At 61.1% G+C, this 56,310-nt stretch carries 53 protein-coding genes and 3 pseudogenes (1 of these 56 only partly in view); 33 read left to right on the forward strand and 23 right to left on the reverse strand.

Annotated features, from left to right (window positions below; all coding sequences use genetic code 11):
* The 8 genes and pseudogenes from NPS56_RS22600 to NPS56_RS22635 form a co-directional block, all read left to right on the forward strand.
* Positions 1-209: pseudogene (locus NPS56_RS22600) on the forward strand (hypothetical protein); the annotation flags it as partial.
* Positions 206-1,792, forward strand: coding sequence for a type VI secretion system protein TssA (gene tssA / locus NPS56_RS22605; RefSeq protein WP_274076684.1), 1,587 nt, complete (start codon positions 206-208; stop codon positions 1,790-1,792). The pseudogene NPS56_RS22600 and the gene tssA, both read left to right, overlap by 4 nt.
* 24 nt (positions 1,793-1,816) lie before the next feature.
* On the forward strand, positions 1,817-3,586 hold the full coding sequence (gene tssF, locus NPS56_RS22610; RefSeq protein WP_274076685.1) for a type VI secretion system baseplate subunit TssF: 1,770 nt from the start codon (positions 1,817-1,819) through the stop codon (positions 3,584-3,586).
* A complete protein-coding gene (gene tssG, locus NPS56_RS22615; protein ID WP_274076686.1) occupies positions 3,550-4,647 on the forward strand; it encodes a type VI secretion system baseplate subunit TssG in 1,098 nt (365 codons plus the stop codon). Before tssF ends, tssG begins: the two co-directional genes overlap by 37 nt.
* A complete protein-coding gene (tssJ, locus tag NPS56_RS22620) occupies positions 4,628-5,161 on the forward strand; it encodes a type VI secretion system lipoprotein TssJ (protein ID WP_274076687.1) in 534 nt (177 codons plus the stop codon). The genes tssG and tssJ overlap by 20 nt, the downstream gene beginning before the upstream one ends.
* Positions 5,162-5,164: 3 nt before the next feature.
* Positions 5,165-5,614 (forward strand): type VI secretion system baseplate subunit TssE, encoded by a 450-nt coding sequence (gene tssE, locus NPS56_RS22625; RefSeq protein ID WP_274076688.1) that lies wholly within the window; start codon positions 5,165-5,167, stop codon positions 5,612-5,614.
* 15 nt (positions 5,615-5,629) lie between these two features.
* On the forward strand, positions 5,630-6,829 hold the full coding sequence (locus NPS56_RS22630) for an OmpA family protein (protein ID WP_274076689.1): 1,200 nt from the start codon (positions 5,630-5,632) through the stop codon (positions 6,827-6,829).
* A 108-nt stretch (positions 6,830-6,937) separates the two neighbouring features.
* Positions 6,938-7,606, forward strand: coding sequence for an ATPase (locus NPS56_RS22635; RefSeq protein ID WP_274076690.1), 669 nt, complete (start codon positions 6,938-6,940; stop codon positions 7,604-7,606).
* 4 nt (positions 7,607-7,610) lie between these two features.
* Here NPS56_RS22635 and NPS56_RS22640 read toward each other — a convergent pair whose 3' ends face one another.
* From NPS56_RS22640 to NPS56_RS22665, 6 genes are all read right to left on the reverse strand, one after another.
* Entirely contained in the window at positions 7,611-8,207 is a 597-nt protein-coding gene (locus tag NPS56_RS22640; protein ID WP_274076691.1) for a cytochrome c3 family protein, read from the reverse strand.
* Positions 8,208-8,216: 9 nt separating this feature from the next.
* Positions 8,217-8,702, reverse strand: a complete 486-nt coding sequence (locus NPS56_RS22645; RefSeq protein WP_274076692.1) for a nitrate reductase cytochrome c-type subunit — start codon at positions 8,700-8,702, stop codon at positions 8,217-8,219.
* Positions 8,703-8,713: 11 nt separating this feature from the next.
* On the reverse strand, positions 8,714-11,218 hold the full coding sequence (gene napA / locus NPS56_RS22650; protein ID WP_274076693.1) for a nitrate reductase catalytic subunit NapA: 2,505 nt from the start codon (positions 11,216-11,218) through the stop codon (positions 8,714-8,716).
* Positions 11,215-11,475: a chaperone NapD gene (locus NPS56_RS22655; protein WP_077185768.1), complete on the reverse strand. Its 261-nt coding sequence runs from the start codon at positions 11,473-11,475 to the stop codon at positions 11,215-11,217. The genes napA and NPS56_RS22655 overlap by 4 nt, the downstream gene beginning before the upstream one ends.
* Positions 11,476-11,507: 32 nt before the next feature.
* Positions 11,508-11,675 carry a periplasmic nitrate reductase, NapE protein gene (napE, locus tag NPS56_RS22660; protein WP_046817268.1) on the reverse strand — a complete coding sequence of 56 codons (168 nt, stop codon included), beginning with the start codon at positions 11,673-11,675 and terminating at the stop codon, positions 11,508-11,510.
* 205 nt (positions 11,676-11,880) lie between these two features.
* The gene (locus NPS56_RS22665; RefSeq protein ID WP_274076778.1) at positions 11,881-12,237 is read right to left on the reverse strand and encodes a hypothetical protein; all 357 of its coding nucleotides are present in this window, start codon (positions 12,235-12,237) and stop codon (positions 11,881-11,883) included.
* On the opposite strand from NPS56_RS22665, the gene NPS56_RS22670 reads away from it, so the two are divergent.
* On the forward strand, positions 12,130-12,918 hold the full coding sequence (locus tag NPS56_RS22670; protein WP_274076694.1) for a DeoR/GlpR family DNA-binding transcription regulator: 789 nt from the start codon (positions 12,130-12,132) through the stop codon (positions 12,916-12,918). The two genes, NPS56_RS22665 and NPS56_RS22670, sit on opposite strands and share 108 nt — an antisense overlap.
* A gap of 150 nt (positions 12,919-13,068) precedes the next feature.
* Here the strand turns inward: NPS56_RS22670 and NPS56_RS22675 are convergent, their stop codons facing one another.
* The 4 genes from NPS56_RS22675 to NPS56_RS22690 form a co-directional block, all read right to left on the reverse strand.
* Positions 13,069-14,355: an NAD(P)/FAD-dependent oxidoreductase gene (locus NPS56_RS22675; RefSeq protein ID WP_274076695.1), complete on the reverse strand. Its 1,287-nt coding sequence runs from the start codon at positions 14,353-14,355 to the stop codon at positions 13,069-13,071.
* Positions 14,356-14,514: 159 nt separating this feature from the next.
* The gene (locus tag NPS56_RS22680; RefSeq protein ID WP_274076696.1) at positions 14,515-15,879 is read right to left on the reverse strand and encodes a glutamine synthetase family protein; all 1,365 of its coding nucleotides are present in this window, start codon (positions 15,877-15,879) and stop codon (positions 14,515-14,517) included.
* 401 nt (positions 15,880-16,280) lie between these two features.
* Complete coding sequence (gene chrA / locus NPS56_RS22685; protein WP_274076697.1) at positions 16,281-17,639, reverse strand: chromate efflux transporter; 1,359 nt, start codon at positions 17,637-17,639, stop codon at positions 16,281-16,283.
* Positions 17,640-17,702: 63 nt separating this feature from the next.
* A complete protein-coding gene (locus NPS56_RS22690) occupies positions 17,703-18,593 on the reverse strand; it encodes a LysR family transcriptional regulator (RefSeq protein ID WP_274076698.1) in 891 nt (296 codons plus the stop codon).
* Between the two features lie 213 nt (positions 18,594-18,806).
* Here NPS56_RS22690 and NPS56_RS22695 point away from each other — a divergent pair.
* Positions 18,807-18,869 (forward strand): annotated as a pseudogene (locus tag NPS56_RS22695) (molybdenum cofactor biosynthesis protein); the annotation flags it as partial.
* Between the two features lie 164 nt (positions 18,870-19,033).
* Here the strand turns inward: NPS56_RS22695 and NPS56_RS22700 are convergent.
* Both NPS56_RS22700 and moaA read right to left on the reverse strand, forming a co-directional pair.
* A complete protein-coding gene (locus tag NPS56_RS22700; RefSeq protein WP_274076699.1) occupies positions 19,034-19,933 on the reverse strand; it encodes a bestrophin family protein in 900 nt (299 codons plus the stop codon).
* Positions 19,934-19,939: 6 nt separating this feature from the next.
* A complete protein-coding gene (moaA, locus tag NPS56_RS22705; RefSeq protein ID WP_274076700.1) occupies positions 19,940-20,938 on the reverse strand; it encodes a GTP 3',8-cyclase MoaA in 999 nt (332 codons plus the stop codon).
* Positions 20,939-21,331: 393 nt separating this feature from the next.
* Here moaA and NPS56_RS22710 point away from each other — a divergent pair, with 393 nt between their 5' ends.
* Together NPS56_RS22710 and NPS56_RS22715 are read left to right on the forward strand one after the other, a co-directional pair.
* Entirely contained in the window at positions 21,332-23,656 is a 2,325-nt protein-coding gene (locus NPS56_RS22710; RefSeq protein WP_274076701.1) for an FdhF/YdeP family oxidoreductase, read from the forward strand.
* A gap of 86 nt (positions 23,657-23,742) precedes the next feature.
* Positions 23,743-24,030, forward strand: a pseudogene (locus tag NPS56_RS22715) (cytochrome ubiquinol oxidase subunit I); the annotation flags it as partial.
* Between the two features lie 349 nt (positions 24,031-24,379).
* Here NPS56_RS22715 and NPS56_RS22720 read toward each other — a convergent pair.
* On the reverse strand, positions 24,380-25,231 hold the full coding sequence (locus NPS56_RS22720) for a CAP domain-containing protein (protein WP_274076702.1): 852 nt from the start codon (positions 25,229-25,231) through the stop codon (positions 24,380-24,382).
* Positions 25,232-25,374: 143 nt separating this feature from the next.
* Here NPS56_RS22720 and NPS56_RS22725 point away from each other — a divergent pair, with 143 nt between their 5' ends.
* The 4 genes from NPS56_RS22725 to NPS56_RS22740 all read left to right on the forward strand — a co-directional run bounded on the left by NPS56_RS22725 (position 25,375) and on the right by NPS56_RS22740 (position 29,412).
* Complete coding sequence (locus NPS56_RS22725; protein WP_274076703.1) at positions 25,375-25,995, forward strand: cell wall hydrolase; 621 nt, start codon at positions 25,375-25,377, stop codon at positions 25,993-25,995.
* A gap of 308 nt (positions 25,996-26,303) precedes the next feature.
* Positions 26,304-27,353, forward strand: a complete 1,050-nt coding sequence (locus tag NPS56_RS22730) for an isopenicillin N synthase family dioxygenase (RefSeq protein ID WP_274076704.1) — start codon at positions 26,304-26,306, stop codon at positions 27,351-27,353.
* A 1-nt stretch (position 27,354) separates the two neighbouring features.
* Entirely contained in the window at positions 27,355-28,293 is a 939-nt protein-coding gene (locus NPS56_RS22735; RefSeq protein ID WP_274076705.1) for a hypothetical protein, read from the forward strand.
* A gap of 39 nt (positions 28,294-28,332) precedes the next feature.
* Positions 28,333-29,412, forward strand: coding sequence for a putative urea ABC transporter substrate-binding protein (locus NPS56_RS22740; RefSeq protein WP_274076706.1), 1,080 nt, complete (start codon positions 28,333-28,335; stop codon positions 29,410-29,412).
* Positions 29,413-29,424: 12 nt separating this feature from the next.
* Here the strand turns inward: NPS56_RS22740 and NPS56_RS22745 are convergent, their stop codons facing one another.
* On the reverse strand, positions 29,425-29,940 hold the full coding sequence (locus NPS56_RS22745) for a DoxX family protein (RefSeq protein WP_274076707.1): 516 nt from the start codon (positions 29,938-29,940) through the stop codon (positions 29,425-29,427).
* A 257-nt stretch (positions 29,941-30,197) separates the two neighbouring features.
* On the opposite strand from NPS56_RS22745, the gene NPS56_RS22750 reads away from it, so the two are divergent.
* Positions 30,198-31,700, forward strand: coding sequence for an aldehyde dehydrogenase family protein (locus tag NPS56_RS22750; RefSeq protein ID WP_274076708.1), 1,503 nt, complete (start codon positions 30,198-30,200; stop codon positions 31,698-31,700).
* A gap of 288 nt (positions 31,701-31,988) precedes the next feature.
* On the opposite strand, the gene NPS56_RS22755 is transcribed toward NPS56_RS22750, so the two are convergent.
* From NPS56_RS22755 to NPS56_RS22765, 3 genes are all read right to left on the reverse strand, one after another.
* A complete protein-coding gene (locus NPS56_RS22755) occupies positions 31,989-32,318 on the reverse strand; it encodes a hypothetical protein (protein WP_274076709.1) in 330 nt (109 codons plus the stop codon).
* 223 nt (positions 32,319-32,541) lie between these two features.
* Positions 32,542-32,784, reverse strand: a complete 243-nt coding sequence (locus NPS56_RS22760; protein ID WP_274076710.1) for a hypothetical protein — start codon at positions 32,782-32,784, stop codon at positions 32,542-32,544.
* Between the two features lie 170 nt (positions 32,785-32,954).
* Positions 32,955-33,446, reverse strand: coding sequence for a GNAT family N-acetyltransferase (locus NPS56_RS22765; protein ID WP_274076776.1), 492 nt, complete (start codon positions 33,444-33,446; stop codon positions 32,955-32,957).
* A gap of 138 nt (positions 33,447-33,584) precedes the next feature.
* Between NPS56_RS22765 and NPS56_RS22770 the strand changes: the two genes are divergently transcribed.
* From NPS56_RS22770 to NPS56_RS22800, 7 genes are read left to right on the forward strand one after another with little or no spacing between them, the layout of a single operon-like run.
* Positions 33,585-34,262 (forward strand): thermostable hemolysin, encoded by a 678-nt coding sequence (locus tag NPS56_RS22770; protein WP_274076711.1) that lies wholly within the window; start codon positions 33,585-33,587, stop codon positions 34,260-34,262.
* A complete protein-coding gene (locus tag NPS56_RS22775; RefSeq protein WP_274076712.1) occupies positions 34,252-35,733 on the forward strand; it encodes an AMP-binding protein in 1,482 nt (493 codons plus the stop codon). The genes NPS56_RS22770 and NPS56_RS22775 overlap by 11 nt, the downstream gene beginning before the upstream one ends.
* Positions 35,730-36,404 carry a TenA family transcriptional regulator gene (locus NPS56_RS22780; RefSeq protein ID WP_274076713.1) on the forward strand — a complete coding sequence of 225 codons (675 nt, stop codon included), beginning with the start codon at positions 35,730-35,732 and terminating at the stop codon, positions 36,402-36,404. The genes NPS56_RS22775 and NPS56_RS22780 overlap by 4 nt, the downstream gene beginning before the upstream one ends.
* On the forward strand, positions 36,391-37,200 hold the full coding sequence (locus NPS56_RS22785; RefSeq protein WP_274076714.1) for an SDR family oxidoreductase: 810 nt from the start codon (positions 36,391-36,393) through the stop codon (positions 37,198-37,200). Before NPS56_RS22780 ends, NPS56_RS22785 begins: the two co-directional genes overlap by 14 nt.
* On the forward strand, positions 37,197-37,841 hold the full coding sequence (locus tag NPS56_RS22790; RefSeq protein ID WP_274076715.1) for a tetratricopeptide repeat protein: 645 nt from the start codon (positions 37,197-37,199) through the stop codon (positions 37,839-37,841). The genes NPS56_RS22785 and NPS56_RS22790 overlap by 4 nt, the downstream gene beginning before the upstream one ends.
* An 11-nt stretch (positions 37,842-37,852) precedes the next feature.
* Positions 37,853-38,515 carry a response regulator gene (locus NPS56_RS22795; protein WP_274076716.1) on the forward strand — a complete coding sequence of 221 codons (663 nt, stop codon included), beginning with the start codon at positions 37,853-37,855 and terminating at the stop codon, positions 38,513-38,515.
* Complete coding sequence (locus NPS56_RS22800) at positions 38,512-39,879, forward strand: ATP-binding protein (protein WP_274076717.1); 1,368 nt, start codon at positions 38,512-38,514, stop codon at positions 39,877-39,879. Before NPS56_RS22795 ends, NPS56_RS22800 begins: the two co-directional genes overlap by 4 nt.
* A gap of 14 nt (positions 39,880-39,893) precedes the next feature.
* Here the strand turns inward: NPS56_RS22800 and arsH are convergent, their stop codons facing one another.
* From arsH to NPS56_RS22820, 4 genes are read right to left on the reverse strand one after another with little or no spacing between them, the layout of a single operon-like run.
* The gene (arsH, locus tag NPS56_RS22805; protein ID WP_274076718.1) at positions 39,894-40,595 is read right to left on the reverse strand and encodes an arsenical resistance protein ArsH; all 702 of its coding nucleotides are present in this window, start codon (positions 40,593-40,595) and stop codon (positions 39,894-39,896) included.
* A gap of 12 nt (positions 40,596-40,607) precedes the next feature.
* Entirely contained in the window at positions 40,608-41,078 is a 471-nt protein-coding gene (locus tag NPS56_RS22810; RefSeq protein ID WP_274076719.1) for an arsenate reductase ArsC, read from the reverse strand.
* 28 nt (positions 41,079-41,106) lie between these two features.
* On the reverse strand, positions 41,107-42,396 hold the full coding sequence (locus NPS56_RS22815; protein ID WP_274076720.1) for an arsenic transporter: 1,290 nt from the start codon (positions 42,394-42,396) through the stop codon (positions 41,107-41,109).
* A 23-nt stretch (positions 42,397-42,419) separates the two neighbouring features.
* A complete protein-coding gene (locus tag NPS56_RS22820) occupies positions 42,420-42,767 on the reverse strand; it encodes a metalloregulator ArsR/SmtB family transcription factor (protein ID WP_274076721.1) in 348 nt (115 codons plus the stop codon).
* A gap of 145 nt (positions 42,768-42,912) precedes the next feature.
* Here NPS56_RS22820 and NPS56_RS22825 point away from each other — a divergent pair, with 145 nt between their 5' ends.
* The 3 genes from NPS56_RS22825 to NPS56_RS22835 all read left to right on the forward strand — a co-directional run bounded on the left by NPS56_RS22825 (position 42,913) and on the right by NPS56_RS22835 (position 45,690).
* On the forward strand, positions 42,913-43,149 hold the full coding sequence (locus tag NPS56_RS22825; RefSeq protein WP_274076722.1) for a hypothetical protein: 237 nt from the start codon (positions 42,913-42,915) through the stop codon (positions 43,147-43,149).
* 254 nt (positions 43,150-43,403) lie between these two features.
* The gene (locus tag NPS56_RS22830; protein WP_274076723.1) at positions 43,404-44,351 is read left to right on the forward strand and encodes an ABC transporter substrate-binding protein; all 948 of its coding nucleotides are present in this window, start codon (positions 43,404-43,406) and stop codon (positions 44,349-44,351) included.
* A gap of 13 nt (positions 44,352-44,364) precedes the next feature.
* On the forward strand, positions 44,365-45,690 hold the full coding sequence (locus NPS56_RS22835; protein WP_274076724.1) for an LLM class flavin-dependent oxidoreductase: 1,326 nt from the start codon (positions 44,365-44,367) through the stop codon (positions 45,688-45,690).
* 68 nt (positions 45,691-45,758) lie between these two features.
* On the opposite strand, the gene NPS56_RS22840 is transcribed toward NPS56_RS22835, so the two are convergent.
* Positions 45,759-46,724, reverse strand: a complete 966-nt coding sequence (locus NPS56_RS22840; protein ID WP_274076725.1) for an endonuclease — start codon at positions 46,722-46,724, stop codon at positions 45,759-45,761.
* 242 nt (positions 46,725-46,966) lie between these two features.
* Here NPS56_RS22840 and NPS56_RS22845 point away from each other — a divergent pair, with 242 nt between their 5' ends.
* The 3 genes from NPS56_RS22845 to NPS56_RS22855 are packed head-to-tail and all read left to right on the forward strand — an operon-like array spanning position 46,967 to position 50,806.
* Positions 46,967-47,704, forward strand: a complete 738-nt coding sequence (locus NPS56_RS22845; RefSeq protein WP_274076726.1) for a gluconate 2-dehydrogenase subunit 3 family protein — start codon at positions 46,967-46,969, stop codon at positions 47,702-47,704.
* Positions 47,705-47,706: 2 nt separating this feature from the next.
* Positions 47,707-49,491, forward strand: coding sequence for a GMC family oxidoreductase (locus NPS56_RS22850; RefSeq protein WP_274076727.1), 1,785 nt, complete (start codon positions 47,707-47,709; stop codon positions 49,489-49,491).
* A gap of 13 nt (positions 49,492-49,504) precedes the next feature.
* Positions 49,505-50,806: a c-type cytochrome gene (locus NPS56_RS22855; protein WP_274076728.1), complete on the forward strand. Its 1,302-nt coding sequence runs from the start codon at positions 49,505-49,507 to the stop codon at positions 50,804-50,806.
* Positions 50,807-51,358: 552 nt separating this feature from the next.
* Here NPS56_RS22855 and NPS56_RS22865 read toward each other — a convergent pair.
* Entirely contained in the window at positions 51,359-52,684 is a 1,326-nt protein-coding gene (locus NPS56_RS22865; RefSeq protein WP_274076729.1) for an L-fuconate dehydratase, read from the reverse strand.
* A 101-nt stretch (positions 52,685-52,785) separates the two neighbouring features.
* Here NPS56_RS22865 and NPS56_RS22870 point away from each other — a divergent pair, with 101 nt between their 5' ends.
* From NPS56_RS22870 to NPS56_RS22880, 3 genes are all read left to right on the forward strand, one after another.
* Positions 52,786-53,733, forward strand: a complete 948-nt coding sequence (locus tag NPS56_RS22870; RefSeq protein WP_274076730.1) for a LysR family transcriptional regulator — start codon at positions 52,786-52,788, stop codon at positions 53,731-53,733.
* A 147-nt stretch (positions 53,734-53,880) separates the two neighbouring features.
* Positions 53,881-55,428, forward strand: a complete 1,548-nt coding sequence (locus tag NPS56_RS22875) for a UxaA family hydrolase (protein WP_274076731.1) — start codon at positions 53,881-53,883, stop codon at positions 55,426-55,428.
* Positions 55,429-55,462: 34 nt separating this feature from the next.
* Positions 55,463-56,310 carry the 5' portion of an aldehyde dehydrogenase (NADP(+)) gene (locus NPS56_RS22880; RefSeq protein WP_274076732.1) on the forward strand. It continues 733 nt past the right edge of the window, so 848 of the gene's 1,581 nt are visible here — the first part of the coding sequence; the start codon lies at positions 55,463-55,465; its stop codon lies beyond the right edge, outside the window.

The raw sequence follows: 56,310 nt of genomic DNA on the forward strand, positions 1-56,310 counted from the left end.
GGGTCACGCCACTGGACGACGGCGACAGTCGTTTTCGGATGGTGCTCAAGGCGCCCGATGGCATTGGCCTGACCTGGTATCTGCGCACTGAATTGGGGGCAGGGCCGATGGCGCTGCTCAAGCTGCGTGGCTTCAAGTTGCCAGCGCAGATCTTTCTCGGCAAGGACGAAAAAGCCGTGCCCTATGCACTGAATGGAAGGTTTGAATGAGCCTGGACAGATTGATCGAACGTTGCCTCGGGGAGCGGGATGCCGTGGGCCTTGCCCGGGCGCAGGCAGGGCACTGGCAATCCTGGTTGCAGCCGATCAGCGCGGACTTGCCCGCCGGGGAAGATCCGGCCTGCGATGATGATTTCCAGCGCATGCGTGAGGAGGTCAACAAGCTGTCCGGGGCCGACGTCGAACAGGTCATCCAACTGGCGCAGACGCTGCTGGCCGGATCGTGCAAGGATCTGCGGGTGGTCACTTATTACATCTGGGCACGTTTGCACAGGGACGGCGAAGCGGGCTTGGCCGACGGCCTGAACCTGTTGGCCGCAATGCTGGAACGCTACGCCGTCCAGGTGCTGCCTGCGCGTCCCAACAGCCGCAAGATGGCGCTGGAGTGGCTGGCGAGCAGCAAGGTGCTCGACACCCTGTCGCGCTACCCCGAAGTGGTCAAGAACGAGGCCGAGCGTACGGTGGCGGCGCTGGCCTGGCTGGAGCACGGGCTCGCGGCCTGGCCTCAGGATCAGCGTCCCGCCTTCGGTGCGCTGTATGCCGCGTTGTCTGCGCGATTGGCGCAATCCGGCGGGGTCGACGCGCTGGTCCCGCAGAACAGCGCCAGCCACGAGAAAAACACCCGAACGGCCGCCCCAGACCCCACGGCCATCAAGTCCGGGCGTGACCTGCTGGACAGCGGCCGGGCGCTGGCCGGCTACCTGCGCGAGCAGCCCCAGGGTTGGCTGGCGGCGCATCGCCTGATGAAAAGCCTGCGCTGGGACACCGTGCATGAAGCACCGCTTCAGGATGCCAGCGGCAAGACTCGCCTGACTCCACCCCGTGGCGAATACCGGGCACAACTCAAGCGCCTGCATCTGCAACAGAGCTTCAGTGAACTGTTGGATCTGGTGGAACGGATCTACGCCGAGGGCGTGAACCATTTCTGGCTGGATCTGCAGTGGTACCTCCACCAGGCACTGAGCAAGCAGCCTGCGCCACAGGACAGCTGGGCCGACATTGCCAAGCGCGACCTGGGCATGTTCCTCGAGCGCCTGCCAGGGCTGGAGGCATTGTGCTGGAGCGACGGATCGCCCTTGGCGGACGAGACCACCCGCGAATGGATCAGCCAGCACGTCTGTGGCAATCGCCCCCAGCAATGGCTGCCGGCACCACCCGTAGCAGCTACCTGCGCAGACCCCGAGATCCTGTCACTCGAAGGCGAAGCCCTGGCCCAGGCCGACAACGATGGCGTCGAGCACTCACTGGCCTGGCTGGCCGCGCGCCCGGGCATCCATACCGGTCGCCAACGCTGGCTGTTGCGCCTGCTGATGGCTCGGGTGGCCGAGCAATACGGCAAGAGCGAGCTGGCCATTCACCTGCTGGGCGAACTGGATGCCTGTGGGCAACGGCATGGGCTGGCGGAATGGGAGTCCGAGCTGAGTTTCGAGGTCAAGGCGCGCCTGCTCAAGCTGTTGCGCTTGAAGGCTCAACGCAATGACACAGACAAACCCACCCTGAGCCGGCGGATGGAGGCGCTGCTGGCAGCGCTGGTGGCTGTCGACCCGGTACGCGCCGCAGTGCTCTGTGGCTAAACCTTCTTTATCAGGATTCTTTCCATGAGCATCGACAATCTGACACTGCAATATTTCGACGCCGAGATGCGCTACCTGCGCGAGGCCGGCAAGGAGTTCGCCGAGGCCTTTCCGGACCGGGCGGCCCAATTGAACCTGGACAAGTCGGGCGCGCGCGACCCTTACGTGGAGCGCCTGTTTGAAGGTTTTGCCTTCCTGATGGGGCGGCTGCGGGAAAAACTCGACGATGACCTGCCGGAGCTGACCGAAGGCCTGGTCAGCCTGCTCTGGCCCCATTACCTGCGCACCATTCCATCGCTCTCGATTGTCGAGCTGATACCCGAGCTCACAGAGATGAAGCGCAGCCAGCGGATCGCCAGCGGCTTCGAAGTGCTGTCGCAACCCATCGGGCCGCTGCGTACCCGTTGCCGCTACACCACGACCCAAGACCTGACATTACAGCCGCTGGCGCTGGAAAGCGTGCAGGTGGCTTATGAACCGGACGGTCGCTCGCTGTTGCGATTGCGCTTTGCCTGCGGGGCAATGGCCGACGGCAGCGAGATCGACCTGAGCCGCCTGCCGTTGTACCTCAATGCCGATGCCGCGCTGGCCAGTGCGCTGCATCAGGCGCTGACCCTGAACGCTCAAGCCTTATATGTACGCCTGCCTGACCAGACGGGCCGCTCTCTGCTCGAGGGGTATTTTTCGCCGAAGGGGTTCGGCGACGAGGATCGCCTGTGGCCCAAGGGCGACAGTGCCTTCAGCGGCTATCAGTTGCTGTTGGAATATTTCACCTTTCGCGAGAAATTCATGTTCGTCACCCTCTGCGGACTCGAGCAGTTGAAGCTGGCACCAAATACCCCCTGGTTCGAACTCGAGGTGGTGTTGAGCGAGCCGTTGCCCCAGGCGTTCACGCCGAACGCCGAGCACATTCGCCTGCATTGCGTGCCGGTGATCAACCTGTTCACGCTGGAGTCCGACCCCATGACCCTGGCGCCTTTGCAGACCGATTACCTGCTTCGCCCCATGCGTTTGCAGGACGGCCATACGGAGATTTATTCGGTGGACCGGGTCACCGCGTCGAAGAGTGCCGTGCGCCACGAATACGTGCCCTTCACCAGTTTTCGTCACAAGGGCGGCATGTTGCGTGACGAAGCCCCCGAACGATATTTCCATACACGACTCAAGCGCGGCCCCAATGGCCTGCATGACACCTGGCTGATCCTGGGCGGCGAAGGTTTCGATCAGGATCGGCTCGACACCAACGAAAGCCTGTCGCTGCGCCTGACCGGTACCCACGGCCAGCTGCCGCGCAAGGCCTTGCAAGGCACCTTGCTCGATACACCGGTGCAATCCATCGAGGTCGGCTTGCGCGTGCGCAACCTGTGTGCGCCGACTTTGCCGTGCTATCCGCCCAACCGCGACCGCTTCCACTGGCGGGTGCTGAGCCATCTCGGCTCGAACTTCCTGCCGATGCTCGACAACGCCGAAGTGCTGCGCGGCACGCTGGCGTTGTACGACTGGACGGGCAGCGAGCTGAATCGACGTCGCCTGGCGGCGATTGTCGAGGTCGAACACCATCTGATACAGCGCTTCGAAAAGGGCTTTCTGCTGCGCGGGGTCGACATCGAAGTCACCCTGGACGCCAACGGCTTCAGCGGTGAGGGCGACATCAACCTGTTCGGCGAAATGCTCAATCGCTTCTTCGGCCTGTACGCCGACATCCACCTCTTCAACCAGCTCACGCTGATCCTGCAACCTACTGGAACGTGCCTGCAATGGAACGAGAACCACAGTCAGCGTATTCCCGGCTGAAAGCCGGCGGTTTACTGGAGGCACTGAAGGGGCGGGTGGCCGAGGCGCAACTGTATCGCTTCTGCCAGTTGCTCGAACGGGCGTTGCCCGACCACCCGCCACTGGGCGGCACCACGTCGCCGGCGGATGATCCGGTACGCTTTCGGCCAGACCCCGGCATGAGTTTTCCCGCCGGTGAATTGAAGGCGATTGAAACCGACGATAAACACCCTGGGCGACCGGCCACGGTGCGCACGCGTCTGTTGGGTCTGTACGGCGTGGACTCGCCATTGCCGACGGCTTTTCTGGACGATATCGCCCAGCGACGGGAGGGGCACGAGGCACTTGAAGCCTTCCTCGACATTTTCAACCACCGGATCTTCACCCAGTTCTATCGGATATGGCGCAAGTACTCCTATCCGGCGACCTTCGAAGCCGGTGGCACGGATGCGACTTCGCAATGCCTGTTGGGGCTGATTGGCCTGGGCATTCCCGGAACGGCCGGGCGGGTCGGCACGCCGATATCTCGCTTCCTCGCCTTGCTTAGCGTGATGCGCCTGCCCACCCGAAACGCCGAAGGCATCACTGCGCTGGTCAAGCTGCTGGCCCCCGAAACCCGGGCACAGGTGACTCCCCACTGGCCGCAGAAAGTGCTATTGGCGCAGCCGGCTAGCCTGTCCCCGATGCATCCGGTGCGACTGTCCCAAGGCACACCCCTGGGCTGTGTCGGCTACGACGCAAACAGCCAGTTGCATCTGGCGCTGTTCACCGAAGACCGGGACGAGGCTCGTGGCTGGCTGCCCGGTGGCCCGTTGTACAACGATCTGCTGGCACTGCTGCGGGTGTACCTGGGTTGGCGTTGCACGGCAAGGCTGCAGTTGGCGTTGCCCCTGCACAGCCTGCCGCCACCGTTGTTGGGAGGCGCGCAGGTGTTGTTGGGCATGACTGCGGTGCTGGGCCTGGACAGCGATGCCTGGCAGGCCGGCGAAAGCACCACCATCACGATCAATCTGGGTCGCTATCAAGGCCTGCGGGACAAACCCCGGGAAAGGGAGATAAAGCATGGCGCGTACCGTTTATAAATCATTGGTGATCGCCTCGTTCGCAGTGCTCGGCGGTTGCGGGGTGAGCCAGAGCGTAACCGACGCGACGACCTCGACCACACAGGCAATCTTCTACAAGCAGGTTAAAACCCTGCGCCTGGACCTCAACGGGCGCGCGGCACTGAACACCGCCGGGATCGACATGAATGCGTTATCCGTGCCGACCCTGGTGCGGGTTTATCAACTGCGTGACCGCAAGGCGCTGGAAAGGGCGAACTATGACAGCCTGCTCAGCCACGACGAGCGCGTGCTGAGTGCCGATCTGCTGGACAAACGAACCCTGGTAATCAAGCCCGACGAGGGCGCGCAGCTGAACATCCCCCTGGACAAGCAGGCCCGCTATGTTGCCGTGGTTGCCTTGTTTCGTGAGTTCGATAGCCGGACCGATAGCTGGCGCCTGACCCTGGCCCGCGATGACCTCGATCCGGACCGGGTGCGGGTGATCGAGCTGGGGGACAACCGCCTGACCCTACGCCCACTGGCCAAGGAGTGACGGATGAGCGATCTCAACCCCTCGCTGTACGAGACACTCCTGCAGAACTTCGACGGCGAACTGGATCTGCATCAGGTCGCCGAAGAGGATCAGTGCACGCTCTCTGTGCTGGACAACTTGCGCCGCATCCTCAACAGCCGGGCCGGCGCGCTCGACCATCTGCCCGATTATGGCCTGCCGGACATGGGCCAGATCCTCCAGGGGCTGCCCGGATCGGCGCATGGACTGATGAGTGCCATGGGCGACACCCTGGCCAAGTACGAGCCGCGGGTGTCCACGATAGGCATCGAGCTGTTGCCCCAGACCCGACCGGGTCATCTGGAGTACAGCCTCGAGGTGCAACTAAAAGGGGGCCAGCGAGTGACCTTCGGCACCACCCTGACGCCAGGGGGCAATGTCCTGGTGCGTCACTTGAAGCGGCAGCACTACCTGTCGACGTCGGGAACTGTTTAACCAAAGGAATGCGCGATGACAGCGTTGTTTGAAATGCGAATCAGGCTCGGTGGCGATCCGGGTGCCTTCAGTGAGTTCAAGGCGCTGCGTGAAGAGTTGGCCAGACTGAGTCATCCGGCCTGCCCGGATGTGGATTGGGCCAAGGTGGAGCAGTTGTGCCTGGCGTTGTTCCAGCGCAACGGTGCGGAGTTGCAAACGGCCGCGGCTTTCGTACTGGCCCGTAGTCACCGCCACGGCCTGGAGGGCATGGCTCAGGGGATCGCGCTGATCGAGGCGTTGGTCAGCGAATGGCCGACCCTGTGGCCCGCGATGGAGCCGGCGCGCCTGGAAATCCTGGCCTGGCTGTTCGCCTGCCTGCAGCCCCTGCTGCGAAGCCTGGAGCTACGACACTGGAGTCTGCCGGCGATCGTTCAATTGGGCGCTGGGCTGGAGCGCCTGCATGCAGGTCTGGATCGACAGGCGCAGCCCGCGCCGGGTTCATTGCACGCCCTGCGCCAGCAAGTCGACAGCCTGTTGCAGCGACTGGCGCAGAGCCACGCCCAGAGCCATGGGCAGACACACGGGGTGTTCGACGCGGTGGCCTTGTCGACGCGACTGCCGCCACCGCCCCAGGTGATGCCGGTGGTGATCCTGCCGACGCCGCCAATGCCTGTCGTGCTGTCGGGCGCCAAGCAGAAAAAGATGCATCGGATTGGCCCTTGGCTGTTCGCGGCCGCCGCGACGATCACCTTGGCTGCGGGTGTCCCTTGGATGGCCTGGCTGGTGAACCCGGACAAGGAGGGCGTGAATCGCCTCACCAGTGTGTTCCAGGCGCCACCCGTTGTTCCCGAGCCGGTGCGTCTGGACAGCCTGTCGCTGTTCGCCCCCGGCAGCGCCGAACTCAAGCCAGGCTCTACCAAGGTCTTGATCAGCGCCCTGGTCGACATCAAGGCCCAACCTGACTGGTTGATCGTCATCGCCGGGCATAGCGATGCCAAGGGCAATGCCGAGCAGAATCTGCAGTTGTCCCACGCTCGCGCTACAGCCGTGCGCAGCTGGATGCAGCGCATGGGGGATATCCCCGACAGTTGTTTCGCGGTCCAGGGGTTTGCCGACAGCCAGCCAATCGCCAGCAACGACAGCGAGGCCGGCCGCGCGGCCAACCGTCGTGTCGATATCCAACTGGTGCCTCAGGTCGGCGCCTGCGGGAAACCGGGCGAGCAGTTGCCGTCATAGCATCCATTCATTTGCTCGATACCCATCATTAAGGAATGCAAGTTCAGTTTTTCCACCAAGGGAGGAAGATAGCGTGATACCGATCTCGCCATTGAAGGAATAAGCGCGATGAGAATCTCGACCCTGCTGGCTTTTGTCGCCGTATTCAGCGGTGGCATCGCTGCTACCGCACCGGCTATTGCTGCCGATCCGTCCTGCCGTTTCCTGCCGATCGCCGACAGCACCGCTCGTTTGCAACACACGCAAACAGTGGCGGTGCTCTACAGCGAAAACACCCTTAATACCCAGCAATACCTTGAGAGCTACCACGATGTGGCGGTGAAAGGGGCACAGAATCCTGGGCTGGATTCGCGGATCAGCCAGGCGTTCGTCGACAGTTCCGATCCGCAGCGGGCGATCGGCTGGTTGCTGGGATCATTGCAGAAGGAGTTCGCGGCGGTGACGGTCTACGACAGCCTCGATGCGGCGGTGCAGGCGCATCCGGATGTGGTGGTGATGCTCGACACCTACAGTCGCCTGGTGTCGAAACGCAACAATCAGGTTGAAGCGCGGTTTGTGGCGAAGTTCTACGATGCGAACTTGCAATACATCGGCCAGGCTGCGGGTTCCCGTGCCGAGCAGATGCCCTCGGTGTGGGTGCATGGCAAAGCCGCGCCGCAGATTGCCGCGCAGATCAATCAGCAAACGGTGTTGCAGGTGAATGCGTTGAAACAGTTCGATGCGTCGCTGAAGTCGCTGGTGGCGGCCGACCATGTGGATCATGTCGCGAGCAACTGAATAGCTACCAGCCTTTGACGCCGCTCATATCGGGTAGCTTGTGGGCAATGCCCTTGTGGCAGTCGATGCAGGTTGCCTCGCCGTTGGCCAATGAGGTCGAGTGCATGGCCGCCGCCCGTTTGCCCTGGCGGGTAAAGTCCATGAACTCGAAATTGTGGCAGTTACGGCATTCGCGCGAGTCGTTGGCCTTGAGCCTGGCCCATTCATGTTCGGCCAGTTCACGGCGCAGGGTGAGGAACTTGTCGCGGGTGTCGATGGTGCCGAACAGCTTGCCCCAGACTTCCTTCGATGCCTGCATCTTGCGTGCAATCTTGTGGGTCCATTCATGGGGCACGTGACAGTCCGGGCAGCTTGCGCGCACACCCGAGCGGTTGGTGTAGTGGATGGTGTCCTGCAGTTCGACAAACACGTTGTCGCGCATCTCGTGGCAGGAAATGCAGAATTTCTCGGTGTTCGTCAGCTCCAGGGCCGTGTTGAAACCACCCCAGAAAATGATCCCGGCGATAAAACCTCCCAGCGTCAGAAATCCCAGGCTGAAATAAACACTCGGCCGACAGAGGATGCCCCAGTAGTCCTTAAGCAGGGCGAACAATGCTTTCATGGCGACTCCTCAAGGTTTCTGCGCGGCGTTGGCGTCGTCTTGCAGGATTTTGTCGATGGTCTCGAAGCTGTTGCCCACCAGCGGCAGCACATCTTTTTGCGGCACATGGCACTGGTTGCAGAAGTAGCGACGCGGTGAGACAGCCGCCAGCGCCTGGCCGTCGCGGTCCATGTAGTGGGTGATGCTGATCATCGTCGCCTGGCTGCGTGGACTGTTGGCCCGGCTGTGGCAGGACAGGCATTTGTTGCCGTTCTTGTCGATCTGATAGCCACGAATGCTGTGGGGGATGGTCGGCGGCTGGTCAGGGTAGTTGCGCTCGCGCTTGAGGTCTTTGTTTTCATCGTCGGCCAGTGGCGGCGCAGGCGCGTTTTGCGTCAGGGTGCCGCCGGGCCGGCGTCCGTCCGGGCCCGAAGCATCCAGCGGGTAATCGACCTCGGCGGCGATCACCGCGCCCATCACGGCGAGCAGGAACAACGGCAGGATGCGAAAAGTCATGACGGTTCTCCTCAAGCCACGCTGATCAACTCGATGCGGATCGCGCATTTCTTGTAGTCGGTCTGCTTGGAGATCGGGTCGGTGGCGTCGAGCGTGACCTTGTTGATCAGCTTGTTGGCATCGAAAAACGGCACGAACACCAGGCCGCGTGGCGGTTTGTTGCGTCCACGGGTTTCGATGCGGGCACGGATTTCCCCGCGACGGCTGATCAGTTTCACTTCACTGCCGCGGCGTGCCTTCATGGCCTTGGCGTCCTCGGGGTGCATGTAGACCAGCGCGTCCGGCACGGCTTTGTACAGTTCATCGACCCGTTGGGTCATGGTGCCCGTGTGCCAATGTTCAAGGACTCGGCCGGTGCTCAGCCAGAACGGGTAGTCGGCATCCGGCGCTTCAGCCGGTGGCTCATAGGGCAGGGCGAAGATGATCGCCTTCTTGTCCGGGTAGCCGTAGAACTGCACTTCGCTGCCCGTTTCCACGTAGGGGTCGAGCCCCTCGCGGTAACGCCAGCGGGTTTCCTTGCCGTCAACCACCGGCCAGCGCAGGCCACGCTCGGTGTGGTAACGATCAAAGGCCGCCAGGTCATGGCCATGACCGCGACCAAACTGGGCGTACTCTTCGAACAGACCCTTCTGCAGGTAGAAACCGAAGGCCTTGGCTTCATCGTTCTTGTAGCCGGTCTCGATCTGCTCGACCGGAAACTCGTCGACCTGGCCATTTTTGAACAGCACCTCGAACAGGGTTTTGCCCTTGTACTCCGGTGCCTTGGCCAGCAACTCCGCGGGCCAGGTTTCATCGGTGGTAAAGCGCTTGGAAAACTCCACCAGTTGCCAAAGATCAGACTTGGCCTCTCCGGGGGCGCTGACCAACTGATGCCAGAACTGCGTGCGACGTTCGGCGTTGCCAAAGGCGCCTTCCTTTTCCACCCACATGGCGCTGGGCAGGATCAGGTCGGCGGCCTGGGCGGAAACGGTGGGGTAGACGTCCGAGACGATCACGAAGTTTTCCGGATTGCGCCAGCCCGGCAGGACTTCCTGCATGATGTTGGGCCCGGCCTGCATGTTGTTGCTGGCCTGGGTCCAGTAGACGTTGAGCACACCGTCCTTGAGCATGCGGCTTTGTTGTACCGCATGAAAGCCGACTTTCTCTTGAATGGTGCCGGCGGGCAGTTTCCAGATTTTTTCCGCGGTGGCGCGGTGTTTCGGATTGGTCACCACCATGTCGGCGGGCAGGCGGTGGGAGAAAGTCCCCACTTCGCGCGCGGTGCCACAGGCCGATGGCTGGCCGGTCAACGAGAAAGGGCTGTTGCCCGGTTCGCTGATTTTACCCGTGAGCAGATGGATGTTATAGATCAGGTTGTTGGCCCATACCCCGCGGGTGTGCTGGTTGAAGCCCATGGTCCAGAACGATACGACCTTGCACTTGGGATCGGCATAAAGTTCGGCCAGGGCCTTGATGCGTTCAGGCGCCACCCCGGTTTCCTTCGCGGTACGTTCCAGGGTGTAGGGTTTGACGAACTCAGCGAACTGTTCGAAGGACATGTCCGTCCAGGTATTGGCCTTGTCGGCATTCTTAGCCTGTTTTTCCAGCGGATCATCGGCACGCAAGCCGTAGCCGATATCGTCGGCGCCCTTCGCGAAGCGCGTGTGCTTGCTGATGAAGTCCTGATTGACCGCGCCGCTTTCAATGATGTGGTTGGCGATATAGTTGAGAATCAACAGGTCGGTTTGCGGCTTGAACACCATGGGGATGTCGGCCAGTTCGAAGCTGCGGTGTTCGAAGGTCGACAATACCGCGACTTTCACGTGCGGATAGCTCAGGCGCCGGTCGGTGACACGGCTCCACAGGATCGGATGCATCTCCGCCATGTTCGAGCCCCACAGCACAAAGGCGTCGGTGGCCTCGATGTCGTCGTAGCAACCCATGGGCTCGTCCATGCCAAAGGTGCGCATGAATCCCATCACCGCCGAGGCCATGCAATGACGGGCATTGGGGTCGATGTTGTTGCTGCGAAAGCCGGCCTTCATCAGCTTGTTGGCGGCATAACCTTCCCACACCGTCCACTGACCCGAACCGAACATGCCGACCGATTCGGGCCCCTTGTTTTTCAGGGCCTGCTTGAATTTTTCTTCCATGATGTCGAAGGCCTTGTCCCAGCTGATCGGCTGGAACTCTCCCTGCTTGTCGTACTTCCCGTTGGTCATGCGCAGCAGCGGTTGGGTCAGGCGATCCACGCCGTACATGATCTTGGACAGGAAATAGCCCTTCACACAGTTCAACCCGCGATTGACCTCGGCCTTGACGTCGCCATGGGTGGCGACCACCCGATTGTCCCGGGTCGCGACCATCACGCTGCAACCGGTGCCGCAGAAACGGCAGGGCGCCTTGTTCCAGTCAAGGGTGACCATGTCCGCTTCGGTCACCAGGTTGCTGGCAGTGGTGAAGATCGGCAGGCCGGCCGCGGAGGCTGCGATGGCGGCGGCCTGGGCCTTGACGAATGCTCGGCGCGACATGCTCATTGGATGTCTCCCGCGGGATCGAGAATTTCGTGATAGATCAGCGCGGCGTTGAGCACGCCCGGCAAATTGTTGATTTGATCGATGCGTTGCAGGATCTGGTTTTCGTGTACGGCCTCGAGGACTACCACCAGTTTGCCGGCGGCACTTTCCTGATGTAACTCCACGCCGTCCAATAAACGCAGGTTGGCTTTGACGGCGTCAAACAGTTCAGGTCGGGCAAGTACCACAAGGCTGGCTATGTGCAGGGGTTCATCCATGGCTGACTCCAACAGGCTCTAATGGAAGGCTTTTAGTTGGGTGGTCCGGGCGGGCCGTAGAGCATCTGGAAAAACCAGATGATGAAACCGTAACCGCCGACGATGGCGACTGAAAGTAACGGAAACAGGCAAACGACAAGAAAGAGAAACAGGCGCATTTCCTTGCGTCGCTGCGGTTTTTGCTCTTCGGTCAATGACATGGAGTGCGCTCCAGCCGAACTTGCATTCAGACTAGATCACGGAAATTTAAGAGGGTTATTACTGCAGTTTTTATCGACCGACGGTGGCCTGTAGCTATTGCCCTGAGATAGCTGGCTATAACGTTTCGATCCATTACAGCATTGAGTTACAAAAGGAGAACGGCGTTGAGGCACCGTTCGTAGCAAGGGAGCGCGTTGTTGCGAATCAGGTATGGACCAAGGCGATGGTGAACGAAACCACGATCATACAGGCGAAGGCGAAATTGATATTCATGACGTTTGTTTCCGATACAGGGGTGATGGCGCTCATCTTGAACAGGTCGGGCGCAAATAAAAAATTCGGCTTGGTGATTTGAAAGATCGAAAGAATTGATACCTGCTGGCGTGTTTGTGTTTCCTGCGTTGTTTGGCTACTCTCGCAAACAGGCAACTTCGCGCACAAACGGGCAATATCATGCACGACCAGCATTCCGCAGCCGAACTCCCGCAACTGCGCCGGCAGAAAATCCTCTTGATCCTGGAACGTGACGGCAAGGTCATGGCGGCCGAATTGAGCCAGCATTTCGCGGTTTCCGAGGACACCATTCGCCGGGACCTTGCAGAGCTGGACAGCGCCGGGCTGGTGCAGCGCGTACATGGCGGGGCCTTGCCACGTCCCAAGGACACGGGCAAGGACTACTTCACCCGGATCAGCGAGACCGACGAAGTCAAAACCCGGTTGGCGCAACTGGCGGCGAGTCGGGTCGAGAGCGGCCAGATCGTGATGTTCGACTCAGGCACCACCACGTTGCAGATTGCGCGGTTGCTGCCACCGGACATCTGCATCACGGCGGTCACCGCGTCGCCGATGACGGCCATTACCTTGTCCGAATTCAAAGGCATCAAGGTGATCCTGGCGGGGGGACAACTCAATCCTGCGACCATGTCGGCCAGCGGCCATGAAACCCTGCGCTTGCTCGAGGGCATCAAGGCGGATCTGTTGTTTACCGGAGTCTGTGCGATTCATCCGCAAGTCGGTATCAGCTCCCTGCATTTCGATGAAGTGCCGGTGAAGCAGGCGATGCTCGACAGCGCGACCCAGGTCATTGCCGTCACCACGGCGGACAAGCTGGGCGCGGTGGAGCCTTTCGTGGTGGCGCCTTGTGAGCGTCTGCACACGCTGATCACCGAGCGTCATGTGGCGACGGGCAGCGTTGAGGATTACCGCAAGTTGGGGATCGAGGTGGTGCAGGCGGAGGCTTGAGCGCTATGTCTCAATGAAACACAAACTGTAGGAGCGAGCTTGCTCGCGATGGCGATGTGTCAGGCGACTTCAATGTTGACTGATACACCGCTATCGCGAGCAGCTCGCTCCCACAGTGGATTCGGGTGTTGCCTCAACTTCGCAGATGACTCAACGCAGTCGCTCCAGCATTTGGTAGTACCACATGCCCGCCGCCAGCATCGGGTTGCCGAGCAGGTCGCCCATGGGCACGCGGATGTGTTGGCAGGCGGCGAAGGTGTCGAAGTGTTCCAGTTGCCCGGTGATCGCCCGGCCCATGATTTCGCCCATGATGTGGGTGGTGGCGATGCCGTGCCCGGAGTAGCCCTGGCAGTACCAGACGTTGTCCGAGAGTTTGCCCAGTTGCGGGATGCGGTTGATCACGATGCCCATCGCGCAGCTCCACTGGTAATCGATGGCCACGCCCTTGAGTGCCGGAAACGTCTGCTCGATGCACGGGCGCAACTCGGCGGCGATGTCGCGCGAATCCTTGCCGCTGTAGTTGGCGCCGCCGCCGAACAGCAGGCGGCCGTCGGCGGTCAGGCGGTAGTAGTCGAGGACGAAGCGGCAGTCGTAGACCGCGAGGTCTTGCGGGTTGATCTGTTTGGCCAGGTCCCCCAGCGGCGCAGTGGTGACGATGCCGCCCATGGCCGGGAAGATCTTGCCCTTGAGCTTGCCCGGTTCCAGCTTGTGGTAGACGTCGCCGGCCAGCAGCACCTGGTTGGCATCGATGCGGCCGTGGGCGGTGCGTATGCCTGGCTTGTCACCGTGAATGATCTCCAGCACTTCGCTGTTTTCGAAGATCAATGCGCCGAGACTTTCCGCTGCCCGCGCTTCGCCGATGCACAGGTTGAGCGGGTGCAGGTGCATGTTGCGCGTGTTCTTGATCGCGCCGTGGTAGAGGTCGCTTTGCAGCAGGTCGCGCACCTGGCTGCGGTCGAGCAGGCTGACGTCGTCGGCCATGCCACGGCGCAGCGCTTCGTCATGGTCTTTGCGCAAACCGTCCATGTGGCCGGGCTTGTAGGCGGCGTGCAAGTGGCCGTGCTTGAGGTCGCAGGCGATGGCGTATTTCTCCACCCGTTGCTCGATGATCTGGTGACCGCGCCAGCGCAGGTGCCAGATGAAGTCATCGACTTCTTCGCCGAGGGTGCGGCGCATTTGTTTGCGCATCGCTTCGTCACCCGAGAGGCTGCCGGTGACCTGGCCGCCGTTGCGCCCGGTGGCGCCCCAGCCGATCTTGTGGCTTTCGACGATGGCGACTTTCAGGCCCTTTTCAGCCAGTTCGACCGCCGTGGCGACGCCGGTAAAACCGCCACCGATGATGACGACGTCGACGCGGTGCTGGCCTTGCAGCGTGGGGTAGTCGGTTTCGTGGTTGAGGGTAGCGGTGTAGTAGGAATTGCAGCGTTGCTGAGTCATGTCAGTGTCCAGGCAAAAGAGGTAGAGAGCTTGGCGCAAACCCTGTGGGAGCGGGCTTGCTCCGGGCGGCGTGTCATTCAACATTGATGTTGGCGGACACGGCCCTTTCGCGAGCAAGCTCGCTCCTACAGGGGGAATGCGTAGGGTCGACCGGGCGGCTCACGCCTCAGTCAGATACCAACGCCAATCCTGCTCACCCACTTCAGCCATGAACTGCCGATACTCTGCACGCTTGACCGCCAGGTAAACCCCCAGGAATTCCTGGCCCAACGCATCCCGCGCCCACACCGAATTTTCCAGCGCCGTCAGTGACGTCAGCCAGTCGGTCGGCAGCAACTGCGTGGCCTGCGCATAGCCGTTGCCTTGCACCGGTTCGCCCGGATCGAGGTTCTCGCTGATGCCTCGATGGATGCCGGCCAGGATCGCCGCCGCTGCCAGGTAGGGATTGGCGTCGGCGCCGCAGATGCGGTGTTCGATGTGCCGGCTGTTGGCCGGGCCACCGGGCACGCGCAGGCTGACGGTGCGGTTGTCGACGCCCCAGGTCGGGGCCAACGGCGCATAGCTGTTGGCCTGGAAGCGCCGGTAGGAGTTGGCGTTAGGGCAGAACAGCAACAGCGAATCGAGCAGGCTGGCGAGCATGCCGCCGATGGCCGTGCGCAGCAGCGGGGTACCGGCCGGGTCCTCGGAAGCGAACAGGTTGCAGCCTTCGGCGTCGGCGATGCTGACGTGCATGTGCATGCCGGTGCCTGCCAGATGATCGAAGGGTTTGGCCATGAACGTAGCTTGCATGCCGTGCTTGTGGGCCACGGCTTTCACCAGGCGTTTGTAACGCACGGCCTGATCCATCGCCTGCAAGGCATCGCCGTGTTCCAGGGTGATTTCCACTTGCCCCGGGGCGTATTCGGAAATCGCCGTGCGCGCCGGAATGCCGTGCAGTTTACACGCGGCATAGAGGTCGGCGAGGAAGGGTTCGATCTGCTCCAGCTCGCGCAGGCCGTAGACCTGCGTGTGTCGCGGTCGCCCACCGTCAGCGTCCAGCGCCGGTTGCGGGCGGCCGTTATGGTCGCGCTTGGCGTCCAGCAGATAGAACTCCAGTTCGCACGCCATCACCGGGTGGTAACCCTCGGCCTTCAGGCGGTCGATGACCTTGATCAGCAGATGACGTGGGTCGGCGATGCTCGCCGGCATGCCTTCTTGCGGGTGCATGCTGACCTGCACCGCCGCCGTCGGAATCTGCCGCCACGGCAAGCGCACCAGGCTGCCTTCGAGCGGATAGGCGCGGCAGTCGATATCGCCCACGTCCCAGACCAGCCCGGAGTTCTCGACGTCATCGCCTTGCAAGGTCAGGCCGAGAATGGTGCTGGGCAGCGGGCGACCGCTTTCATACACCGCCAGCAGTTCCTCACGGTGCAACAGCTTGCCGCGCGGTACGCCATTGGCGTCGAGAATGAACAGCTCGATCATGTCGATATCGGGGTTGTTCGCCAGAAAGGATTGAGCGTCTTCAAGGGCTGCAAATTTCATTGTTCGTCACTCACGTGGGCGTCCCGCGGACGCACGGATTCAGGCCAGGGCTCGACGACGGATAAAGATCCGCCGCGGGCTGGCAGCGATAGCAAAAAGGAGAGGGGCTCGACGAATCGTGGACGCGATCAGGCGAGCAGGTTGCTATCCGGCGGGCGTGCGGAGTGACGCAGTTTGGAGCGGCGCAGGGCCATGGGCAGGTTGACGATGCGTTTCATGGGGCAATGTCACCCACGACCAACACAGGGGTGGTCAGGATCGAGACATCCAGCAAGTGGTGCTCTGACGGTGAGGTGCTCATGACTCAGGTTTCCAGCAGGGGAAATCGTCGGTGGCGGATAACGAGCTATCCGCAGTGACTGGATACTAGGGGTGAAAGCGAAACCTGTAAACGTCTGTTTTCAGCGAAGCAGGTGCACGCCCAGTCCGACCAGCCCACAACCAGCCAACACTTCGATCACCCCGCGCTTGAACCGCAGCAAGGCAATCGCCGCCGCGATCGCGATCAACAACGAAGGCCAATCCAGCCGACCGTCGAAGCCGTCAGGCCACAGCACATGGTAGCCAAAGAAACACGCCAGATTGACAATCACCCCGACCACAGCGGCCGTGATCGCTGTCAGTGGTGCGGTGAACTTGAGTTCGTTGTGCGTCGATTCCACCAAGGGGCCACCGGCGAGAATGAACAGGAACGAAGGCAGGAAGGTGAACCAGGTCACCAGCATGGCGGCAACGGCACCGGCGACAAAGGCCTGATCGGGACCGAACACCTGATGCACGTAGCCGCCGATAAAACCGACGAAGGCCACGACCATGATCAGCGGCCCGGGTGTGGTTTCGCCGAGCGCCAGACCATCGATCATCTGCGTCGGCGTCAGCCAGCCATAATGCCCCACCGCGCCCTGGTACACATACGGCAGCACCGCGTAGGCACCGCCGAAGGTCAGCAGCGCCGCTTTGGTGAAGAACCAGCTCATCTGCGTCAGCGTGCCGTCCCAACCGAACAGGGCGGTGAGGGTGGCCATCGGCAGTGTCCACAACACCGCGCCAATGAGGGCCAGGTGCAGCCATTTCCAGCGACTGAAACGGGCGTGTTCGGGGGTCGGTGTGTCGTCGTCGATCAATGCCGCGCCAAAGGTTTTCTGCGCAGCGCCGTGGCCTCCGGTGCGGAACTTTTCCGGTGCCAGGCGCCCGCCGAAATAGCCGATGATTGCCGCGCCCAACACGATCAAGGGAAAGGGCACGTTGAGCGCGAAGATGGCCACGAATGACGCGGCGGCGATGCCCCACATCCAGCCGTTTTTCAATGTCCGGGAGCCGATCCGGTGTGCCGCCTGCAGCACAATGGCGGTCACCGCAGGCTTGATCCCGTAAAACAACCCGGCCACCGCCGGCACCTCACCGAAGGCGATGTACACCCAGGACAGGGCAATCAGGATGAACAGCGACGGCAGCACGAACAGCGTGCCTGCGATCACGCCGCCCCAGGTCCGGTGCATCAGCCAGCCGATGTAGGTCGCCAGTTGCTGGGCCTCTGGACCGGGCAGCAACATGCAATAGTTGAGGGCATGCAGAAAGCGTCGCTCGGAGATCCAGCGTCGGCGCTCGACCAACTCCTGGTGCATGATCGAAATCTGCCCAGCCGGCCCGCCGAAACTGATGAAGCCGAGCTTGAGCCAGAAGCGGAACGCTTCGCGCAGGCTGATTGCAGCAGGCTTTGTTTGGTCTGGTTGACTGTTCTGGGAGGGCGTGGGGCTCAAGCGGATGTTCCTTGCAAAGGCGCTTTGAGCCCGTGACTTTAGCAAAGAACCTCGAAGTGAATATCAGTTCTTTGCGGGAAATAACTGCTGCGCTTGTGCGAAACACTTCTCGGCAATCGCCGAACGCGGTTCGGTCTTGCGCATGACCAAACCCAGGGGCGCCAGCACGCTGGCATCGGGCAGGTTGATGAAGGAAAGGTGTTCGATCGGCGCTTCCAGGCCACTATCGAGGGGCATGATCGCGCAGCAAAAACCCTCGTGGATCGCCTGGAGCAACTGGTAGGTGGAATCGCTTTCCAGGATCGGCTGCGGGTCGAGCCCGCGGCTGCGGAAACTCAGGTCGATGGATTTACGATAGTGCATGCCGTTGCTGAGCATGCCCAGTGGCAGCTCGGCGGCATCTTCCCAGCTCATTTGCGTGCCGTCGAAACGGAAGTGACGGGTGTCGTAGAGCAGGCCGACGCGGGTTTCGCCGATCTCGAAAAACTCGAAATAGTTCGGGTTGACGTGGTCGAGGTAACACACGCCCAGGTCGAGTTGGTTATTGCCCAGCCCCTCGATGATCTGGTCTGAACTGAGTGAAGACAGGCTGAACTTGAGTTCGGGAAAGCTGCGCGAAAGCCCCTGGATATAGCTGACCGGATTGAAACTGCTGAGCGGCACCAGGCCCAGGCGCAGGTTACCGACCAATTGGCCACGACACGCGGCCGCTTCGGCGAACAGGCCATCGTGGGCAGCCAGCAGGGTCCGGGCCCACGCCAGTACCCTTTCGCCGGCCTCGGTAAAGCCTTCGAAGCGCTGGCCGCGGGTAACCAGTACCAGGTCCAGTTCATCCTCGAGGTTACGCAGGCGCATCGACAGGGTCGGCTGGGTGATGTGGCAGCGCGCGGCGGCCTGGCCGAAGTGGCGGGTCTGCTCCAGGGCGATCAGGAACTTGAGTTGTTTGATGTCCATGATGGCACCTGCTGGCGGGGGAAGGGTGTAGCAACTGGTAGGCTTGATTTTGAGCGTAGACGATCTCACTGTTGGTTCTGTGCGTCCAATCAGCTGTATTTAAAGGGCAATAGATTCGCTCGATAATGCGGTTGGTGAGAGTGATTAGACAGTGCTTGTTCCAGCGCTTTAGTCTCCGCAAGTTAGTTAATTCCTGTCTGCCGGAGAATCTTGATGAGCGTCAAACCGGATGCACTGTTTGTCCCCTTGAACATTGCCGTACTGACCGTCAGCGACGCACCTCAAATCGGTGCAAGCCTGCGGGACACGGGGGTGAGCAACGTAAACCTGTGGGAGCGAGCTTGCTCGCGATGAGGCCGGTACATTCAACATCGATGTTGACTGATAGGCCGTCTTCGCGAGCAGGCTCGCTCCCACAGGTTTTGGGTGTTTCTTGAGTGTCAGCTCAACACAAAATCCACCGGTTCAAGCGCCGGTGGCAACTCCGTCACGCCCAGCGCAGCCAGGACATCGCGCTCGATATTGCGCACGATGGCGTCGGTGGGCAGGTCGTTTTCGTCGCGGCCGAAGGGGTCTTCCAGTTCGTCGGCAATCGCATCCAGGCCGAAGAAGGTGTAGCTGACGATCGCGGTGAAGATCGGAGTCAACCAGCCCAGGGGTTCGGCCATGGCGAACGGCAACAGGATGCAGAACAGGTAGATGGTGCGGTGCAGCAACAAAGTGTAGGGGAATGGCAGCGGGGTGTTCTTGATCCGCTCACAGACTGCCTGGGCATGGGTCAGACTGGTTAAATGGTTGGCCATGAGCGTGTAGCGCCAATCGTTGATCGCCCCGGATTCGTTGAGTGAAGAGCACTGCTGACCCACCTGCAGCAGTATCTGTCCGCTGATATCCGTGGTGTTGCCCTTGGGCATCGGTTGCAGCCAGTCGCCACTGGCGGCCAGTTCGTTTTCCCTGCGTAGTCGCGCGTTGAGCGCATGGGCGAAGCCACACAGGTTGCCGAGGATCGTGTGTCGTTCTGGCGCGTCCTTGATGATCTGGGTTTCGCGAATCATCGAGCGGATGTCCACGATGATCTCGCCCCACGCCTTGCGCGCTTCGTACCAGCGGTCATAGCAGGCGTTGTTGCGAAAGCTCATGAAGATCGACAGTGACAGGCCGAGCAGGGTGAACGGCGTTGCACTGACCTTGGAGAAGTAGCTCGGGTGCAGGGTTTCGATCAGGACGATGGCCGAGGCAAGCAAGGTCACCAACAGGCTGCGCAGGGCAATGCGTTTGGCGATCGAGCCCTTGAGCGAAGTCAGCACGCCGATCAGGTTGGGTTTGGGTCTGACGATCATGGTCTTTCAGCCGCCCGTCATGTTCATGAAGCGAACGACCTGGACATCGTCGTTCACTTCGAAATTGTGCCGATAAGGCTTGAGTTTCATCGCCTCGATGATGGCTTTCTCCAGGCGTTCCGGCTGTCCGGGGTGACTGCGCAACACGGCCTTGAGATCGACGGAGTGCTCGTTGCCCAGGCACAGCAGCAGACGACCCTCGACAGTCAGCCGCACCCGATTGCAAGTGCCGCAGAAGTTGTGGCTGTGGGGCGAAATGAACCCCAGGCGAATCTGCGGCGCCTCGGCCAGGCGCCAGTAGCGCGAAGGGCCCTGGGTCGACTCGGCGCAATCAATCAAAGTGTAGCGCTCGGCAATCCGCTCACAGACCTGGGCGCTGGAATAAAACGACTCGGCGCGGCTGTGCTCGCTGATGGTGCCCAAGGGCATTTCTTCGATAAAGGAGATATCCAGATTACGGTCGATGGCGAAGCTCACCAGATCGTTGATCTCGTGATCGTTGCGGCCCTTCATCACCACGCAGTTGAGCTTGGTGTTGCGAAATCCGGCCTTGTTGGCGGCGTCGATGCCCTTGATCACCAGCGCCAGATCACCGGTACGAGTCAATTCGCGAAAGCGTTGCGGGTCGAGGCAATCGAGGCTGATATTGAGGCGCTTGACCCCGGCCTCGAACAAGGGCTCGGCCAGTTTGGCCAACTGCGAGCCATTGGTGGTCATGCACAATTCGCGCAGGCCGGGCAGGGCGGCGATCTTCTCGCACAGCTGGACCACGCCCGGGCGGATCAGCGGCTCACCGCCGGTCAGGCGGATCTTGCGCGTACCCAGTGCGACGAAGCTCTCGGCCACCTGGTAGATCTCTTCCAGGGTCAGCACCCGTTGGCGCGGCAGGAACTGCATGTCCTCGGCCATGCAATACACGCAGCGGAAATCGCAACGGTCGGTGACCGACATGCGCAGATAATCCACGCGGCGGGAGAACCCATCGATCAAGACTCGTTTCGACATGACATCCTCGCTTGGCGCTGGGCGCATTAAATGAATTGTGGGAGCCTGCTCGCGATGGTCGTTAACGATGACGCGTGCTTACTGGCTGAACGCGGTGCGCTTGAGTCCATCGCGAGCAGGCTCCTCCCACAAATTAAACGCAGGCTAAGTGCAACTTGCGAGGGCGTCCAATCACTATTGATAACCGGTTGATCGATGGGCTCTATGATGAAATATCTTCCCTTTGAAAAGTTCATTATTTCTGATTAACTAGTTGAAAATAATAGTAAAAATGTCTTGATAGATATCTTCGATAATCTGGTCATTAATAGCGATTAGACAATATTCAACCCTCATTCCTATGCTTTTCTCCGTCAAACGATCAATGGCCTGAATCAGTCACGGAGAAGTACCATGTCGCAAGTCGACCGCTACAAACCCTACAAAGGTGCCGCCGCTGGTTGGGGCGCGCTGATCGCCGTTACCAAAACCTGGCTGGGCAGTGAAAACGCCCTGAAAAATATCCGTGCAATGCTCAAGACCAACCAGAATGGCGGCTTCGACTGCCCCGGTTGCGCCTGGGGCGAATCGCCGGAAAACGGCATGGTCAAGTTCTGCGAAAACGGCGCCAAGGCGGTCAACTGGGAAGCGACCGGCCGTTTGGTCGACCCGGCTTTCTTCAACAAATACAGCGTCTCGACACTGTCCGAACAAAGCGATTACTGGCTGGAGTATCAGGGCCGCCTGACCCATCCGATGCGTTACGACGCCAGCACCGATCGTTATGTGCAAACCTCCTGGGACGAAGCGTTCGCGCTGATCGCCCGGCATCTCAATGCGCTGGAATCGCCGAACCAGGCCGAGTTCTACACCTCCGGCCGCGCCAGCAACGAGGCCGCCTTTCTCTATCAGCTGTTCGTCCGCGCCTATGGCACCAACAACTTCCCCGACTGCTCGAACATGTGCCACGAGGCCAGCGCCGTCAGCATGATCGAGAGCCTGGGTGTGGGCAAAGGCACCGTGGTGTTCGATGACCTGGAGCATGCCGACGCGATCTTCGTCATCGGCCAGAACCCCGGCACCAACCATCCACGGATGCTCGAACCGCTGCGTGAAGCGGTCAAACGCGGGGCGCAGGTGATTTGCATCAACCCGCTCAAGGAGCGCGGACTGGAACGTTTCCAGCATCCGCAACACCCGATCGAAATGTTGATGAACGGATCCGAGCCGACCAACACCGCCTACTTCCGTCCGGCCCTCGGCGGCGACATGGCGGTCATGCGCGGCATCGCCAAGTTCCTCTTGCAGTGGGAACGGGAAGCTCAAGCCACGGGTGGTGAGCCGGTGTTCGACCGTGAGTTCATCGCCGAACACACCTCGGGAATGGATGCCTACCTGGCCGAAGTCGATGCCACCGCTTGGGAGCACATCGAGCAGCAATCGGGCATGAGCCTGGCCGACATCGAACTGGCCGCGCGCATGTACGCCCGCGCCAAGCGCGTGATCATGTGCTGGGCGATGGGCTTGACCCAGCACACCCATTCGGTGCCGACGTTGCAGGAAGTGATCAACGTGATGTTGCTGCGCGGCAATGTCGGGCGCCCCGGTGCCGGCCTGTCACCGGTTCGCGGTCACAGTAACGTGCAGGGCGACCGGACCATGGGCATCAACGAACTGGCGCCCACCGAATTGCTCGATGCCCTGGAAAAACGTTTCTCCTTCAAGCCGCCTCGGGAGCATGGCCACAACACCGTGATGGCGATTTCGGCGATGGAGCAGGGCCGTTCGAAAGTGTTCATCGCCCTGGGTGGCAACTTCGCCCAGGCCACCCCCGATACACCGCGCACCCACGCCGCGTTGCGCAAGTGTGAGCTGACGGTGCACATCGCCACCAAACTCAACCGCAGCCACCTGGTCACCGGCCGTGAAGCGCTGATCCTGCCGTGCCTGGGCCGCACCGACATCGACATGCAGGCCGAAGGGCCGCAAGGCGTCACCGTGGAAGACACCTTCAGCATGATCCACATCTCCCATGGCCAGCTGAAACCCAAGTCCAAACACCTGCTGTCGGAGCCGGCGATCATTGCCGGGATCGCCGCCGCGACCCTGGGCAAGCAGCCGATCGACTGGAACTGGGCCGTCGGCGACTACGGCCGCATCCGCAACATGATTGCCGACACCATCCCGGGCTTCGAGGATTTCAATCGGCGCTTGCTTCATCCGGGCGGCTTCCACATGCCGAACAACGCCGCGCAGCGCATCTGGAAAACCGCGAGCGGCAAGGCGCAATTCACCCCCAGCGTGTTGCCCGAACACCTGATCAGCGAAGGCGTGCGCAACCTGGCGGTGAAGCCTCATTTGATCCTGCAGACCATGCGCTCCCACGATCAGTACAACACCACGTTGTACGGTCTGGACGATCGTTATCGCGGGGTCTACGGCATGCGCGATGTGGTGTTCGCCAACGAGCAGGACATCCGCCGGCTGGGTTTCGAGCCGGGGCAGAAAGTCGACCTGGTGGCGCTGTGGGACGACGACCGTGAACGTCGGGTCAGCGGTTTCACCCTGATCGCCTACGACATTCCGGCCGGCCAGGCGGCCGCGTATTACCCGGAGACCAACCCGTTGGTGCCACTGGAAAGCTACGGTGACCGCACGTTCACCCCGACCTCCAAGTTCGTCGCCATACGGTTGGAGCAGGCAAAAGCGAGCAGTCTCATTTCCACTTCCGCCGCATAAACCTGTAGGAGCCGGCTTGCCGGCGAAGGCGCCCGAAAGAACGATGCATTGTTCAAGGACGCCTTCGCTGGCAAGCCAGCTCCTACAGTTTCCTGGCGGTGCTCGAAGGCCTTTGGCTGAAAACCCACAACGACACCTACCGCGATCTCTACCATTTCTGGTCGAAGATCTTCGCCGTCAACTTCGGCATGGGCGTGGTCTCGGGGCTGGTGATGGCCTACGAGTTCGGCACCAACTGGAGCCGTTTTTCCGACTTCGCCGGCAGCATCACCGGGCCGTTGCTGACCTATGAAGTGCTCACCGCGTTCTTCCTCGAAGCGGGCTTCCTCGGGGTCATGCTGTTTGGCTGGAACCGGGTAGGGCGCGGCTTGCACTTGATCTATTTCTCGGGTGGCCAAGGGGCCCAAGCCCCATCACGAGTATGGGCCTGCGGGTCATTCCGATCATGTTCCTCGGCTACCTCGGCCTGGCCTTCAGTCTCTGGCCGAACATCGTGCCGCCGTCAGGATTGGCGATGGCTACCATTGATAAACATCAAGCGGCATCTACTCGGTGGTACAAGCGCATTGGGTGGCTGGTGTTGAGCGGGCCTGTAGGAGCGAGCTTGCTCGCGAAAAAGCTCAGGGCACCGCGGAGTGACAGGCTCCCCGCATCATCGTTGACCTCCATCGCGAGCAGGCTCGCGCACAGTAGATCGGGTACGGCCGTGGGAGATGGGGCGATTCATTGCGCCCCAAACATCACCGTCCAGTAAATTCCCGCATCGCTCTTCGGATCAACCGCATACGCTGCACCCAGATCGCGGAACTGCGGGTTCATCAGGTTGGCACAATGACCGGGGCTGGTGAGCCAGCCGTCGACCACCTTGCGCACGCTGTCCTGGCCGGCGGCGATGTTTTCGCCTATCTGCTGGAAGTCGTAGCCCGCCAGTTCCGCGCGGTCGCCCGGGGTGCGGCCGTCGCGGTCCTTGTGATCGAAGTAGTTGTTGTTGGCCATGCTGCGCGACTGGGTTTCGGCGGCGGTCGCCAGGGTGGCGTTCCAGGTCAGCGGCGTGGTGGCGTTGAAGGATTGCGCGCCGCACTGGCGGGGCTGGCTGCGTGCGACGTTGAGTTCGGCCAGCATTTTTTGCCCTTCGGCCTGCCAATCGCCCAGGCGTGCGCTCAACAATGGGCGGGCCAGGACGATGCGCCACTCGCGGTCCTGGCGGCTGACGCCGACGTCGACGAACTGCGGGTCGAGCACGATCTGGCAAAAACTTTCCTGGATCGCTTTCATGGCCGAGGGCGCATCTCGCGGCCCGTTCAGGCTGATCGCCTGCACGTTCTTCATCGGATAACCGGCGCTGGCCATGGCCTGCTGCAGGTTGCCGACGCTGGCGGCGGACAGCACCAGCCGTGGGTCGGCCGACAGCGGCGGCAGTTCCGAGGACACCTGGCCGGCGCAACGCTGCAGCTGGCCGCGGTAGAGGTTGATCGATTCGATCAGTTGCGACTCTTCGCTCGCCAGCGCGGTGGCGGCAAACACAAGCCCTAGTGAAAACCCGGCAAGGCGCAGAGTGGATGACAGGAAATGCATGGAAATCCTCCTTGAGCTGACTGCGCACATGATGCGCGAAGTGCCCCCCTTGAACGCAATGTCTTTTTCGCGATGTCGCCTCCTTTGCGCCATCATTTCACTACTACACTGAGGCGAAACTGCCCACAGAGTAGTGCCCGACCATGCGCCACGACTGGATAGCCGCCTGCCTCGCCCTCACCCTGATCGCTGTTCCGGTATTCGCCACCGACCAGCAGCAAAAACAGAAAGTCGCCGAAGACAAGGCCGAGGTGCTTGAGCACAAGGCCGCCGAAAACAGCAGCCCTGCGTCGGCGTCCAAGTCTCAAGCCATTACCCAGCCCGAGGTCCAGGCCGTGGACCCGGCGGGCAAAGCGCCGCTGGATGACGCCATCACCTGTCTCGCCCGATCGATCTACTGGGAAGCCAAGGGCAAGAACGCGGCGGACATGGAAGCGGTGGCCAATGTGGTGATGAACCGCCTCGGCCACGACGGTTTTCCCGATACCGTGTGCGGCGTGGTCAAGCAGGGCTCGCAGAGCAAAAGCTGCCAGTTCTCCTGGTGGTGCGACGGTCGTGCCGACTCGGTGCAGGAAGAGGTGCCTTATGCGATGGCCAAGGAAATCGCGCGCAAGGCACTGAACAAGCAATTGCCGGATCGCACCAAGGGCGCGCTGTATTTCCATGATCGCACGGTGAAACCGGATTGGGCCAGGGAGTACAACAATACGGCCAACATCGGCTTGTTCAGATTTTACAAACCCAAGGCCGGGGATGCGAAGTAGGCGCAAATTCACCCAGGCGATCATGAACCAGGCCGCGACCTTAAGCCACGCTAAAGAGCATTCGCTCCATGCTGGTGCCTTTACTGGCTTCAGGATAGAGACGCCTGGTCGGTCTCCATTGGCATCGGCCGTTTTAAATCAATTAGATACAGCTGTGCTTATGCGCACGATCGAATATGGCACGCACATTGCTCCACCTCTCCAGCACCTTTTCTGGTGCGACTGATCCGGGACGACCCGGAGGCCTCGCGGCTCTGCGATATCTGGACGACCAGGTGACATTTTGACTAATCATCAGGAGGTTACTTATGGCGCCCACGCCTCGTATTACCCCTCATTCCGCGTTCCAGACCCTGCCTCTGGTCGACATTCAGGGACTGTTTTCCGACTGTGCAGCCGCTCGTATCGAAACCGCCGCTGCCCTGGGGCGAGCAGCCTCGCAGGCAGGCTTTCTGTACGTGACCGGGCACGGTATCGATCCGCAGATCATCAACCGCATCAAACAACGGACGGTGGAATATTTCGCCCAGCCGCTTGAACAGAAGATGAACGATTACATCGGCCTGTCGAGCAACCACAGCGGATATGTACCGGAGGGCGAAGAGCAATTCGTCGAGGGCAGCATCGATCACAAGGAGGCCTTCGATGTCGGTTTCGATTACCGGCTGCCGCACGGGACGCGACCGATGCTGGGTGCCAATCGCTGGCCGGCGTTGCCGGGATTCAAACAGGACGTCAAGGCCTATTACGACGCCGTGTTCAGCCTCAACCTCACGCTTTTTCGAGGTTTCGCACTGGCACTGGGGCTTGCGGAAAATGCCTTCACGCAACGGGTCAACAACCCGCCCAGCCAATTGCGGTTGATCCACTATCCGTTCGCGCCGGATGCGCCGGTGGATCGTCCCGGTATAGGTGCGCACACCGACTATGAGTGCTTCACCATTTTGCTCCCGACCGCGCCGGGACTCGAAGTGTTGAACGGTGCAGGGCAGTGGATCGATGTGCCCTTGGTGGACGGCGCGTTTGTCATCAACATTGGCGACATGATGGAAGTGCTGAGCAACGGCTCCTACGTCGCCACCGCGCATCGGGTACGCAAAGTCGCCCAGGAGCGTTACTCGTTCCCGATGTTTTGCGCCTGTGATTACGACACGGTCATCGAGCCCGTCGCGCAACTGCTCGATCCGGCAACGCCGAGCCGCTATGGACCGGTTGTGTGTGGCGAGCACTTGTACGCGCAAACCCTGCAAACCTTTCGCTACCTCAAGCAGCGCCTGGCTCGCGGTGAACTGAGCTTGCCGGACGGGGCAAAGGGCTTGTCCTCATTCGGCCGTACCGCCCGCGCCGTGGAGGTTTGATATGCACCTCAATGAACTTGTCGCTCGTTACCCGCAGCAACCGACCCAAGGCGTTCCGGACTGGATGCCGGGTTTCTACAAACGCCGGGCAATCAGCTTTGCCGATGGCCTGACCGATACCCAGACCCACGTGTGCTGGTTCCAGAGCCGCAACTTCACCATCGATTTGCGCCTGCCGCTGGAAGAACACCAGGTGCAAGCCAAACCGTTGCTGGCGTACAGCGCGGAAGAACTGCAGCGACTGGCCAACTACGAAGGCTGGGAAGCCTTGTGTTCATGGGAAGGCGAGATTCTCAGTTGGCACACCGACACGTCCTTGCAGTTGCACAATCGCTGGCCCGAGCCAGGGCTGCTCAAGCGTATCGGCAACTGCATGATCGAGTTCGCGCCCAGCGGGGCCTATGTCGAAGACTGGCGTCTGCAATTGTCGGCGCCCGGCGCATTGATCGGCTTGCGTCTGCTGGAGGAAAAGGAGCTGGAGAGTGGCATCGTGCGTCATCGCGGTGGCGGCCTGATCGTCTGCGGTGAGTACGCGGCGCTAGTGCTGGGGCGTTCACATCCGCTCGAGGGAGGTGTGCCACTGCGTGAGTTGGTCGCTCAATACGCGGATGACCCGCAATGGCTGCGCCGTGCGTTCAACTTCGAAACATCGGTGGCCCAAGGCTCGCTCGACGAGGGCTACAACGTAACGCTCTCGACCTGTGCCGCGCGCGTGGGGCAGACCCTGATCCCACTGGACGGCTTCGAACTGCAGGCTGACGGCGTTCACGTCATCCAGCGATTGCTGGTTGATGGGCTGGCCTGCGAACGCCTGTTCATCATCGACACGCTGGAACCGCACGTCAGCTACGCGCAAACCACCGGATTCACCCGCAGCGCCGCGCAGTGGCATGAGCGCGAATCCCCGACATTGAGCCGCTATACCCAGCCGCTCGTTTGAATTCATTGCTCCAACTCATTCATAACCCGTGAGGTTCCCATGAAGGTATTCTCGTGTGTGTTTTACCGTTTTGCCGCCGTGTTGCTGGCGTGTTCCTGTCTCGCTTTCGGTGCTTCTGCCGCCGAGAAAAAGCACGAGTTCAAGGTCGCGTGGTCGATCTATTCCGGCTGGATGCCGTGGGGCTACGCCAGCGAACACGGGATCATCGACAAATGGGCAAGCAAGTACGGCATCAAGATCGAACTGGTACAACTCAATGACTACATCGAGTCGATCAACCAATATGCCGCCGGCGCATTCGATGCCTGCGGCATGACCAACATGGATGCCTTGACCATTCCAGGTGCCAACGGCGTCGACACCACGGGGCTGATCCTTGGGGATTACTCCAATGGCAACGACGCGATTGTCCTGAAAAATGGCAAGACCTTTGCCGACATCAAAGGCCAGCAGGTCAATCTGGTGGAGCTGTCGGTCTCCGACTACCTGATGTCCCGCGCCCTGGACATCCACGGGCTGAGCCAGCGCGATATCAAGATCATGAACACCTCCGACGCCGATGCGGTGGCCTCTTTCACCACGCCCGGCGTAACCGCGGCGGCGCTGTGGAACCCGCAGTTGAGCATGGTGTTGAAGCAATCGCCGACGGCGGTCCAGGTCTTCACGTCCAGGGAAATTCCGGGGGAGATCATCGACATGATGGCGGTGAACACAGAGACATTGGCGGCCAACCCGGAACTGGGCAAGGCGTTGGTGGGCGCGTGGTTCGAAACCCTGCAATTGATGTCCGGTGACAACGCACAGGCAATCGCTGCACGCTCCTCGATGGCCGAGCGTTCGGGCACCGATCTGAGAGGGTACGAAGATCAACTGACCCAGACCATGCTGTTCTACACGCCGACCACGGCCTACGAATTCGCCAGCTCCGAGGCTATCCGCCACACGATGGACAAGGTCCGCACCTTTTCCTTCGCCAAGGGTTTGCTGGGTCAAGCGGCCACCAGTGCTGACGCGGTGGGCATGCAGTTCGCCGATGGCTCGACCCTGGGCGACAAAAACAATATCAAGCTGCGCTTCGATACCCGGTTCGTGAACATGGCGATGACCAACCAGCTCTGATCCGGCAGCGTTTTACAGATGAGCGCGGCGCCAGAAGCATCGGGCCAGCAAGGCATCGAGGCTTAACTTTCCAGGGCCGGACAGCAGCAGCGGCACAAGGGCGGCGAGGTAGATCAGCGGCAGTTTGAAATTGCCGAAACCCTTGTTGCTGATGGAGTAACCCTGGGCCAGTTCGCTCAAGGTCGACCAGTCGGCCGGCCAGTGCACCGCGGCGGTCGCGACGATGGTCACCACGATCAGGCTGATCGCCGAGAACCGTGTGGCCAGGCCCACCAGCAGGGCGAGGGCGCAGATCAGCTCCACCCACATCGACAATTCCCAGTTCAACGTGGCCGGCAAGTGGTTGAACGGAAACAGGAAGCGGTCCTGGATATCGGCGAACCAGTTCTCGCCATTGAATTTCTCCAGGCCCGACTCGAAGAATTCCCAGGCGAGGAACACCCGCAGGGTCAGTGGCGCTATCCAGCTGCCGGCACGGTCAAGGTTCAGGTGCAGGCCTTTGACGGCCGATGAAATAGTGGCGCTCATGGTTGATCTCCTTCGAGGCAGGGAAGTCGGGCGGTGGGGTGCCCGTTGAGATGTATTTCATCAACCGGGTGTATCTGCGGTGTGTCGTTTGTGCGGGGAAATGAAGGCGTGGTGTGTCTGGGGTGGGGCTGTACACACTTTGATACGTAACCAGGTACAACACTGGGCAGCTGTCTTGGGCGATGGGGGCGGCGGATGACGCTCGGGGACTTTTGCTATACATTTTCCGCCCGCCCTTTGCATGGTGATACCGCTTCATGTCTCTTGCGCTCGAACGTCTAGTCGCTGGCACGCCAATCCCTTTCGCCGGTAACCGTGTCACTGTGGTCAGCCCCGAACTGGCGGCACGCTTCCAGCCCGGTGACCACCTGTTGGTGGAGCAGGTCAGCGGCGAGCTGTTGTTGATCCCGGTGGCGGACCAGCAAGCCGCAGCGGTGGCGATCGAGCGTGCACAAGCGGCGTTCAAGGTGATGTCGACGGTGTCGGACCAGGCCATCAGCGCCTTCTTCGATCTGTTCGCCCTACGTCTGGAGACGCCCGAGTGCTGGGCCCTGATCGAGGCCGCGAACCTGGCCGACATCGAACGGGCCAAGGCCCGTGGCCGCTCGACCACGCGCCTGCTGGCCGATGAGCGAATGCGCCGCGACATGATCGCAGGCCTGCGCGCTTGGCGCGATGCGCCGGCCACCCGCGGCAAAGTGATCAGTTGCGTCGAGCACGACGGCTGGAAAGTCGAACAAGTGGTCTCGCCGCTGGGCATCGTCGCGTTCGTCTTCGAAGGTCGGCCGAACGTTTTCGCCGATGCTGCCGGGGTGTTGCGCACGGGGAACACTGCGGTGCTGCGCATTGGCAGCGATGCGTTGGGCACGGCCCAGGCCATCGTCACCCACGCACTGAACCCGGCGCTGAACGACGCCGGGCTGCCGACCGGTGCGGTTTCACTGGTGGAAAGCGTCAATCACGCCGCCGGTTGGGCGATGTTTGCCGACCGCCGCCTGTCACTGGCCGTGGCCCGTGGTTCGGGACGTGCCGTCAGTCAACTGGGCAGCATCGCGCAACAGGCCGGCACTGCCGTCAGCCTTCACGGAACTGGCGGCGCCTGGTTGATCGCCGACACCGACGCCGATGCCAAGCGCTTCGCCTCCGTGGTGCGCAACTCCCTCGACCGCAAGGTCTGCAATACCCTGAACGTGTGCCTGATCCAGCGCGATCGCGCCGCGGAACTGGTACCGCTGTTTCTCGACGCGCTGCAACAGGCCGGCAAGGCACGCAGCCAGGGCTGCAAGTTGCACATCGTCGAAGGTAGCGAAGCGTTCCTGCCGGCGGATTGGCAGACCGCGAGCGTCGAGGTCTACCGCGCCGAAGGCTATCGCACGGAAGCTCAGGCCGAATCCTTGCCGGAAGATCAACTGGGTCGCGAGTGGGAATGGGAAGAGACGCCGGAAGTCAGCCTGAAGATCGTCGACGACCTGGACAGCGCCATCGCCTTGTTCAACCGCTACAGCCCGCAATTCACCGTGTCGCTGCTCAGTGAAGATGCCGCGACCCAGGAACGTTTCTACAACGCGGTCAACGCGCCCTTTGTCGGTAACGGGATCACCCGTTGGGTCGATGGTCAGTACGCACTCAACAAGCCGGAACTGGGCCTGTCGAACTGGGAGAGCGGCCGCCTGTTTGCGCGCAGCGCGATTCTCTCGGGCGATGGTGTGTTCACCATTCGCAGTCGCATGACCCAGGTCGATCTGTCGGTCAAACGCTAAAACGATTGTCGCAGCGGCTGCCTGGGCGGTCGCTGCGGTCAAGCTCAGGCGGCTTCGACGGCTTTACACCAGATGGACCCTGTATTTTCTTGATCACCACAAATCTCCTTGTGGGAGCGGGCTTGCTCGCGAATGCGGTCTATCAGCTGACATTGACGTTGGCTGACCCGACGCATTCGCGAGCAAGCCCGCTCCCACACTGGATCTTTGGTGGTTAGGAATATCAGGCACTAAAAAGGGCCTGCTCTTATTGGGAGCAGGCCCTTTTTTTAATAATTTAAATTCTAATCAGTAGAACCGATCAATCACCCGAACTTCGTTCTGGTTCTGCAGCGAGTCCCAGGCCTGTTTCAGCGTTTGCAGAACATTACCGATGAAGTCCTTGTCGGCCGCGGCTTTCTTGCCGACATAGCCCTGGCCGCGACGGTACATCTTCAGTCGGGCGAGCAGGTTCTCGTTGTTCTGGTCGAACTCCGCTTCATGGGCGTGTGGAGACAGGCAGTCGATTTGAACTTCGCCCGACTTGCTGATCCACAGGATATGGCTGTCATGGCTGTCTTTTTGCGCAGCGAACATACGAGCCAGTTCTTCGATAGTTGGTTGATTGTTCAGATTCATCATAAAAACCCCTTGACCATTTGGTGATCTTTCAAAGTTGATTCGCTAATACAGGTAGCCCATCGGTTAGTTGATCCCTGGCACCGAAACCAGGACGTCAGCAGTCGTCCGTCGAAATCGACGGGGTCCCGCGTCTGTTGCATGTAGTCGTGTTGAATAACTGCTACGCAATAGCGTCACAACGAAGAGAAGCGGCGATAACCTTTGGCCCCTGCCGTCCTTTTCAGGGTCGGCCACAAGCATCATGAGGATGGATCGCCAGCGCTTCTCGCCCTTGTACTGGACGTTCAGGCCAGGTCAGCTTCTTCAATCTGCCTTGTGGGCAGCGTGTATCCGGAAAAAACAGCTCGGCGGTCAGACGAGCTTGCTCAAGCGTGTTGCCAGTACTCCCGATCGGGGAGACGTCTGCATCATGCAAGGGCAAATCGAAGGCGTCAACGGTTTTGTAGTGAATATTTTTGTTCACTACATATTGTCCGACAAAGCTGATTTGGAATTAGAAAGGGAGGGGGGCTTGCCGGCGAAGCTCGCGGCTTTACCCGATCTACTGTGGGAGCTGGCCTGCCGGCGATGGCGTCCTTGAGCCTTGTGTTGGACTTTCAAACGCCTTCGCCGGCAAGCCGGCTCCTACAGGGTTTACGGCGTTTCGAAACAATAAACGCTGCACGGCAACCCCTGGATCGACAGCTGATGCAGGCTGAACCGGTTTTGGGTGAGCTCGGGCATCACGGCAGCCCAGAACAGCCGTGCCGGCCGGTTCGCCTCGACATGGAAAATTTGCCATCGACCAGGGAGGCGGTTCAACAGGGTGGACACGACAAATCTGGCGACACCCTGGCCACGAAAGCGCCGACTGACGAACAGGTGACCGATGTTGTGGCGGGCGTCGGGTACATGGACTTCATCATCCACGGTCACGAATCCGGCCAACTCTCCGTCGACCTTGATCAGAAAAGGCTGGGTCGCGGGTTTTCGCCAGTAGTCCGTGAGGGGCTGTAGACTGAAAAAACCAAGCTCACCCAAGGGCAGCGGCAACCACTCGCTGAAGTCGTAGGTGTAGAACTGCATCAGGTTTTCAATGGTCTGCAGTTCGTCCCGCCGGGCCGCGTGCAGTTCAATCGAGATCATCTGGAAGGTCCCCGCCGATTGCAGTGCAATACGCGTCATTATGGCCTACACCATCCAGCTTCTTTCGATCACCTTCAGACTTCGTTAAGAAACGCCTTCGATACTCCTCCCCAATAGATCCGGGGGAGGTATTTTCCAATGTCCGATTTCAACTGGAATGTTCAGTTGCCGCTGCAGTTTGGCCAGGCCGAAACGCCGCGGTTGCACCTCGCCAGGGCCTTGCCCGACGACCCGCAACGGTGCGCCTTCGAAACCTTTATCCAGCAACGTTTTCGCAAGGCCCACGGCGCCGACATTCGCCATTTCATGCCGGAACTGTTCGGCATGCTTGATGCCAACGATGCGCTCTGTGCAGTAGTGGGTGTGCGCCTGGCGAGCACCGGACCGCTGTTCCTGGAGTGTTACCTGGATGAAGCGATCGATCCGCTGATCAGCGCCACGGCAGACCAGGCCGTAGAGCGGTCGGCCATCGTCGAGGTGGGCAATCTGGCCGCCAACGACAGCGCAAACGCGCGCATGAGCATCATCGCGATGACCTACCTGCTGGCCATGGGAGGCCTGGAATGGGTGGCCTTTACCGGCAACCTGGGCTTGGTCAACAGCTTTCATCGCCTAGGTTTGAAGCCCGTGACGCTGTGCGCCGCCGACCCTGCGCGGCTCGGTGATGACCGCCACGCCTGGGGCAGTTATTACGAAAGCAAGCCTTGGGTCCACGTTGGCAACATCCGCGCCGGCTTCATTCACTTGCGCAATATCGGGTTGTTCAGTCGCCTGGGTTTGCCGACGTCCAGTGAGGCTTGCTGCCATGTCGCCTGAGCTGGAACTGTTCAAACAGACCCTGCGCAGCCATGCCGAGGATCAGGCAAAGGCCACGGCATTGTGGGGCGATCGGCTGAAACTGGACTACGCCACGTTGTATACCGAAGTGATGGAGCGCCAGCAGCGGCTGCGCGATGAGCAGATCGAGGTCGTGGCCCTGGCGCTGGACAACGGTGTCGAGGCCATGCTCTGGGACCTGGCTGCATTGTTCGCCGGCCTGGCCTGTGTCGCCTTGCCGGGCTTTTTCAGCCCGGCGCAACGCAAACATTGCCTGGAGCAGAGCCGCGCCGAACGGGTCATCGCCGAACCGCACCTGCACGACGAACTGCAAGCGGCTGGCTATCAAACGGACGGCGACTTCTGGTGTCGCCGGTTCAGCGGCCCGAGTGTGATGCCTGAAGGCACGGCCAAGTTGACCTTCACCTCGGGCACCACCGGTACGCCCAAGGGAGTGTGCCTGAGTGCCGACAGCATCCTGCGGGTCAGCCGCGAGCTGGATCAGGCCAGCAAACCCACCCACCCGCAACACCATCTGGCGCTGCTGCCACTGGCCATCCTGCTGGAGAACATCGGTTGTTATGCCGCGTTGTACGCCGGCGCGACCTTGAGCCTGCCCGGCGCGAAAACCTTAGGGATTGAAGGCGCCAGCGGGGTGAATGTGCCGCAACTGCTGGGGTGCCTGGCCAACCGGGCGCCGCAGAGCCTGATCCTGGTGCCGCAGTTGCTGCTGATGCTGGTCAGTGCTGCCGAACAGCACGCCTTCGACCCACGGCACCTGCGTTTTGCCGCCGTGGGCGGTGCCCGGGTTTCCGAGGATCTGCTGCGTCGTGCACAGCGGGTGGGCGTGCCGGTCTACGAAGGGTACGGACTGTCGGAGTGCGCCTCGGTGGTGTGCCTCAATCGCCCACAGGCGCACCGTCCCGGCAGCGTCGGACAGCCCTTGCCCCATGTAGAGATCCGCCTGGCGGACGACGGCGAAGTGCTGATCAAGGGTTGCACCTTGCTCGGCTACCTGGGCGAGGCGCCCCATACCGCGGCATGGTGGCCCAGCGGTGATCTCGGCGAGTTCGACGCCGAGGGTTTTCTCTACCTCAAGGGCCGCAAGAAACATCAGTTCGTCACCAGTTTCGGGCGCAACGTGAATCCGGAGTGGGTGGAGGCCGAATTGACCCAGCGCGGGCTGATCGCCCAGGCCTTCGTGCATGGCGAGGCGATGGCGCACAACCATGCGCTGCTCTGGCCCCATCGCCCCGATTGCAGCGACGAGCAACTGGCTACCGCCGTCAGCCAGGCCAATCAGGCGTTACCCGACTACGCCCGGGTCCATCGCTGGACCCGTCTCGATCAACCCTTCACGGCCGCCAACGGTTTGCTCACCGCCAATGGCCGGCCCCGGCGGGACGCCATCGTCGAGCGCTACCGGGAGCAACTCAGTGAATACGCATTTTCCGAGGAATCCGCACCATGAGTTTTTTTGACAGGCTGCAAGAAGCCACGCATCAACAACGCACTGAGCTGTTCAACGTGCCGATCATCCGTGATGCCCTGGAGGGCAACGTCAGCCTGGACAGTTACCAGGCCTTCCTGGCGCAAGCCTATTACCACGTGCGCCATACCGTCCCCTTGATGATGGCCTGCGGTGCGCGCCTGCCGTCGCGCCTGGAATGGCTGCGTGAGGCGGTCTGTGAGTACATCGAGGATGAATACGGCCACGAAAAGTGGGTACTCGATGACATCGAAGCCTGCGGCGGTGACAGGGATGCTGTGCGCACCGGGCGTCCGTCCATGGCGATCGAATTGATGGTCAGCTTTCTCTACGACCTGATTGCCCGGGGCAACCCGGTGGGGCTGTTCGGCATGGTCAACGTGCTCGAAGGCACCAGCATTGCCCTGGCCACCCAGGCCGCCGACAGCATCCGCCAACGCCTGTACTTGCCGCAAAGCGCCTTCAGCTACTTGAGTTCCCACGGCTCACTGGATATCGAGCACATGCAGATCTACCGCCGACTGATGAACAGGCTGGAAGATCCGGACGACCAGGCCGCCGTCATTCACGCCTCCACCGTGGTCTACCGGCTGTACACCGATATGTTCCGCGGCCTGCCGCATGACGGGGAGAGCCGGCATGCGCCTGTCTGAAGCCCGCGTGGTGTTGACCGGCGCCAGCGGCGGCATCGGCCTGGCCATTGCCACGGCCCTGTGCGCCAGCGGCGCCCGGGTATTGGCCGTGGCACGCAATCGGCAACCGCTGGCGGCGCTGCTCGAGCAGTATCCGCGCAACCTGTTCTGGATCGGCGCTGACCTGACGCTGCTCGCCGAGCGCCGAGAAGTGCTGGCGGAAGCGGAAAGCATCGGTGGCATCAACCTGCTGATCAATGCCGCCGGGGTCAATCATTTCGCCATGCTCGAACAACTGGACGACAGTGAGATCAACGCGATGCTGGCGGTGAACATCAGCGCGCCGATCTGCCTGACCAAACTGCTGCTGCCACTGCTCAAGCAGGCCGACAGTGCCATGGTGGTCAACGTCGGTTCAACCTATGGCTCCATCGGATACCCCGGATACGCCAGCTATTGCGCGACCAAGTTCGCCCTGCGCGGGTTTTCCGAAGCCCTGCGCCGGGAGCTGGCGGACACCCGGGTCAGCGTACTCTACGTCGCCCCCCGCGCCACCCGTACCAGCATGAACAGCCCGGCGGCCCAGGCGCTCAACGATGCGCTCAAGGCCAATGTCGACGATCCGCGGGCGGTGGCAGCTTCCGTGATTCACGCCATCGCCGGTGACCGTCGTGACCTTTACCTGGGCTGGCCGGAGCGCTTTTTCGTGCGCCTCAACAGTCTGCTGCCGCACCTGGTAGACCGCGGCCTGCGCAAGCAATTGCCGCTGATCCGCCACCTGAGCCAGAAACCCGACGAGGAGAAACTCAAGCCATGAAAAAGATCATCACCTGCCTGCTGTGCGGCGTCTTGAGCCAGAGTGTCTGGGCGCTGGATGCCGCCGACCAGCAACGCCTCAACGGCATCCAGCAAAGCTGGGCGCATATTCAGTACGAGTTGCCAGAGGATCAACGCACCGCGGCCTTCGAAAAACTCGCCGCGCAAGCTGCAAGCTTCACCCAGGAACGCCAGGCAGTCGCAGAGGCCTGGATCTGGTCCGGTATCGTCACCAGCAGTTGGGCCGGTGCCCAAGGCGGGCTCGGGGCGCTGGGCAAGGTCAAGGCGGCCAGGGCCGACCTGGAAAAAGCCCTGACCCTGGACCCCAAGGCCCTGCAAGGTTCTGCCTACACCAGCCTTGGTGCGCTGTACGACCGGGTGCCGGGTTGGCCCATTGGTTTTGGCGACTCGGACAAGGCCGAACAATTGCTCAAGGTGGCCTTGCAAATGAACCCCAACGGTATCGACAGCCTGTACTTTTGGGGCGATCACCTCTACCGTCAAAAGCGTTACGTCGAGGCCAGGGCCGCCCTGCAGAAAGCCTTGCTGGCCGCGCCGCGTCCCGGCCGCGAAAGCGCCGACGCCGGGCGGCGCAAAGAGATTGAAGCGCTGTTGGTGGACGTGAACAAGAAACTCGGCTGACAGGAGTCCGTGTGCGCTTATTACTGATAGAGGATGACGTGGCACTCGGCGAGGGCATTCACCAGGCCCTCAGTCGAGAAGGCTACACCGTCGACTGGTTGCAGGACGGCAGCAGCGCCTTGCACTCGCTGCTCAGTGAAATCTTTGACCTGGCGGTACTCGACCTTGGCCTGCCGCGCATGGACGGCCTCCAGGTGCTCAGGCAGCTGCGCGACGGTGGCTCCAACCTGCCGGTGCTGATCCTGACCGCGCGTGATGCCACCGAAGACCGCATCGCCGGGCTGGATGCCGGCGCCGACGATTACCTGATCAAGCCGTTCGACCTGGCCGAACTGAAAGCGCGCATACGGGCGCTGCTGCGACGCAGCGCCGGCCGTGCACAAGCGCTGATCGAACACGCCGGCATCAGCCTGAATCCAGGCACCCAGCAAGTCAGCTACAAGGGTGAGCCCGTCGCCCTGACACCCAAGGAATACCAGTTGCTCCACGAATTGCTGTCGCCCCCTGGCCGGGTGATGACGCGCGATCATCTGATGCAGTTGCTCTACGGCTGGAACGAGGAGGCCGAAAGCAACACCCTGGAAGTGCACATCCATCACCTGCGCAAGAAGTTCTCCACCGACCTGATCCGCACCATCCGCGGGATCGGCTACCTGGTGGAGGAGCGCCGATGACCTCGATCAGGCGTCGCACCCTGACCTTGATCATTGGCCTGATGCTCGCGGGCCTGACGGTGATCAGCGTGCTCAACCTGCACGACAGCAACCACGAAATCGCCGAAGTCTACGATGCCCAACTGGCCCAGAACGCGCGCCTCCTGCAAGGCGTCATGCGCATGCCCCTGGCGAGCCAGGAGCATGCCGATCTGTACCGGGCCTTCAATCAGGCGCTGAGCGAGGCGGCGCCCAGGGTCGACGGGCATCCCTATGAATCGAAGATTGCCTTTCAGGTCTGGAACTTCAAGGGCGAGTTGCTGGTGCACACGGCGAGCTCACCGTCCTTCAGTGCGCCACCGGTTACCCCGGGCTTCAGCGATGTAGTCGACCTGAAAAACCGGCATTGGCGCGCCTTCCTGCTCGAAGACAAACAAAACAACCTGCGCATCTGGGTGGGCGAACGCGACGACGTGCGCTCGGACCTGGTCGATCGGATCGTGAGCCACACGCTGTGGCCCAATGTCCTGGCAAGCCTGATGCTGGCCGCCATGATCTGGCTGGCCATCGGCTGGGGATTGAAGCCTCTGGTTGATATGGCGGCCAAATTGCGGGCCAGGCAGCCCGGCTCACTCGAGCCCTTGCAATTGACGCCGCTGCCCACCGAGCTTGAACCGATGCAGGCCGCCCTCAACCGCATGCTCGCGCAAATCCAGGAAGTCATGGGGCGCGAGCGGCGCTTCATCGCCGACGCCGCCCACGAAATGCGCACGCCCCTGGCGGTGCTGCGGGTGCATGCGCAAAACCTGATGGAGGCGGGCAGTGACGCGGAGCGGCGCGTATCCCTTGAACACCTGATTGCCGGTGTCGACCGTACCAGTCGACTGGTCAACCAGTTGCTGACCATGGCGCGTATCGAGCCCAATCCCGGCACGCAACCGCCTGCCCCCATCGACCTGGCCGCCACCGTTCGCGACAGCCTGATCCAGCTGACGCCCTGGTTGTTGAGCAAGGACCTGGAACTGGTGTTCGACGTCAGTGACGACATCGGCCTGGTGCGGGTAGACCCCGCCGCGATTGATATCGCCCTGAACAACCTGGTCACCAATGCGGCGAACTTCTCACCGCTGCATGGACTCATCAGGGTCACGCTGGCCGCCAGGCAAAACGTCCTTGAGTTGTCCGTCGAAGATGAGGGGCCGGGCATCAACGAGGACGATCGCGCTCGGCTGTTCGAGCGTTTCTACAGCCGCGGCAATGACCAGGGAGCAGGGCTGGGGCTGACCATCGTCCAGGCCATTGCCGATCGCCTGGGTGGGCAAATCAAACTGGAGAATCGCAGCCCCGCAGGCTTGCGCGCGACGTTGGAAATTGGCCGCGCATAAACCAGGCATTGCCTTCAGAGGGAACGCTGGTTGACCCGGGCCATGAGCTGCTCGGCGGTCTCCTTGCGTTCAGAGTAACGATCCACCAGGAACGCCTGGCGATCACGCAGCAGCAGGGTGAATTTCACCAGTTCTTCCATCACGTCGACGACCCGGTCGTAGTACGGAGATGGCTTCATCCGGCCCGCCTCATCGAACTCCATGTAGGCCTTGGGCACCGAGGACTGGTTGGGGATGGTGAACATGCGCATCCAGCGCCCCAGTACACGCAGCTGATTGACCACGTTGAACGACTGCGAGCCGCCACACACCTGCATCACCGCCAGCGTCTTGCCCTGGGTGGGGCGCACCGCGCCGAGCTCCAGGGGCACCCAGTCGATCTGCGCCTTGAACACGGCCGACATCGCGCCATGCCGTTCCGGCGAACACCAGACCTGGCCTTCCGACCACTGCATCAGTTCGCGCAGTTCCTGGACCTTGGGGTGGGCGACGGGCGCATCGTCGGGCAGCGGCAAACCGGAGGGATTGAAGATGCGCGTCTCGGCGCCGAAGTGCTCCAGCAGGCGCGCGGCTTCTTCGACCAGCAGGCGGCTGAACGAGCGCTCGCGGGTCGAGCCGTACAGCAGCAGGATGCGTGGCTTGTGCTCATTGGGCTGGTTCGGCATCTGTGGGCCGTCGAACAGCGTGAGATCAAGGTTGGGAAGGTGGTCTGACATTTTTCCTCCTGCTCAGAGCGAGCCGATTCGATCCAGCTCGCGTTTCAGTTCATCGCGGCTGATAGTGTTGAAGGGCAGGGCGAGGAAGGCCTTGCAGCGTTGCTCGATGCGCGCCAGGGTGGCGCGGAAGGCGGCGTCGACCAGCGCTTCATCACCCACCACATCGGATGGATCTTCCAGGCCCCAATGGGCTTTCACAGCCTGGCCGAAGTACACCGGGCAGGATTCACCCGCCGCCTTGTCGCACACGGTGATGACGATATCCGGCGGGTTGCCCTCGAAGGCGTCATTGCCCTTGCTGCTCAAGCCGTCGATGGCAATGCCGGCCTGTTGCAGGGTGACAAGACTGCGCGGCAGCACCTGGCCCTTGGGAAAACTCCCCGAACTCACCGCTTCGAAACCGTGCGGCGCCAGGTGATTGAACATGGCCTCGGAAAGGATGCTGCGGCAGCTGTTGGCCGTGCACATGAACAGGACTCGCATGGATTTGCTCCTGCCGCTCACGGCGGCGTCAAAGACTCAGGCTCAGGCGCAGCGCCAGGGCCGAAAGGGTGATCAACAGAACCGGAAGGGTCAGCACGATGCCGATCTTGAAGTAGTAGCCCCAGGTGATGCGCACGCCCTTGCGCTCGAGCACATGCAGCCAGAGGAGGGTGGCGAGACTGCCGATGGGGGTGATCTTCGGGCCGAGGTCGCAGCCGATGATGTTGGCGTAGATCATCGCCTCGCGCACCACACCGTCGGCGCCGCTGCCCTGGATCGACAACGCGCCGATCAAAACGCTGGGCATGTTGTTCATCACCGACGACAGCAGCGCGGACAGCAGGCCGGTGCCGATGGCGGCGCCCCATAGACCGTAGTCGGCCAGACGGTCGAGCACATGGGTGAGCGAATCCGTCAGCCCTGCGTTCTTCAGGCCGTACACCACCAGGTACATGCCCAGCGAGAACACCACCACCTGCCAGGGTGCCTCGCGCAACACGCGCCGGGTGGAGATCCGGTGACCCTTGGCCGCCACCGCGAAAAGAATCGCTGCACAGGCCGCCGCGACCGCGCTGATGGGAACGCCCAGCGGCTCCAGGACAAACAGGCCGACCAGCAAGCCCAGCAACGTCCACCAGCCGACGACAAAGGTGGCGCGATCGTGAATCGCCGTTTCCGGCGCCGGCAGCGCATCCACGTCATAGCGCGGTGGCAAGTCCCGACGGAAGTACAGGAACAGCACCAGCAGGGTGGCGGCGACGCTGACCAGGTTCACCGGCACCATCACCGACGCATACTCGGCAAAACCCAGCCCGAAGTAGTCGGCGGACACGATGTTCACCAGGTTGGACACCACCAGCGGCAGGCTGGCGGTGTCGGCGATGAACCCGGCAGCCATCACGAACGCCAGGGTCGCGGCGGGCGAGAAACGCAGCGCCAGCAGCATGGACATGACGATGGGCGTCAGGATCAGCGCCGCGCCGTCATTGGCGAACAGCGCAGACACCGCCGCGCCCAGCAGCACGCAAAACGCGAACAAGCGATAGCCACTGCCCTGCGCCCAGCGCGCCACATGCAGCGCGGCCCATTTGAAGAAGCCGGCTTCATCCAGCAACAGGCTGATAATGATGATGGCGATAAAGGTCGCGGTCGCGTTCCAGACGATGGCCCACACCGTAGGAATATCCTGCAGCGACACCGCACCCACCGCCAACGCGATGATCGCACCGGCCGCGGCGCTCCAGCCCACACCAAGCCCCTTGGGTTGCCAGATGACCAGAATGAGGGTGAAGACAAAAACAGCAAAGGCAATCAGCATCGAAAACTCACTCGATCAGGGATTCAGCAGCAGGCAGCATCGCGCACAGGGCGCCCGTCCATGTTCTGCAGGCGGGACGCGTTGTTTTGCAGCCAATCGGCGTTGCCCTGCAACGTCACCTGCAGGATCTCGTGCACCCAGGCAGGCAGGTTCGGATTCAGCCGGTAATAAACCCATTGCCCTTGACGGCGATCCAGCAGCAGCCCGCTGCTGCGCAGTTGCGCCAGGTGGCGGCTGATCTTCGGCTGGCTGTCGTCCAGCGCGCACATCAGCTCGCAGACACACAGCTCGCCCTGGTGGGCGATCAGCAAGGTGGCGCGGGCGCGGGTCTCGTCAGCCAGGTTTTTGAATACCTCAGGGGGCGTGAGCATTGGGTTGGGCCTATTACATATGGATAATCAAATATACGGATATCCATATGTAATGAGCAAGCAAAAAAGTCGAACCTTTGCTCCTGATCATTTGCCATAAAGACAGGCCTGGCATCAGAGGGCAGGGCACTATCGAGGATCCCTCATGCACCACTACACCGTGCAATACCTGTTCAACGGCGAGCCTCGCACTCACCTGTTCGAACTCGAGCCATCTCGGTTACCCACCCATGAGGCGGCGATGCACCTGCTGCAACTGCATTTTGGCGATGGCGAGAACAGCCTGATCATGCCTAATGCGGACGCGACGCCAGAGGAGGTGCTATGGCAGGCTGAACTGGTGGGGCTGACGCAGATCAAGGTCGTCGATGAAGTCGATTGACGGAAGTTGCGGCACCCTGGTTGTCGTAATTCATGCAAAAACTGCATTTTTATGGAATTACGTTATGCGTAATGAGTATTTTACGAGAGGTGGTCAGGGCCTCATCGTATAAAGCAGGCCGCATTCAGATGTAATCGCGAAAAAGCTTCGGCATGCCTATCGAGCCCATATCGGCTCGTCCATTCCTGTAAATAGTACCGAGACCGCGCGCGCGGATCGACCTGACTTGCCTGAAAAGGCATCTGGAGACGAACGTGCGTTACCTGACGAAACTGGCGGCCGGGATGGCCGCTGCATGGCTGTGTCTTGCTGCGAACGCGCAATCGCTGGTGGTGGGTGACCAAAGTTACAACGCCCAGGCCGTGATGGAGGCGGCGGGGGTACTTGACGATCTGCCTTATACCCTTGAGTGGAAGCAGTTCACGGCAGGGTCGCCTGTCGCCGAGGCACTCAATGTCGGCAGTCTCGATATCGGGCTGCTCGGTGATGCGCCAGCGCTGTTCCTGGGCGCATTGGGCGCACCGATCAAGGTGATTGCAGTCGGCCGGCAAAGTCTTGGCGGTGTGGCCATTCTTGTGAGCAAGGATTCGTCGATCCACAGCCTTGAGGATCTGAAGGGCAAGCGCGCGGCCATTTGGAAAGGCTCCTGGAGCCAGCAGCTGCTGCTGACCGCGCTGGATAAAGCCGGTGTGCCACGAGACTCGCTGGATTTGCGTTATCTCAGTGCGCTGGATGCCTCCCATGCGCTGGACGGTGGCTCGGTTGACGTCATCGCTACCTGGGAACCCTACGTCACGCAACAGGAACGCCAGGGTGCGCGAATTCTGGCCACGGCTGATGGATTGATCCCGGCCCAGAGCTTCATCGCCGCCAACGCCAATTCCGTCGACGCCAAGCGCGCGCAAATCAGTGATTTCCTCCAGCGCCTGAGGAAAGCGCGTGATTGGACGCTGCAAAATCCAGCCAATACCAACGCTTATGCCGATGCCTGGGCCAAACGCACCCGGGCTGACGCTGAAATCGCGCGTCTCTGGTTTGCCCGAGCGCGAACCACCGTCGAGCCACTGAGCTCGCAGGTTCCTGTGGAGGCGCAGAAGACCGTGGACTTTTTCGCAAGCCTGGGACTGGTCAAGTCCTACCCGGCAGCCAACCTGTTCGACAATTCATTCGCTGCCTCCTTGCAGCCAGCCTTGGCCAAATAAGGATATTTTTGCCATGACCAAAAGACAGCTCAAACTGGGCGCGCTGACGATGGGGTGTGGTGGGCCAGGCCGCCACAACCTGTGGCTGGATCCTCAATTGCCCGCCGATGCCAGCGTCAATGTCGACTGGTACATCGACATTGCGCGTCAGGCCGAGGCGGCACTGTTCGACTTGATGTTCATCGTCGACAGCCAGTTCATCACACCGGGCTCGCCATCCCACTACCTGAATCGGCTGGAGCCGTTGACACTGCTGTCAGCGATTGCCGTGAGCACTCGACATATCGGTCTTGTCGGTACGCTGACGACCTCCTACAACTCGCCCTATAACGTCGCGCGGCGCCTGGCATCACTGGACCTGATCAGCAAAGGCCGTGCGGGCTGGAACGTCGTCACCAGCGGCGATGCCGGCACCGCTGGCAATTACAGTCGCGACGAACATTATGATTACGACACCCGCTACGGCCGGGCGGCCGAACACGTCCAGGTGGTCCAGGGCCTGTGGCACTCGTATGAGGAGGATGCGTTCGTGCGCGACAGGGCGACGGGCCAGTTTCTCGACCCAGGCAAACTGCACCGTCTGAATCACCAGGGCGAACACTTCTCTGTGGTCGGCCCGCTGAACATTCAACGCTCACAGCAAGGCCAGCCGGTGATCTTCCAGGCCGGCGATTCGCAGCAGGGCCGCGACCTGGGCGCCGCCACTGCGGATGTGGTCTTCACCCATGCCGCCAGCGTCGAGCAGGGCCAGGCTTTCTACCAGGATATCAAGGGCAGGGCGCAGCGACTTGGCCGCGATCCCGAGCAGTTACTGGTCATGCCCGGTGCCGAAATCCATGTAGGTGACAACGACAAACATGCGCGTGAAATCGAGCAGTACTACCATCAGGCCGACCATAGCTTCGAGCTCGCGCTGAAGGAATTTGGCCGCAACTTCGGTTGGCATGACTTCAGCCAATACGACCTCGATGCTCCGTTCCCTCAGGAGAGTCTGGAGTCTGCGCGCAGCAGTTTTTTCACCGCGGCCAAACGTATTGCCGATCAGGCACGTGAGAAAGGTTTCACGCTGCGCCAGGCCGTAGAGTTCGGTCGACAGCTGCGCCCGGGTGCCTTCGTCGGCTCGGCGGACACGGTTGCGCAGAAGATGGCTGACTGGTTCGAAGCCCGGGCGGTGGATGGTTTCAACATCTACATTGGCCACCCTGAGCAGTTCAAGCGCTTTACCAACGAGGTGATTCCGCTGCTGCAAGAGCGTGGTGTCTACCGCAGGGCGTATGAAGGTACGACCTTGCGTGAAAGCCTGGGTCTGGAGATTCCTCGATTCGGCGGCAAACGCTAGTCACGCTATCGAGTATCAAATGGCCGGCTCGGTGTTGCGCACCGAACTGGCCATTTGCGTCACCGCAGCTACTTGCAGTTTCCTGCCTTGCGATATCCCGCGGATTGGGCTGCAGATTCAGAGTCAAAAGTTATCTGGTTTTTCGTCGACACCTGAGCATACCCAGGACACCCCATTGAGAGGTGATAGATGTGGCTATTGCGGTTGCCAATGATCGAACCTGCTGCGCTCGTACTCGCCAGGGTCGGCTGGGCTGCTGCCCGCGGCGGATTAACAGGCATCGCGCTGACGACACCCTCACCGACCGCCTTATACCCTTGCGACCATCGACGCTCGCCCGTCACGAATGGATTGGAGTGCCCCATGATGGCTGCAATACGTCGATCCCGCTCTTTCTCCCAGGACGAAACCGGGTACTGCTTGTCCCAGGCCATCAGTAGCTGTTGCTGCTGACGGGACATGCTCAGCTTGTACCTGTCGAACATGTAGAAGGTTGTTCTTGCGACCAGCCCCTTGACCTCGTCACGGGGTTCCGCAGCACGTTGATCGAAATCAACCCGCGTCTTGCACTGCCCATACTGCGGCGCTACGCCGGTAGCCATGCCGTAGTTGAAATTGCTTCGGTCGCCGTTCACCTCGCCAACGGACGGGTAGAGGTTGAACAGGTCTGCTTCCATGGCGCGAAACACAGGATCATCGTCCACGCAGTGTTCTCGACCACCGTTCTTCCAGCATTGGCGTTGGTTGCCGAATGTCCAGGCGGGCACGATATGTTCCCACTCAGTGCGCTCTGCCCGATTCTCTTGCTTCCTGGCCTTGAGGCCACAGGACTCGGCATCGATACGTCCGCCTGATTTCCCCACCCACGTCCATTTGCAGCCGCAATACAACTCGCCCATGGAGCTGTTCGCCTGGTCCAGATAGATTTTCTGCTTGGCGATGACCTTGGCCTCGGAAAAGGTCGAGGGAGGGCTTGCGAAGGCGCAGGTGATTACCGATAGGGTCAGCGCTACTACAGACAGCAGTTTTTTCATTGGAAAACATTAGCTTATGAAGGGGCGCGCATTGTACGCACGACGTCGACGGCCGCTGCAGTATTTTCTCGGGTAAACGCAACCTCGATAAATGTTTGCAGCTGCCCGGCTGTCAAGCTGCTCTGAAACCGGTTTCATTTTATCTCGGTCGTCGATATATTCCCCGCTTTTTCCCAGCCAGTGCGTCCAAAAACCAACAAGATTGATGCGCCACCCAACCGAATTGTTGATGAGGATTTGTGATGTCTGAGCAAGATCAAGACAACCCGCGCCGGGACTTTCTGCGCAAAACGCTGACCCTGATTCCCGTGGTGACGGTGGCCAGTACCGGTTTCGGCATGAACGCACTGGCGGCAACCGATAGCGCCCCGACCGCCAAAGCGCCGATCGCACCCCCCGCGAGCGATTACCAGCCCAGCTTTTTCACCAAGGAAGAGTGGGCTTTCGTCCAGGCGGTGGTATCGCGCCTTATTCCTGCCGACGACCTTGGCCCCGGTGCACTTGAAGCGGGAGCAGCCGAATTTATCGATCGGCAGATGAACACGCCCTACGCAACAGGTGCGCTCTGGTACATGCAGGGTCCATTTGTGACTGATGCTCCCCCTGAACTGGGTTACCAACTGCAATTGGCGCCGCAGCAACTCTACCGTTTGGGCATCGCGACAACGGACGCGTGGTGCAAAACCACTTACGGCAAAGTTTTTGCTGCGCAAGACAGCGCTACCCGAGACAGTATTCTCCACAAAATGGAGTCCGGAGAGGTGGTTTTCGATGATTTTCCGGTGAAAGCATTCTTCAGCCTGATGGTGCAGAACACCCGTGAAGGATTCTTCTGCGACCCGATTCATGGCGGTAACAAAGGGATGGTCGGCTGGACCCAGATTGGTTTCCCTGGCGCTCGCGCCGATTTCATGGATTGGGTCGAGCGCAACGAGCCGTACCCCTTCCCGGCAGTGTCGATTCGTGGCGAGAGGGCTTGAAGATGGCGACGGTATTGAAAAAGGTTGATGCGGTCATCGTCGGTTTCGGCTGGACCGGGGCCATCATGGCCAAGGAGCTGACCGAGGCGGGACTGCAGGTGGTGGCGTTGGAGCGCGGCCCCATGCAGGACACCTATCCGGACGGAAACTATCCGCAAGTGATCGATGAGCTGACCTACAGCGTGCGCAAAAAGCTGTTCCAGGACATCTCCAAGGAAACGGTGACTATCCGTCATAGCGTCAATGACGTCGCGTTGCCCAATCGGCAGCTTGGCGCGTTCCTGCCCGGCAAAGGCGTCGGTGGTGCGGGCCTGCATTGGTCGGGCGTGCATTTTCGCGTCGACCCCATCGAGTTGAGGATGCGCAGCCACTACGAGGAGCGCTACGGCAAGCACTTCATTCCCAAGGACATGACCATCCAGGACTTTGGCGTCACCTACGAAGAGCTGGAGCCGTTTTTCGATTTCGCCGAAAAGGTCTTCGGCACCTCTGGCCAGGCCTGGACAGTGAAAGGCCAGTTGGTCGGTGCAGGGAAGGGCGGTAATCCCTACGCGCCGGATCGTTCCAGTGATTTCCCTCTGGAATCGCAGAAGAACACCTACTCGGCGCAGTTGTTCCAGAAGGCCGCACTCAGTGTTGGCTATAAACCCTACAACCTGCCTTCTGCCAATACGTCGGGACCCTACACCAATCCTTATGGCGCACAGATGGGGCCTTGTAATTTCTGCGGCTTCTGCAGCGGTTACGTGTGCTACATGTACTCGAAGGCCTCTCCCAACGTAAATATCCTGCCAGCCCTGCGCCAAGTGCCGAACTTTGAGTTACGCACCAACGCCCATGTGCTGCGCGTCAATCTCGATAGCAGCAAGCGCAAGGCCACGGGTGTCTCCTACATCGATGCGCAAGGCCGAGAGGTCGAGCAACCGGCGGACCTGGTGATCCTTGGGGCTTTCCAATTCAACAATGTGCGCCTGATGTTGTTATCCGGCATTGGCAAACCCTATGACCCGAAGACCGGGGAAGGGGTAGTGGGCAAGAACTTTGCCTATCAGAACATGGCCACCATCAAGGCCTTCTTCGACAAGGACACCCACACCAACAACTTTATCGGTGCGGGTGGCAACGGCGTGGCGGTGGATGACTTCAATGCCGATAACTTCGATCACGGCCCCCACGGTTTTGTCGGCGGATCGCCGATGTGGGTCAACCAGGCGGGGAGTCGGCCAATCGCCGGTACATCGAACCCGCCAGGCACCCCGGCCTGGGGCAGCAGCTGGAAGAAGGCGACCGCCGATTACTACACCCATCAGGTGTCGATGGACGCGCATGGTGCGCATCAATCCTATCGCGGCAACTACCTTGACCTGGATCCGGTTTACCGCGATGCCTACGGGCTGCCGCTTTTGCGCATGACGTTCGACTGGCAGGAAAACGATATAAAAATGAATCGTTTCATGGTCGAAAAAATGAGCAAGATCGCCCAGGCCATGAACCCTAAAACCATTGCCGTGCTTGGCAAGAAAGTAGGGGATCATTTCAATACGGCCTCCTATCAGACGACGCACCTCAACGGCGGCGCAATCATGGGCACTGACCCCAAGACCAGTGCCATCAACCGTTATCTTCAGTGCTGGGACGTGCACAACGTTTTTGTCCCTGGCGCTTCAGCGTTTCCTCAAGGCCTGGGTTACAACCCCACGGGTCTTGTCGCCGCCCTGACGTACTGGTCGGCACGGGCGATTCGCGAACAGTACTTGAAAAACCCAGGCCCGCTGGTTCAGGCATAAGGAGCGACACGTGATGAAAAAAATAATTGTCGCGGCGTTGATGCTCTGCGCGAACCTCCCTGCATGGGCTGCAGAGTCCACCGATGCCCAAATCAAACAGGGAGAATACCTGGCGCGTGCCGGTGACTGCGTTGCCTGTCATACCGCCAAGGGTGGCAAACCCTTCGCCGGCGGACTTGGCATGGAGACGCCAATCGGCACGGTGTATTCGACCAACATCACCCCTGACGCCAGCGGAATTGGCGGCTACAGCTTTGATGACTTCGACAGGGCGGTGCGTCATGGGATTGGCAAGAGTGGCAGCAGCTTGTATCCCGCCATGCCATTTCCTTCCTACGCACGTGTCAGCCCGGCCGACATGCAAGCGCTCTACGCGTACTTCATGAAGGGCGTGGAGCCTGTTGAGCAGCCAAACAAAGAGACCGATATTCCATGGCCCCTGAGTATGCGTTGGCCTCTTTCGATCTGGCGGGAACTGTTCGCCCCAAAAGTTGAAACCCATCAGGCTCCAGTGGGTGCAGATCCAGTGGTCAGTCGTGGCGCTTATCTCGTTGAAGGCCTGGGCCATTGCGGTGCCTGCCATACACCCCGTGCAATCACGATGCAGGAAAAGGCCCTGAGTGCCAGTGAGAGCCCGTTGTTCCTGTCCGGCAGCGCGCCATTGGAAGGCTGGATCGCCAAGAACCTTCGCGGTGATCACAAGGATGGACTGGGGAGCTGGAGCGAAGACGATCTGGTGCTGTTTCTCCAGACCGGTCGTAGCGACAGAGGTGCTGTCTTTGGTGGCATGAGTGATGTGGTCGAGCACAGCATGCAATACATGACGGAGGCTGATCTGCGCGCGATTGCCCGATACCTGAAAAGCCTGCCGCCCACCGACCCAGACGACAAGCCCCATCAATATGACAAACAGGTGGCGGATGCTCTATGGCGAGGAGACGACAGCAAACCCGGCGCTTCGGTGTACATCGACAATTGCGCGGCCTGTCATAGAACCGATGGCCAGGGATACGCTCGTGTGTTTCCTGCGTTGGCCGGCAACCCGGTGCTGCAGACTGAGGACGCTACTTCCCTGATCAACATTGTGCTGAAGGGTGGGTCATTGCCAGCGACGCATGCGGCACCCTCAACCTTCACCATGCCTGATTTTGCGTGGCGATTATCAGACGAGCAAATTGCGGCGGTGGTGACTTTCATCAGGACGAGCTGGGGTAACCAGGGTGCGGCGGTGACGGCGAGCGATGTGAAGAGTCTGCGTGTTGACGGTTTGAGACAGACCACTGGAGTTGACCTGGGGCTGACGAGTAGCAAGTAAGGCACGTCTTGGTTTGAGTACGAAGGGCCCCGAGAGGGGCAATGCTGTTCACTTTAGGTTGGAGGGCTTCAGGTGGATATTTGGATTAGGTGTATATCCATTCCTGCGGTAACGGCCACCTATGGTTTCGCTCTTACCTGTAGGAGCGAGCTTGCTCGCGATTGAGGTCAACGATGACGCGGGGAGCCTGACACCCCGCGGTGCTCTCAGGTTTTTCGCGAGCAATCGAGCGTCGACCGGCTGCTCCTACAGGGGAACGTGCTCACTTGAAACCAGGTCGGCTGTCAGGCCGCCTCGCTTTGCTTTTGATCGCGGCGACCCACGGAGCAATGCCGGAGTGAGGGCATGCCGAGCCTAGGCGAGGCACCGAGTGGTGGGGCAAGAGCCTTTTGGTTCTTTTTTGGCGTTTGAAAAAGGGACTCGCCGCAAGGGCGAAACCATAGGTGGCCGTTACCGCAGCAATGGATATCCCCCCAATCCAGTTTTTAACAACCCCATGCTTAAGTGAACAGCATTACCCGAGAGGGGCCCTTTTTGTTGGGCGTCTGAATTTTACGTCCCCGCGTGCGCCTGTAAATCGACCCACACCGCGCCACCCGGATACTGATAACGCTCCAGTGTCTCAGGGCTCATTTCAATGCTGTACCCCGGCCGTTGCGGCGGCATGTAGCGCCCGCGGCGGATCACCACCGGGTCGAGGAAGTGTTCGTGCAGGTGGTCGACGTATTCCAGGACCCGGTTGTGCAGCGAGGCCGAGACGGCGATGTAGTCGAACAGCGCGATGTTCTGCACGTACTCGCACAAACCGACGCCTCCGCCATGGGGGCAGACCGGGATGTCGAACTTGGCGGCCATCAGTAACACGATCAACACTTCATTGAGCCCACCCAGGCGGGCGGCGTCCAGCTGGCAGAAGTCCAGGGCGCCGGCCTGGAACATCTGCTTGAACATCACCCGGTTGTGGCAGTGCTCACCGGTGGCCACGCCGATCGGTGCGATACGCTGGCGGATGCTGGCGTGGCCGAGGATGTCGTCGGGGCTGGTCGGCTCTTCGATCCACAGCGGATCGAATGCGGCCAGGCGGCGCATGTTGGCGACTGACTCGTCGACGCCCCAGACCTGGTTGGCGTCCATCATCAGGCTCCGTTCCCAGCCGATTTCTTCACGCAGGATGGTGGCGCGGCGGATGTCGTCTTCCAGGTTGGCGCCGATTTTCTGCTTGATGTGGGTCCAGCCATCCTCGACTGCCGACCGCGCCAGTTGGCGCATTTTTTCTTCGCTGTAGCCCAGCCAGCCCGGCGCGGTGGTGTAGCCGGGGTAGCCTTCACGGAGCATTTGCGCCTCACGCTGGGCTTTACCAGGCACCTGGCGGCGCAGTAGGGCGATGGCTTCTTCGGGGGTGAGCACGTCGGTGACGTAGCTGAAATCCAGGCAGCGCACCAGTTGTTCCGGCGTCATGTCGGCCAGCAACTTCCACACGGGTTTGCCTTCGTGTTTGGCCCACAGGTCCCAGATCCCGTTGACGATGGCCGCGGTGGCCAGGTGGATCACGCCTTTTTCCGGGCCCAGCCAGCGCAGTTGGCTGTCGCCCACGGTGAAATTGTGCCAGAAGGCGCCCATGTCGGCGACGATGTCTTCGAGGGTCAGGCCGACCACCAGCGGTGCCAGGGATTGCACGGCCGCGACACAGATTTCGTTGCCACGGCCGATGGTGAAGGTCAGGCCATGGCCTTCCAGGCCGCCAGGGGCGTCGGTGTGCAGCACGACATAGGCGGCGGAGTAGTCCGGCGCGCTGTTCATCGCATCGGAGCCGTCCAGGGACAGGGAAGTGGGGAAACGGATGTCGCGCACGCTCAGGTGTGTGATTCGAATGCTCATGGCGGATTCTTGTTCTGGGTGACCATAGGGAGACCCGACTGTAGATCGCCAGGCGATACAGGCATAATCGCGATTTCCTAAGCATCGATATCGGATTTGATATGCCTGTCGAGCCAGAAACCACGACGCCCGAGCTGCGCAATTTTGCTGCCCTGAAAATTTCCAGCCGGCAGATCACCTTGCTCAATGCCCTGGGCGAGTGCGGCAACCTGCGCCGGGCGGCCACGGCGATGCACACCTCGCAACCGGCCGCCAGCCTGCTGCTGCAGCAACTGGAGGAGCGCCTGGGCGTGCGCCTGTTCGACCGCTTGCCGCGCGGCATGCAGCCGACCCTGTATGGCGAGGTGATGATCCGCTACGCCCAGGGTGCGCTGCGTGAGTTCGAGCATGCCCAGGAGCAGATCGCCGAACTGGCGCGCGGGGCCACGGGGCTGGTGCGGGTCGGCAGTGTGATGGGGCCGGTGCCGACGCTGCTGACCAAGGCGGTGCTGGCGTACAAGCGCGATCACCCCAAGGTGCGCATCTCCATCGAGGTCGGGACCAGCGATACCTTGCTGCCGGCCTTGCTGCGCGGCGATTTCGATGTGGTGCTGGGGCGAGTGCCCGATCAGAGCGATAGCCAGGGCCTGGACATCGAGCTGTTCGACAGTGGCGAGCAGATGCGCGTGATTGCCCGTCCCTGCCACCCGTTGGCCGGTTCTGCGCCCTTGCAGTTGGCCGACCTGATCACCCAGACCTGGATCCTGCACCCCATGGGCAGCCCCATGCGTCGTCGGGTGGAAAGTGCCCTGCAGGCCGGCGGCATGGTGCAGGCGCTGGATATTGTGGAAACCGCCTCGATCCTGGCCACCACGGCGATGCTCGAAGCCTCGGACATGATCGCAGTGGTGCCCAACGACGTGGCCGAGCATTATGCGCGCTATGGCATGGTCACTGTCCTGCCGGTCGAATTGCCGATCTCCATGGCCAACATTGGCCTGCTGACCTTGGGGTCGCGACCCAAGTCAGTGGTGCTCACTAGATTGCTCGACTATTTCAGGGCGCAATAGGTCGAAGTGATAACGTTTGGTTATCAGTTGATCGGATCATCTCATTGGGAATCCTGGGGTTGGCTCCTTACAGTTGGCGCAGATTCACCCTCCACAGAAAGGGTGACGCCATAACAAGAAGTCGGCCGCTATACCCTGAGAGGTCCCATGCAACTGATAGCCAGTACACGGACCGGCGACCCTGCCGTGATTCGCCTCAACCCCTTGGACAACGTAGTGATCGCCCGACAGGTCCTGCCTGAAGGCCTGAACCTGGAAGCCGAAGCCGTCACCGTGCGCCAGCCGATTCCCTCCGGGCACAAAGTCGCTACCCAGCGCGTGGAGCAGGGCCAGCCCCTGCGTCGTTACGGGCAGATCATCGGTTTTGCCTCACAGCCCATCGAAGCCGGCGACCACGTGCACGTACACAATGTGGAGATGGGCGACTTTGCCCGTGACTATGCCTTCGGCGTGGACGCCCATGTATCGCCAGCCTCCGAAGCCGTGTTCCAGGGCATCGTGCGGGCCGATGGCCGCGTGGCGACGCGCAACTATGTCGGCATTCTCACGTCGGTGAACTGCTCGGCGACCGTCGCCCGGGCCGTGGCCGATCACTTTCGTCGCGACATCCACCCCGAAGCACTGGCCGCCTTCCCGAACATCGATGGTGTGGTGGCGCTGACCCACGGTGCCGGTTGCGCAGTAGACCCCAGCGGCGAAGCCCTGGGCCTGTTGCGCCGCACACTCGGCGGCTACGCTGTTCACCCCAATTTTGCCGCGGTGCTGATCATTGGCCTGGGCTGTGAAACCAACCAGATCGAAAGCCTGCTGGAAACCCAGGGGCTTACGGCCAGCGACCAGTTGCGCGCCTTCACCATCCAGGGCATCGGCGGCACTTCGAAAACCATCGCCAGTGGCATCGAGCAGGTCAAGGCCTTGCTGCCCAATGCCAACCAGGTGCAACGCGAACCGGTCAGCGCACGCCACCTGATCGTCGGCCTGCAGTGCGGCGGCTCGGACGGTTACTCCGGCATCACCGCCAACCCGGCGCTGGGCAATGCGGTCGATCGCCTGGTGGCGGCCGGTGGCACCGCGATCCTGTCCGAGACCCCGGAGATCTATGGCGCCGAACATTTGCTCACGCGCCGGGCCGTGAGCCGCGAAGTGGGGGAGAAACTCATCGCGCGCATCCACTGGTGGGAAGACTACTGCCGGCGCATGAACGCCGAACTGAACAACAACCCTTCGGCCGGTAACAAGGCCGGGGGCCTGACCACCATTCTCGAAAAATCCCTGGGGGCGGTGGCCAAGGCCGGCTCCAGCAACCTGGTGGATGTCTACCAGTACGCCGAAGCGGTCCGGGCCAAGGGCCTGGTGTTCATGGACACCCCGGGCTACGACCCGGTCTCGGCCACCGGGCAAGTCGCCGGTGGCGCCAACCTGATCGCCTTCACCACCGGCCGGGGCTCGGCCTACGGCTGCGCGCCCGCACCTTCGATCAAGCTGGCCACCAACAACCGGGTGTTCGAGCACCAGGAAGAAGACATGGACGTGAACTGCGGCGGCATTGCCGACGGTTCCACCAGCATCGAAGAGCGCGGCGCCTACATCTTCGCGCAGATGCTGCGAATCGCTTCCGGCGAACGCAGCAAGAGCGAACAACACGGCTATGGGCAGAACGAATTCGTGCCCTGGCAGATCGGCGCCGTGACCTGACTGACAGCCCCGCAACTTTCACAAGGCGAACACCATGCAATTTTCCGGATACAACTTCATTGCCGGCCAGCGCAGTGCGCTGGGCGATACCCTGGTCTACAGCATCGACGCCCACACCGGCGAACACCTCCCAGGCGCTTTCCATCAGGCCACCCTGGCGGAAGTCGATGCCGCGGTGGCGGCGGCGAGCGCGGCGTTTGCCTCGTTTCGCACGCTGCCGGCGGTACGCCGAGCCGAATTCCTGGAAGCAATCGCCGACGAGCTCGATGCACTGGGCGAAGATTTCATCGCCCTGACCTGTCAGGAGACGGCGCTGCCGAGCGCCCGTATCCAGGGTGAGCGCGGGCGTACCAGTGGCCAGATGCGCCTGTTTGCCCAGGTGCTGCGCCGGGGTGATTTTTACGGCGCACGCATCGACCAGGCGCTGCCGGCACGCACCCCCTTGCCACGCCCGGATCTGCGTCAGTACCGCATCGGCGTCGGCCCGGTGGCGGTGTTCGGCGCCAGCAACTTCCCGCTGGCGTTTTCCACCGCGGGTGGTGATACCGCCGCCGCCCTGGCCGCCGGTTGCCCGGTCGTCTTCAAGGCCCATAGCGGCCACATGGCCACCGCCGAGCGGGTGGCAGAGGCGCTGATTCGTGCGGCCGAGCGCACGGGCATGCCGGCCGGCGTGTTCAACATGATCTTCGGTGCCGGCGTCGGAGAGGCGTTGGTCAAGCACCCGGGCATACAGGCGGTGGGCTTTACCGGCTCGCTGAAAGGCGGCCGTGCCCTGTGTGACATGGCGGCAGCCAGGCCGCAACCGATCCCGGTGTTTGCCGAGATGTCGAGCATCAACCCGGTGCTGGTCCTGCCCCAGGCCCTGGCCAACCGCAGCGCGGC

Source organism: Pseudomonas putida (genome assembly GCF_028682635.1).
Taxonomy (GTDB): domain Bacteria; phylum Pseudomonadota; class Gammaproteobacteria; order Pseudomonadales; family Pseudomonadaceae; genus Aquipseudomonas; species Aquipseudomonas putida_AE.

Bases quoted from the DNA above. Each gene is read 5' to 3' on its own strand.
- NPS56_RS22635 (WP_274076690.1), top strand. From the start codon at position 6,938: ATGAGAATCTCGACCCTGCTGGCTTTTGTCGCCGTATTCAGCGGTGGC.
- NPS56_RS22825 (WP_274076722.1), top strand. From the start codon at position 42,913: ATGCACCACTACACCGTGCAATACCTGTTCAACGGCGAGCCTCGCACT.
- NPS56_RS22645 (WP_274076692.1), bottom strand. From the start codon at position 8,702: ATGACTTTTCGCATCCTGCCGTTGTTCCTGCTCGCCGTGATGGGCGCG.
- NPS56_RS22745 (WP_274076707.1), bottom strand. From the start codon at position 29,940: ATGAGCGCCACTATTTCATCGGCCGTCAAAGGCCTGCACCTGAACCTT.
- tssF (WP_274076685.1), top strand. From the start codon at position 1,817: ATGAGCATCGACAATCTGACACTGCAATATTTCGACGCCGAGATGCGC.
- NPS56_RS22665 (WP_274076778.1), bottom strand. From the start codon at position 12,237: ATGCTGGCTCAATTCGGCCGCCATGACCTTGCCGTCACGTTCCAGGAT.
- moaA (WP_274076700.1), bottom strand. From the start codon at position 20,938: ATGTCGAAACGAGTCTTGATCGATGGGTTCTCCCGCCGCGTGGATTAT.
- NPS56_RS22855 (WP_274076728.1), top strand. From the start codon at position 49,505: ATGAAAAAAATAATTGTCGCGGCGTTGATGCTCTGCGCGAACCTCCCT.
- NPS56_RS22710 (WP_274076701.1), top strand. From the start codon at position 21,332: ATGTCGCAAGTCGACCGCTACAAACCCTACAAAGGTGCCGCCGCTGGT.
- NPS56_RS22630 (WP_274076689.1), top strand. From the start codon at position 5,630: ATGACAGCGTTGTTTGAAATGCGAATCAGGCTCGGTGGCGATCCGGGT.
- tssE (WP_274076688.1), top strand. From the start codon at position 5,165: ATGAGCGATCTCAACCCCTCGCTGTACGAGACACTCCTGCAGAACTTC.
- tssG (WP_274076686.1), top strand. From the start codon at position 3,550: ATGGAACGAGAACCACAGTCAGCGTATTCCCGGCTGAAAGCCGGCGGT.
- NPS56_RS22850 (WP_274076727.1), top strand. From the start codon at position 47,707: ATGGCGACGGTATTGAAAAAGGTTGATGCGGTCATCGTCGGTTTCGGC.
- NPS56_RS22740 (WP_274076706.1), top strand. From the start codon at position 28,333: ATGAAGGTATTCTCGTGTGTGTTTTACCGTTTTGCCGCCGTGTTGCTG.
- NPS56_RS22730 (WP_274076704.1), top strand. From the start codon at position 26,304: ATGGCGCCCACGCCTCGTATTACCCCTCATTCCGCGTTCCAGACCCTG.
- NPS56_RS22815 (WP_274076720.1), bottom strand. From the start codon at position 42,396: ATGCTGATTGCCTTTGCTGTTTTTGTCTTCACCCTCATTCTGGTCATC.
- napE (WP_046817268.1), bottom strand. From the start codon at position 11,675: ATGTCATTGACCGAAGAGCAAAAACCGCAGCGACGCAAGGAAATGCGC.
- NPS56_RS22865 (WP_274076729.1), bottom strand. From the start codon at position 52,684: ATGAGCATTCGAATCACACACCTGAGCGTGCGCGACATCCGTTTCCCC.
- NPS56_RS22840 (WP_274076725.1), bottom strand. From the start codon at position 46,724: ATGAAAAAACTGCTGTCTGTAGTAGCGCTGACCCTATCGGTAATCACC.
- NPS56_RS22680 (WP_274076696.1), bottom strand. From the start codon at position 15,879: ATGAAATTTGCAGCCCTTGAAGACGCTCAATCCTTTCTGGCGAACAAC.
- NPS56_RS22770 (WP_274076711.1), top strand. From the start codon at position 33,585: ATGTCCGATTTCAACTGGAATGTTCAGTTGCCGCTGCAGTTTGGCCAG.
- NPS56_RS22725 (WP_274076703.1), top strand. From the start codon at position 25,375: ATGCGCCACGACTGGATAGCCGCCTGCCTCGCCCTCACCCTGATCGCT.
- NPS56_RS22700 (WP_274076699.1), bottom strand. From the start codon at position 19,933: ATGATCGTCAGACCCAAACCCAACCTGATCGGCGTGCTGACTTCGCTC.
- NPS56_RS22870 (WP_274076730.1), top strand. From the start codon at position 52,786: ATGCCTGTCGAGCCAGAAACCACGACGCCCGAGCTGCGCAATTTTGCT.
- NPS56_RS22835 (WP_274076724.1), top strand. From the start codon at position 44,365: ATGACCAAAAGACAGCTCAAACTGGGCGCGCTGACGATGGGGTGTGGT.
- napA (WP_274076693.1), bottom strand. From the start codon at position 11,218: ATGAGCATGTCGCGCCGAGCATTCGTCAAGGCCCAGGCCGCCGCCATC.
- arsH (WP_274076718.1), bottom strand. From the start codon at position 40,595: ATGTCAGACCACCTTCCCAACCTTGATCTCACGCTGTTCGACGGCCCA.
- NPS56_RS22800 (WP_274076717.1), top strand. From the start codon at position 38,512: ATGACCTCGATCAGGCGTCGCACCCTGACCTTGATCATTGGCCTGATG.
- tssJ (WP_274076687.1), top strand. From the start codon at position 4,628: ATGGCGCGTACCGTTTATAAATCATTGGTGATCGCCTCGTTCGCAGTG.
- NPS56_RS22720 (WP_274076702.1), bottom strand. From the start codon at position 25,231: ATGCATTTCCTGTCATCCACTCTGCGCCTTGCCGGGTTTTCACTAGGG.
- NPS56_RS22690 (WP_274076698.1), bottom strand. From the start codon at position 18,593: ATGGACATCAAACAACTCAAGTTCCTGATCGCCCTGGAGCAGACCCGC.
- NPS56_RS22775 (WP_274076712.1), top strand. From the start codon at position 34,252: ATGTCGCCTGAGCTGGAACTGTTCAAACAGACCCTGCGCAGCCATGCC.
- NPS56_RS22655 (WP_077185768.1), bottom strand. From the start codon at position 11,475: ATGGATGAACCCCTGCACATAGCCAGCCTTGTGGTACTTGCCCGACCT.
- NPS56_RS22875 (WP_274076731.1), top strand. From the start codon at position 53,881: ATGCAACTGATAGCCAGTACACGGACCGGCGACCCTGCCGTGATTCGC.
- NPS56_RS22810 (WP_274076719.1), bottom strand. From the start codon at position 41,078: ATGCGAGTCCTGTTCATGTGCACGGCCAACAGCTGCCGCAGCATCCTT.
- NPS56_RS22670 (WP_274076694.1), top strand. From the start codon at position 12,130: ATGCACGACCAGCATTCCGCAGCCGAACTCCCGCAACTGCGCCGGCAG.
- NPS56_RS22780 (WP_274076713.1), top strand. From the start codon at position 35,730: ATGAGTTTTTTTGACAGGCTGCAAGAAGCCACGCATCAACAACGCACT.
- NPS56_RS22755 (WP_274076709.1), bottom strand. From the start codon at position 32,318: ATGAATCTGAACAATCAACCAACTATCGAAGAACTGGCTCGTATGTTC.
- NPS56_RS22675 (WP_274076695.1), bottom strand. From the start codon at position 14,355: ATGACTCAGCAACGCTGCAATTCCTACTACACCGCTACCCTCAACCAC.
- NPS56_RS22820 (WP_274076721.1), bottom strand. From the start codon at position 42,767: ATGCTCACGCCCCCTGAGGTATTCAAAAACCTGGCTGACGAGACCCGC.
- NPS56_RS22640 (WP_274076691.1), bottom strand. From the start codon at position 8,207: ATGAAAGCATTGTTCGCCCTGCTTAAGGACTACTGGGGCATCCTCTGT.
- NPS56_RS22790 (WP_274076715.1), top strand. From the start codon at position 37,197: ATGAAAAAGATCATCACCTGCCTGCTGTGCGGCGTCTTGAGCCAGAGT.
- NPS56_RS22845 (WP_274076726.1), top strand. From the start codon at position 46,967: ATGTCTGAGCAAGATCAAGACAACCCGCGCCGGGACTTTCTGCGCAAA.
- NPS56_RS22735 (WP_274076705.1), top strand. From the start codon at position 27,355: ATGCACCTCAATGAACTTGTCGCTCGTTACCCGCAGCAACCGACCCAA.
- NPS56_RS22785 (WP_274076714.1), top strand. From the start codon at position 36,391: ATGCGCCTGTCTGAAGCCCGCGTGGTGTTGACCGGCGCCAGCGGCGGC.
- tssA (WP_274076684.1), top strand. From the start codon at position 206: ATGAGCCTGGACAGATTGATCGAACGTTGCCTCGGGGAGCGGGATGCC.
- NPS56_RS22750 (WP_274076708.1), top strand. From the start codon at position 30,198: ATGTCTCTTGCGCTCGAACGTCTAGTCGCTGGCACGCCAATCCCTTTC.
- NPS56_RS22765 (WP_274076776.1), bottom strand. From the start codon at position 33,446: ATGATCTCGATTGAACTGCACGCGGCCCGGCGGGACGAACTGCAGACC.